The organism is Aestuariivivens sp. NBU2969, from assembly GCF_019931125.1.
GTDB classification, from domain to species: domain Bacteria; phylum Bacteroidota; class Bacteroidia; order Flavobacteriales; family Flavobacteriaceae; genus Aestuariivivens; species Aestuariivivens marinum.
This window is the reverse complement of sequence record NZ_JAIOUU010000016.1, coordinates 1-57,671: the sequence shown is the minus strand read 5'-3', so window position 1 is coordinate 57,671 and position 57,671 is coordinate 1. Positions and strand designations below refer to the sequence as shown.

Genomic DNA, 57,671 nt, shown 5'->3' with positions numbered 1-57,671 from the left:
ACTTAAGATATGTTTAATAAAAGTAACCTTGTGAAACGAAAGGCAGTTGTATAAAATCAATTTTTAAACTATAGCCATATTTCTATGCCGTGATCAGAAAAAACATTAATTAAATTAGTAACTTTGAATAAAACGTTTTATCATGAGATCAAAATTACTTCTTCTTCTATTTTTTGTACAAAGTTTTAGTTATGCACAAACGCTAGTATTTCCGCTTTCTAATGGTGGAAATAAAGACCAGGGATCTATTTTTAAATATGACTATTCCAATGGAAACCATGAAGCTTTATTTTTTGATCATGAGATCGAAAAATCAGATCATCGTGGCGTAGGAACCACAAGTCGAGAAAGTAAAGGTCTTTATGTAAGTTCAAACAATTGTATTTATTTCACTTTCGCTGCTGGAGGAACGCACGTCTATGATGCGGACGCTAATGGACAAATTTTGGAACAATTTGACAATAAGAGTTTTTTAAATAAAAACCATATCCTACAAAGCTAAAGTTGGTCATGACATGCATGAGAAACTTTGTAACATATTTTGACCCATTGTAAACTATAGTGAAATGAAACATATTATTAAATCAATTACAATTTTAGTGGTTATCGTAAGCTTCACAACGGCATGTAAAAATGAAAGCACTAACAATACAAAGAAACAAGTAGAAAAAACATTCAGGGAAACGATAACCTATATTTCTAACGATGGAATTCAAAAATATGAATTGCAAATTATGAAAGACAGTATCTATCTTCAAGACATCGCCAATAACAAATTGTATAAAATGGCTCATGTTCACTCTGGAAGTGGCTCTAAATATGAAAGTGCAGATGGTTATGTTTTTTGGAGTAAGGGAAAAGAATATACCTTTTATAAAAATAACAACCCCATCTCTAAAGGCGTATTATTTGATGGTGATACCTCAAAACATATTGGAACTTATGTCTCTGAATTTTACGAGAAAAGAAACGAAGGCTATGATTGGATTGCTGTAAATGTTAGTAATAGCGGAATTAATAAATTAAATATTAGTGTACGTTCTCGTGCAGATAAAAAAAAGCCGACCTGCACATTGAATACCATGGCTTACAAAGTTGATGAAAACAATTATAAAGCCTATGAAAACGATGCAATTATATTATTTTCTTTTGAAGATGGGTACATTTCAATAGATACTGAAAATAAAGATCAGGACAGTGTTTTGCTATATTACTGTAACGGAGGTGCTAGCCTAAAGGGGAAATACAGATTGATTGTTGGTAATGCAGATGAGTCACAAATTGACAAAACGCGATACAAAAAAGTACTTTCATGGGAAAATATTAGATTTAATATTTCATCGGTAAGAAAGGAATACACCAACCAATTAACCATTAACCCTTATGGTCTAACCCAACAAAATACAGCGGTTACACACGATATTGAAGGCGAAGTAACAAATGCAGAAATCGAAGATCTAAATGCAGACGGATTCCCCGAAGTACTGGTGTATATTAATTCTACAGGGAGTGGCAGTTATGGTAGCGTAATTGGTTATTCTGTAAATAATGGTAAATCAATGAGTCAGATATACATGCCCTCAATTTTTGAAAACAAGGAGCTTAATAAGGGATATATGGGGCATGATGAATTTGCTATTGTAGAAACTACTTTCGTTCAGCGATTCCCTATATATAATGATGATGATCCAAATTCAAATCCAACAGGAGGCACACGCCAAATACAATACAAGTTAAAGGATGGAGAAGCATCTAGAAAATTTGTGGTGGATAAGGTCATTGAATATTGATTGGGGTAATATGTAAACAAATTTGAAAGAGAGTTAAGCAATAGCAATATATTTAACCTTAGCTATATTTTAGGGGCAAAGATTTTGACAAGAATTTCAAAAATTGAAAAATGTACTCCTATGATATTTTCAGGGATAGGATTACATGACAAGTATAAATCGATGTGAGAACAAAAAGCTATCGCCAATAGCAGTAAAAAACACGTGGTCAACTGGCCAAACTCCACTAAACGGTTTAGGCACTGTTTTAAAAGCCCTAAATAACACGTCTTAAAATCCAGCAATCTAATTTTTGTCTTGTTACAAATCCTAAGTTTTCATACAATTTGATAGCAGCTTTATTGGATTCGACAACATGTAAAAAAGGGGTTTTATTTTCATTTAAAATTTGATCCGTAAGATGTTTTAGCAGTTGCTTGGCATAGCCGTTTCCTATATGCTCTGGGTGGGTTACCACTGAACTTATTTCTGTATATCCATCCATTTTCATTCGTTCTCCAAGAGCAGCTACCAGCTTATTCCTTTTATATATCCCATAATAATTTCCCAAATCTGATGATTTATTTTTAAATAGGGTTGGAAGTATAGATTTAACCAAATTTGATAGTTCAGCTTTCTGTTTTCTTGATTTCAATTCAACAATACGCTCCTTGATTTTTATACCAATTGGTTTTTTAAGAATCATTTGGCAACAAGATAGATAACCACTAAAAGTAAGACCAATTCCAATCGAAGGTTTTTTTCCAAACACATATAGGTCATCATTAAAGTTGGTGGCGTCAAACATTGCTTCTATTTTCCTTCTATTTGGTGCCAATGCCAAAAAAGGACAATATTCTGGGTTATAAAATTTCAATCCATCACATTCCATAGAATATGGTTTATCTAATTCATTTAAAGAATACCAGACAGGATTGTCTAATTTATACTCTTGTGTATTCACGTGCACTGCTTTTTAATTTAATAACCTATCAGAAAAACAACAAAGACCCCCAAAATGGGTCCTTGTTATTTTTTCCAAATACAAAACTTAATTTAATCCTGAAGTTGTAGAGATACAGGTACCTTGTTAGTCACAATGTCAAATACTGGCGACTTATAAGCAAAGGATATTAATTTCTGTTTTTCTTCTTCTGTCAAGTCTCCTTCAATCTTAAAGTTTACCCTAATTTTTTGATACCCATTTCTAATCGTATCATCTAACCCAAGGAACCCCTGTACATCTAGGTCACCTTCCAAGAAGGACTCTACATGATCAACAGCGATGCCATTTGCTGCAGCATGAAGCATCATTGTAGTAGTCATACATCCGGCCAGTCCATGAAGAATAAATTCCACTGGATTTGCACCTTCATTATTTCCCAATAAAATTGGTGGTTCACTGTTGTCAAATACAAATGGATGCTTTCTAGTCTCATCTTCTGTACATCCTCCATAGAAATCCTGAATAGTACTTCGGTTATGTCCTCCAGAAATCCATTTGTTTCTGGCTCTAAATTTAAATTTTGCAATTTCTGGGTTAGCTTGAATTGCTCCAACGGTATCCATTATATCTTTTGAATTGAATCCGTTTACTTGTCTTTGTAATGTTTCCATTTTTTTAAATTTTTAAGTTAATACTGATTCTTATTAAGCAGCGATTATGCCAAAATTGTAAAGCATTGAATACCAGTATATTATAAATTGTGTTGTAAATTTTAAATGTCGATATTTCGTCATTATTAAATTTTTAGGTAACTTAATTTCGTTAAACAGATAAAAGGTTATAGTTATGGGAGAAAAAAAAAGAATACCTGGATTAATTGCACTTAAGCAAATTATTGAAACGACATCCTCGCACACAGGAAAAGACTTTTTTAAGGCTCTTGTTAAACATCTCGCTGAAATTTTAGACGTATATGGCGTTTGGGTAACCGAATTTTGGCCTAAACAAAACAAGCTAAATGCGCTTGCTTTTTATCTGGATGGAGCTTTTGTAGACGAATACATATACAACGTAGCCAATACGCCATGTGAACCTGTTTTGGGAAGTGAGGATATCTGCCATATTCCAAAAAATGTTATACAACTCTATCCAAAAGATCCCGATTTAAAACCTTTGGGAGCGGTTAGCTATATGGGTATTTCGTTAAGAGATAATGATGGTAGTGTAATTGGTCATTTAGCCTTGTTAGACAATAAACCCATGGCTGAACTCCCAGAGGTATTTGCTATTTTCAAAATCTTTGCGTCTAGGGCAGCAGCAGAATTGAGAAGGGAAAAAGTACAAAAAAAAATAATTGAAAGCGAGTCTAAACTCAACAGATTGGTCAACGGCACCTCTGATGCTATAATAGAGTTTAATGCCGATTTTAAAATCACACAAGTAAATGAAGCGGCCACCACCCTATTTACTCGAAATACCAACTCCTTTTTAGACAAGGATATAAAAGAACTGTTTAGTGCCAAATCGTATTCTAAGTTAAAATCAATTCTTCCTCAGCACAAGGTATTAAGCAATAAATTTGGCGCCCTACATATTAATGAACCATTGCTATGCTTTAATTCAAAAACAGAATCTTTCCCAGCAGACATCAATCTTTCATGCTATAAATTCAATAATGAAATGTTTTATGTTTTATACATTAAAAACATAAAGGAGCAGGTTTCCGATAAAATAAAAATCAAAGCCTTAAATACTGAAACCATCATGCTTAAGGAAAAAATTAAATCGCAACAGTTTGATTATATAATTGGCAGGAGTGATTCTATTAAAAAATGTCTTGAACTGGTAAGCCAAGTTGGTCCCACAGGAGCCAATGTTCTTATTCAAGGAGAAACTGGAACCGGTAAAGAGTTATTCGCCAAAGCTGTACATGACGCTAGTGAACGTAAAGACAAGAGTATGATTACTTTAAACTGTGCTGCCCTCCCTTCAGAACTCATAGAAAGTGAATTATTCGGACACGTTAAAGGAGCTTTCACAGGTGCCATGAGCGCTAGGGAAGGTCGATTTTCCTTGGCTGATCAAAGCACCCTTTTTCTTGATGAAATAGGAGAATTACCTTTAACACTTCAAGTCAAACTATTAAGGGTTTTACAGGAAGGAACTTTTGAACCTGTTGGGAGTTCGGAAACTAAAAGTGTGGACGTGAGAATAATTGCTGCCACTCATAGAGACTTAAAAGAACTGGTAGAAAAAGGAACATTCAGGGAAGACCTTTACTATAGACTTAATGTTTTTCCCATACAAATTCCTGCACTAAGAGAGCGAGGTAAAGACATAGAACTTCTGGCAACTGCCTTTTTGGATAAACTAACAAAAAAAAATGCATTATCTATATATCCACTATCGAAATCAGATATCAAAAAATTATATAACTATCACTGGCCAGGAAATGTCAGGGAATTACAAAATGTTTTAGAACGATATGTGATAACCAGTAGTGATGGCAATTTAAGTTTAAATGAATTTTTACCAGTTCCTCCTATTAAAGAAAAAAAGGTTTTGAATACTTCAAATATTTTTACCTATAAAGAAATGGAACATATTGAAAGAGAAAATATTGTTAAAGCACTAAATCTAACAAATTGGAAAATATCAGGAGCAGATGGGGCTGCCGAGTTATTAAAAATTCCTAGAACGACGCTTACCTCTAAAATTAATAAATTCTCAATAAAGAGAATGGCAATGTAATATTTTTAACCCAAAAATTATATTCATGATAAATTAGAAGTAACAGATGGCTATTGCATTATTATACAAAAGGTAAAAAAACCTATTCTACTTCTCTCTGGAGGACTGGTTTATTGAACTAATAAATGAGGAACACAGACAATTTCTCGAATAACTTATAAAACCATGCTCATTAACCAATATAACAGATAGGTCATAGCCTGATAGTTAAACCTTAGACCGTAAACCAACCAAACCATCATACCTGCTTGTAAAAATGGCAATTGATAAATGTAAGATAACTTTAGATATACTTTTCCATTCCAATAGGAACATACAATACGATTCATAAGAAGTTTAGAAAATTACTATCATCAATGAATAGGTCGCTCAATAGGGACAGAAAAGGTGATTATCGATATAATACTACGATTGAAAGCTTCTTTAAATTACAAAAAATCACCTAAAAAAATAGAATACAAATTTCATCATTTAATTAATCCTGTGCATAGTCATTAAAAAATATCCGTTTTTTGTTGCAAGTTCAAGCCTACAACGCACAATTTTAATATCTCTTTTTCCTAGTTGAAAATCATCACAATTTTGCTATCTTGCTTTGTGACCCTATACAAACACCCCAACTAAAAGTTAAAGCTTAAATACATAAATTAAATGAAGGATACGAATTATGTATTTTTACTTTTGGCATTAGCAGCCGAAATAATTGGTACTATTGGTGGTTTTGGATCTTCGGTGTTCTTTGTTCCGCTAGGAAATTTTTATTTCGATTTCTATTCTGTACTTGGATTGACGGCAATTTTTCATTTGTCGAGTAATTTGAGTAAAATTTTCCTCTTTAAAAAGGGATTGAACATAAGACTATTACTATATATTGGAATTCCCTCTGTAGTTTTTGTTGTTCTGGGAGGTATAATGTCAAAATTTCTTGATACGTACTTTTTAGAAATCTTTTTAGGAATATTTCTTATAGGCTTGAGTATTTTATTTCTAATAAAAAATAAAATTGTAGTTCATGCAAAAAACAAAAATGCTATAATTGGGGGGTCCCTGTCCGGATTTTCAGCTGGATTGCTTGGCACCGGTGGTGCGATCCGCGGTTTAACCATGGCCGCTTTTAACTTAGAAAAAAGTGTATTTATCGCAACATCGGCTTTTATTGATTTTATAATAGACTTTTCCAGAACATTTGTTTATTACAACAATGGTTACATTCATAAACATGACTTAAAGTATGTACCATTTTTATTTGTTATTGGATTGATTGGGTCCTTTATAGGCAAAAAGGTTTTGGCTTATATACCACAATCAAAATTTCGAAGATTGTCATTATTATTCATTTTGTTTATTGGTATTACTACTTTACTTAGAATTTTCATAACACAAATTGAATAATGCAATCAGCTAACAAGACCTATGATCTATATTGTTTTGGTCAAAAAAAACACTGAAAATCATACGATTAACAATGTTTTTATTTTAACCTAACCTAGGTTAGTCGGGGTGGCAGGATTCGAACCTGCGACCTCCTGCTCCCAAAGCAGGCGCGATGACCGGGCTACGCTACACCCCGAAAAGGGATGCAAATATAATTTTATTTATCTGTATCGCAATCATATTTTTTTAATTTTTTATTACAAAAACTATACTTTAGCCCAATAATTGCAAGTAGCATAGTGCATTTGTTTATAAATAGATATTTAATTTATTTTTTTTTAGCCTTATCTAGTTTAGGTTATGGACAAGCTATGATAAAAGGCAAAATTATTGAAAGCGAAAATGGTACAGCACTGCCAGATGTTATAATCATCAATAACGATAACCAAACCAAGACCTTCTCACTTTTTGATGGTACTTTTCAAGTTTTAACGGAAGGCACTTACCTGTTTAAAAAAGACGGTTATATGTCAAAACCATTTAAATTAAAGAAAAACACTTTTTATGTTATTCAATTAAACCAAAATCCTTCTCTGTTAAATGAAATTATTGTTCAGTCTAACATTATCCCTAAAGTACTAAAAACCTCAACAGCATCACTAAACCTTATTACTACAAAAGATATCCAACGTTCAAATAATATTAATTTTTCTCATGTTTTAAACAGAGTACCAGGCATTTTTATGCAAAGTGGGGCTCTTAATACTAATAGAATCACGATAAGGGGCATTGGATCTAGAACTGACTTTGGAACCTCAAAAATTAGAGCCTACTTTAAGGATATTCCATTAACCAATGGCAGTGGCGAAACTACTATTGAAGATTTTGAGCTTGCTTCCATTTCAAGTTTCGAGATCGTTAAAGGTGCTGTATCCAGCAGTTATGGTGCTGGTCTAGGTGGTGTTATACAACTTAAACCCAAAAATACCCTATTTAACCAAACCAACATAAACACTGAGTTTTCTTTTGGATCTTTCGGACTCTCCAAACAGGTTATAAATCTAAATTTTGGAAGCACAAAAAATAGTGTTAATGCTATTTATAGCAATACGGATAGTAATGGTTACCGCGATAACAACAACTATACTAGGCAGACTTTTACTTTTAATACCAATCACTTCTTAAATGCAAAAAACAAACTATCCTTTTTAACCAGTTACGTTGACTTAAAAGCTTATATACCGAGTTCGCTTAACGAAGATGATTTTATGAACAACCCCAAGAAAGCAGCTTTTACTTGGGGGCAAGCACAGGGCTACGAAGATAGTGAGCGGGCTATTTTAGGGCTATCATGGCAACACGACTTTAACACAAAACTAATCCAACATACTAGTTTGTTTACTTCATACAGAAAAGCTTATGAACCCAGACCTTTTAACATTCTGGATGAAAGTACATGGGGCATAGGTTTAAGAACACGTCTTTTAGGCAATACAAAATGGTTAAATAAAAAACTAAAATGGACTATTGGAATAGAACTATTTAAGGATTTGTACAAATACAAAACAATTGAAAACTTGTATAAAGATTTCCCTATCGGCACAGGAAGTGTAAAAGGTAATATATTAACTAACTTTAAAGAAGATAGAAGTTATTACAATATTTTTACAGAATCCTATTTAGAAGTTTCGAAAAACACCACCCTATCCTTAGGTTTGAATCTTAATAAAACGGCTTATAAATTAGATGACAAGTTTCCTGTATCCCAAGTAAATCCAGATCAATCGGGAAGTTATAAATACAGGAACATAGTCTCTCCAAAACTTGGGGTGAATCATTTAGCCTTCAAGGATATTAGCATATTTTCCAGTATCTCACATGGCTTCTCTCCGCTTTCAGCTAATGAAACACTTTTACCTAATGGTCAAATTAACAACCAATTAAAACCTGAAACTGGTTGGAATTTTGAAATCGGTTCTCGTGGTATGGCACTAAAGAACAAGCTTCGGTTTCAGTTATCTATATATCGCTTAGCCATTAAAAATCTTTTGGTCTCCAGAAGAACAGATTTTGATGAGTTTATAGGCATCAATGCTGGTAAAACACGACACAATGGTCTGGAACTGGATTTAAACTATAATTGGTTGCAAACCAAAACACTTAAAATGACTTCTTTTATTAGCTACTCATTAAACAATTATAAGTTCAAAGTATTTATAGACGACAACAACGACTTCTCCGGAAATGATCTAACAGGGGTTCCTTCGAATGTGCTTAATGCGGGGCTAGATATTAATTTTAATCTAGGACTATATGGACATATAACCCATCAACATGTTGGAAGCATGCCAATAACAGATAGTAATAGCCTGTACTCTAACAGTTATAATTTAACCCATTTAAAAATGGGGTACCTTTTAAGTATTAATAAATCATTAAAAGTTAATGTTTTTATGGGTATAAACAATATATTTGACACGCATTATGCCTCACAAATACTAATTAACGCTACTGGGTTTAATGGAAGTGCACCGCGATATTATTATCCCGGAAACCCTACCAATTACTTTACAGGATGCATTTTAAATTATATATTTTAAAACATTGAATTGTATATCATGAAAAAGATTAACTCCCTTCTAATTATACTATTTATAGCATGTGCAGCTTGTGCACAACAAACAGAATCTGAAGTAAAAGCTGAAAATCCGATTGCTTTAAATTACAGTACAGAATTGATTGTTCCAGACTTAAATATACCTTGGGGCTTAGCTTTTTTGCCTGATGGCAGTATGCTAATTACCGAAAAATTAGGGACACTCATTCATTTTAAGGATGGACAAAAAACCACTATCGAAGGCGCGCCAGAAGTATACATTAGAGGTCAGGGTGGTTTTCTGGATATACAATTGCATCCCGATTATGAAAACAATGGGTGGATTTACATGACCTATAGTTCACAGGAAGGCGAAGGTGATGGTGGAAATACGGCTTTAATGCGAGCAAAACTAAGCAGTAATTCTCTGGTAGAAAAGCAAGTGCTGTATAAAGCAGTACCTAACACCAAAAAGGGGCAGCATTGGGGATCTAGAATCGCTTTTGACAATGAGGGATATTTATACTTTTCGGTTGGAGATAGGGGTAACAGGGACGTTAATCCACAAGACATCACCAAAGACGGCGGTAAAATTTATAGGCTAAACGATGATGGCAGTATACCCGCCGACAACCCTTTTGTGAATACCGAAAACGCTAAAACCGCTATTTTTAGCTATGGACACAGAAACACACAAGGGATGGTAAAAAACCCATTTACAGGTGCCATTTGGGTAAACGAACACGGCCCACAGGGCGGCGATGAAATCAATATCATCCAAAAAGCAAAAAATTACGGTTGGCCCATAATATCTTATGGTATTAATTACGACGGTACCTCCTTTACCGATTTAACCGAAAAAGAAGGCATGGAACAACCCTTGTTCTATTGGGTCCCTTCCATTGCTCCTTCTGGAATGACTATTGTATCTTCAAATGAATACCCCGATTGGAAAGGCAATGTGCTTGTAGGCTCTTTAAAGTTTAAGTACTTAGAACGTCTTGTTTTGGAAAACAATAAAGTTATAAAACGCGAAAAGCTATTTGAAGATATTGGTAGAGTAAGAAATGTTATTGAATCCCCTAATGGATATATCTATATAGCCGTAGAAGGAAAAGGCATTTACAAAATAGTTCCAAAACAATAGTATTTATAGAAATAAAAATTTCAAACAGTGGTTAACCACTATAATTAAGAAGCATTTAGCACATGAAATTATTCACCATATACCTCATAACCTTAACATCACTTTACCTATTAAACCCCAACAACAAAGAACCCCTAACCCAACAAACACCTTTAGAAGCCAGTATCGCACGCGGCAGTGAAATTTATACCGATTTCTGTGCTACCTGCCATATGCCCAATGGAGAAGGTGTTGAAACGGTTAATCCGCCATTGGCAAAATCAGATTTTCTAATAAAAAATCGTGAGGAAAGCATAAAAGGCATTAAATATGGTCGGCAAGGAGAAATAACTGTAAATGGCAAAACTTACAATGGCATTATGGCGCCTTTAGGACTTAGTGATGATGAGGTTGCTGATGTGATGAATTATATTACCAACAGCTGGGGTAATAAAAATGATAAAATGGTGACGGAAGAAGAAGTTTTTAAAATTAAAAAATAAGTTTCAACATTTAATTAATTTTGTAAGACTAACTCAAACATGAATTATGTTAATTATAGGAATTGCTGGTGGTACTGGCTGTGGCAAAACCACGGTTGTCAATCAAATACTAAATGAACTACCCGAAGGCGAAGTTGGTGTGATTTCACAGGACTCCTATTATAAGGACACGTCACACTTAACCTATGAAGAACGTGTAAATATTAATTTTGACCATCCAAGATCTATTGATTTTGATTTATTGGTATCACAATTAAAAGACCTGAAAAACAATATACCAATACACCAACCTGTTTACTCATTTGTTAAGCACAATAGAACGGGAGACACTATTTTAACCCATCCCAGAAAGGTGATTATTGTTGAAGGTATTTTAATTTTAACCAATCCTGAACTTAGGGACATGTTCGATATAAGAATGTTTGTTCATGCCGATACAGACGAACGCCTAATAAGGCGTTTAAAGCGAGATATTTCTGAACGTGGCAGGGATTTAAACGAAGTGCTCACCCGATATCAAACCACGCTAAAACCCATGCACGACCAATTTATTGAACCAATGAAAGAATATGCAGACATCATCATACCAAACAATAAATACAACACAGTGGCTATAGATATCGTTAAAACTATTATATACAACAAACTTTAAAATGGGCATCTTAAAAAAGAAATATTTAAAACCCTTTAAAAACTGGTTTGTGATCATCATTATAGGATTTGTTGTTTGGATGCTATTTTTTGATACTAATTCGTGGCTAATACATAATGAACTTAATAATGACATTGATGCATTAGAAGCCGAAAAGGAATATTATAAAAGGGAAATTGAAAAGGATAACAAAGCCATTGAAAATTTAAAAACCGATGAAGGTTTGGAAAAATTTGCAAGGGAAGAGTATTATATGAAACGGGAAAACGAAGAAATTTATATTATTGAATATGAAGACAGCTTAAAAACCAAACCAAATGAATAACCGTTTGTTTGAAGATTTTAAAGATGTTTCGGCCAAGCAGTGGAAACAAAAAATTCAGTTCGATCTAAAAGGAGCAGACTATAACAATACTCTTGTTTGGAATACCTATGAGGATATTGCCGTAAAGCCCTTTTACCATGCTGAAGATTTTAAGGAACCTCTTCAAATTTCAAAGACCAAAGCTACCCAATGGAAAATTTGTCAAGCTATTTTTGTTTCAAATGCAGAAAAAGCAAATACAAAGGCCATTGATGCCATTGAATGTGGTTCAAATAGCATCAAGTTTGTTTTGCCCCATGCCAATATTTCTTTAAAAAACTTATTGAAAAGCATCGATTTAAACAAAACTTCTCTTCATTTTGAATTACAATTTGTTTCTGATGATTTTATAAGCAAATTATCATCCTTGGATTCAAAGTCTATATTTGTTCATACCGATATTATAGGAAATCTTGCCAAATCAGGAAATTGGTTCAATACCCTAAATGGAGATTTTAAACAATTTGAAGACATCCTCAAAAGCACCAAATCATTTACCGTTAATACATCACTATATCAAAATGCAGGAGCTACCATGGTACAGCAATTGGCCTATAGCATGGCTCATGCCAATGAATATTTGAATTATCTGGATAACTCTGTCATTGCGGGACAAACAAAGCAGTCACTTCAATTAACTTTTAATGTTTCAATTGGCACTAATTATTTCTTCGAAATAGCCAAACTAAGGGCACTAAGGTTACTTTGGAAAACACTGGCTTCAGAATATCAAGTCAATACCGATTGTCATATCTTAGCGACCCCTACCAAACGCAATAAAACGCTTTACGACTATAATACCAACATGTTACGAACAACCACCGAATGCATGAGTGCTATTTTAGGAGGTGCCAACACAATTTGTAATTTACCTTACGATGCCATTTACCATAAATCCAATGCCTTTGGTGAGCGCATCGCTAGAAACCAACTGCTAATTTTAAAACATGAAAGTTACTTCAATAAAGTGAATAATCCCTGCGATGGCACTTATTATATTGAAACCCTAACCCAGCAATTAGCCGAAAAAGCCTTAAAACTGTTTAAGGATATTGAAACCAATGGAGGTTTTCTAAAACAGCTTAAAAATGGTACCATTCAGCGTAAGATAAAAGAAAGTGCTCAAAAGGAACAAACAGCCTTTAACAATGGTGATGAAATTTTATTAGGCACCAACAAGTATCCCAATCCTAATGATAAAATAAAAGACAATCTGGAGCTTTATCCTTTTGTAAAAACCAAACCCAGAAAAACATTAATAGAACCTATTATAGAACATCGGTTATCTGGAACATTAGAACAAAAACGTTTAAAAAATGAACAGTAATATGAACTCAAAACTTAATTTAATTACTTTTTTATTTGTTTTAACCCTGCTAGGTTGCAAAAAAGAACAATCTTTTACCGATTTTGAATTCACCGACAAAGGTATAGTGTTAAACTGCGAAACCCTAGATACTAAATTATATAATGAAGCCTTGTTTGCATTCGAAAGTGATGTGGTTAATTTTTATGGTAAAAACAACCCAAACCCAAATCAATTAAGGGCTTATTCACAGTTTGTTCGAGATGCAATATACAATCGTGCAAAATATACCGAAATGGTGTCACCACATACAGCAAAGGTTTTTCAAGCCTTAAAGAATGACAATGATTTATGGGACGCCAATAACCCAAAAAGTCATTTAAATTATAACAGCACTTTTTTTAACTGTATCGCCAATAACATTCAAAACAAGGATTTAAAAACAACGCTTAACGCCCTGGTCTCTACCAACAGCATGAGCCCTAAACTTTTTGGAGCACCATTAAGCTCACAGTATAGCTTAGCCATTAGGGACAAATACCTAGCGGCTTATATAGCTTTTGATTTATTTTACGCAAAATTATTTGATGTAGACCTTTCTTCAATCAGCTCAAGAAACACTAACGAATCAAAACTGGGTACTAATACAGAGCACAATCACTAAATGCGAAAAAGCCTCCAACATATTAGCCTAAAGCCTGAAACTGTAAGTTATAAGCGGGAAGAAAAGTGCTTTGAAACTGCGGAAGGTATTATGGTAAAATCGACTTACACCAAGGATGATATTGAAAACTTGGAGCATCTCAACTTTACCGCTGGTATTCCGCCTTATTTACGTGGTCCATATAGCACCATGTACGTTAGGAGACCTTGGACCATCAGGCAATATGCTGGTTTTTCTACTGCCGAAGAAAGCAATGCTTTTTATAGACGTAATTTAGCAGCAGGACAAAAAGGGCTTTCCGTAGCCTTTGATTTGGCTACCCATCGAGGTTATGACAGCGACCATGAACGGGTGATCGGTGATGTGGGAAAAGCAGGTGTGGCTATAGATTCAGTCGAGGATATGAAAATTCTCTTCAATCAGATTCCGTTAGATAAAATGAGTGTTTCCATGACCATGAACGGTGCGGTTTTACCCATTATGGCTTTTTATATAGTAACAGCTGAAGAACAAGGAGTTAACTTGCAGCAGTTATCGGGCACCATTCAAAATGACATCTTAAAGGAGTTCATGGTTCGTAACACTTATATTTATCCGCCAACAGCTTCCATGACAATCATTTCAGATATTTTTGAATTTACCAGTAAACACATGCCTAAATTCAATAGTATTAGTATTTCAGGCTACCATATGCAGGAAGCTGGAGCTACCTGCGATATTGAATTGGCCTATACCCTAGCCAACGGATTGGAATATCTTAGAACAGGAATTAAGGCAGGCTTGGATATCGATACCTTCGCTCCTCGCCTATCCTTCTTTTGGGCCATTGGCATGAACCATTTTATGGAAATCGCAAAAATGCGTGCGGCACGCATGCTTTGGGCTAAATTAGTGAAGCAGTTTAAGCCAAAGAATGAAAAATCATTGACATTACGCACCCATTGTCAAACATCGGGCTGGAGCTTAACAGAGCAAGACCCATTCAACAATGTGGCTCGAACCACCATTGAAGCAGCGGCCGCTGCTTTTGGTGGCACACAAAGCTTGCACACCAATGCCTTGGATGAAGCCATTGCCCTGCCCACCGATTTTTCGGCACGTATAGCCAGAAACACCCAATTGTTTCTGCAAGAGGAAACCAAAATCACTAAGACTGTCGATCCATGGGCTGGAAGTTATTACGTCGAAAGACTAACACACGACATTGCACACAAAGCATGGCTGCTTATAGAAGAAGTTGAAACTTTGGGAGGCATGACCAAAGCCATTGAGGCCGGCATACCTAAAATACGTATCGAAGAGGCAGCTGCAAAAAAACAGGCCCGTATTGATTCTGGGCAAGACTTAATAGTAGGTGTCAATAAATACCGATTGGAAAAGGAAGACCCAATTACAACTTTAGAAGTTGACAACCAAACCGTTAGAACCCAACAGATAGCACGTTTAAATACCATAAAAGCCCACAGAAATAATATTAAAGTTAAAAGTGTTCTTACCGATTTAACCCAAGCAGCAAAAAATTCCTTAAATTCGAAAAAAACAGATACCAACTTACTGGCTTTAGCAATTGAAGCTGCCCGAGCACGTGCCACATTAGGTGAAATAAGCAATGCTTTGGAAATAGCCTTCGGACGTTTTAGAGCTGAAATAAAATCATTTTCTGGCGTGTACAGTAAAGAGATAAAAGACGATAAGTCGTTTAAAAAAGCCCAACAATTGGCAAATATTTTTGCCGAACAGGACGGTAGAAGACCACGTATAATGATCGCAAAAATGGGACAAGACGGTCATGATCGTGGGGCAAAAGTAGTGGCCACTGGCTATGCAGATATTGGCTTTGATGTTGATATTGGACCGTTATTCCAAACACCACAAGAAGTTGCTAAACAAGCTGTTGAGAACGATGTACATGTCTTAGGTGTATCGTCATTAGCAGCAGGTCATAAAACCTTGGTGCCGCAAGTTATTGAAGCCCTTAAAGCTTATGATCGAGATGATATTATGGTTATTGTGGGCGGTGTAATACCCAAACAGGACTATCAATTTTTATTTGATGCAGGTGCCATTGCTGTTTTTGGTCCCGGAACCAAAATAAGCGATACGGCTATCACCATTCTTGATATTTTAATTGATTAGGTTTTTATCTACAAACACATTATATTATAGATATACATTTTTATACATACTGTTAACAAGTTCCATTTTTATTCCTCATAAATAATTGTATTTTTACCGCTTACAAAACCAAATCATTTAATGGGTAAAATCATTGCTATTGCTAATCAAAAAGGAGGTGTAGGCAAAACCACAACGTCCATAAACTTAGCAGCTTCACTTGGTGTTCTAGAAAAAAAAGTCTTGCTTATTGATGCCGATCCGCAAGCCAATGCTACTTCGGGTATTGGAATTGATGTAGAATCTGTTAAAATAGGCACCTACCAACTTTTAGAGCATTCCAATACGGCTGAAGAGGCCATTATAAAAACCGAAACCCCTAATCTAGATGCCATACCGGCTCACATAGACTTAGTGGCAATTGAAATAGAGCTTGTAGACAAGGATAATAGAGAATACATGCTCAAAACAGCAATAAGCAAAATTAAAGAAGCTTATGATTATATTATCATAGATTGTGCGCCATCACTGGGTTTACTCACCCTAAATGCATTAACGGCTGCAGATGCAGTAATTATCCCTATCCAATGCGAATATTTTGCTTTGGAAGGTTTAGGAAAATTATTGAATACCATTAAAAGTGTTCAAAAAATCCATAACCCTGAGTTGGACATAGAAGGATTACTGTTAACCATGTACGACTCACGTTTAAGATTATCTAACCAAGTGGTGGAAGAAGTACAAAAACATTTCAATAATATGGTATTCAAAACTATTATTCAACGAAATGTACGGTTAAGCGAAGCTCCAAGTTACGGTGAAAGCATAATTAATTACGATGCCAGTAGCAAAGGTGCAACGAATTACTTAAGTTTGGCAAAGGAAATTATCAATAAAAACGATTAATATGGCTAAGGCAACTAAAAAACAAGCTTTAGGTAGAGGGTTGTCGGCGCTTTTAAAAGATCCTGAAAATGACATTCAATCGGTTCAGGATAAAAATGCCGATAAAGTTATAGGTAATATCATTGAGTTGGATATTGATTTTATTGAGGTTAACCCGTTTCAACCTAGAACCAATTTTAGTGAGGAGTCCATTCGCGAACTAGCATCATCCATAAAAGAATTGGGGATTATACAACCCATAACGGTTAGGAAATTAGATTTCAACAAATACCAATTGGTTTCTGGTGAACGCCGTTACAGGGCATCCAAACTTGTAGGATTGGAAACCATTCCTGCCTATATTAGGATTGCCAACGACCAAGAATCTCTGGAAATGGCTTTGGTTGAAAACATTCAACGCCAAGATTTAGATCCCATAGAGATTGCATTATCTTACCAACGTTTAATAGATGAAATTAATTTAACCCAAGAGCAGATGAGTGAACGTGTTGGAAAAAAACGTTCTACTATTGCCAACTATTTGAGGTTGCTAAAGCTTGACCCTATTATTCAAACAGGTATGAGAGATGGCTTTATAAGTATGGGACACGGCAGGGCGTTAATTACTATTGAAGACCAAGCATCACAATTGGATATTTATGAAAATATCCTTGCCAATAAACTTTCTGTTAGGGAAACCGAGGAATTGGTGCGCAACTACAACTCTTCGCCAGAATCAAAAACAAGTATCAATAAAACTACAGAAGAAGACATTCCTAAGTATATTAAAAAAGGAATTACTGCATTTTCAGAATACTTTGGACATAAAATAGACGTTAAAGTTTCTAAAAACGGAAGAGGAAAAATCACTATACCGTTCCATTCCGAAGAAGATTTTAACCGTATTAAAAAATTAGTTCAGAGTGCCAAATAAAAATAGTATAGCAGCGAGTATATGTTCTCTACTGTTTTGTTTTTCAATTCTTGCCCAAGACAGAGAGAATCAAAACCAAGAAGGCTCTCCAAAGATTATAAATGAAGAAGCCATAACGTTTGGTGAAGATATCAATCCGCTATCTCCTGCTAAAGCTGCTTTTTTATCGGCAGTATTACCAGGCTTAGGACAAGCCTACAACAAAAAATATTGGAAAATTCCTCTTGTATATGGTGCCTTGGGTACTGGAATCTATTTTTACATCAACAACAATAAGGAATACAATAGATACAGAGATGCCTATAAAAGTCGTTTAGCCGGTTTTAAAACAGACGAATTTTACTTTGGACCCCAAGGTGAAGAATTAACCACACCTCGGATTACGGACGATGGGTTACAACGTGCACAAAAATTTTATAGAAGAAATAAAGAACTCTCTCTATTAATAACCATAGGAATTTATGCCCTAAATATTATCGATGCTAATGTTGATGCGCATTTATTACAATATAATGTAGACGATAACCTATCTTTGTCACCACATTATAGAATAAACGAGATTGATGCTAAAGGTAATTTGGGTTTAACTTTAAATTTTAAATTTTAGATATGAACATTGCTTTGTTAGGATACGGAAAAATGGGGCAGACCATAGAGCAAATAGCTATTAATAGAGGCCATAACATCGTACTTACAGTCGATAAAGATGATAAAGACTTTGATGTCACCAAGGCCGATGTGGCTATAGATTTTAGTATCCCAAATGTAGCATTCAACAACATTGCTCTTTGCTTGAACAACAATGTACCTGTAGTTTCTGGGACTACAGGATGGTTAGATGATTACGATAAGGCTGTGGCATTATGCAAGGAAAAACAAGGTGGGTTTATTTATGCTTCGAACTACAGTTTGGGCGTAAATATATTTTTTGAACTAAATAAGACCTTAGCAAAAATGATGAGTTCACTCAATCAATACAATATAAGTATGGAAGAAATTCATCATACCCAAAAACTGGATGCGCCAAGTGGTACAGCTATTTCTTTGGCCAATGATATTATTGAAAATCACAATAATGTTAATGCTTGGAAACTAGATGAGGCCAGTGAAAATACAATCCCTATTGTTTCTAAGCGTATAGCAGATGTTCCCGGAACCCATAGCATTCACTATAAAAGTGAAGTAGACACCATCAATATAGAGCATGTTGCACATAACCGCCAAGGGTTCGCTCTAGGCGCCGTTATTGCAGCAGAATGGTTAGTAGGTAAAAAGGGGGTTTTTAGCATGAAAGATGTTCTAGGAATTTAATAATTTTCCAATACTAAATCTTTGTTAAAAATAAGTCAATCAATGAACACGGATTTTTATTTCATCTAGAAAAACTGCAAATTTGAACATTAAAAATTAATCTCTTGCCAAAAGGCAACTCTCAATAGAAAAGATTATGACGTTAACACAATGGTTTACATTTCTATTAGTCATCCAACTCATACATGGTTTAGGCACATGGAAATTACATATTAAAGCGGGCAGAAAAGCCTGGGAAGCATTTGTTCCTGTTTATAATGGTATTATCCTAATGAAAATAATTAACCGTCCATGGTGGTGGATTATTTTAATGTTCCTACCCATCGTTAACCTTATTATGCTTATTGTAGTTTGGGTAGAAACGGCAAGGAGTTTTGGCAAAAACTCATATACCGATACGTTTTTGGCCGTTGTTACCCTAGGGTTCTACAACTACTATTTAAACTATGTTGCTGATGTAAATTATGTTGAAGACCGAAGCATACAACCTAAGTCTGGCTCTGGTGAATGGACCAGCTCCATTCTGTTTGCTATTGTTGCGGCAACCATTGTGCATACCTATTTTATGCAGCCCTTTACCATTCCGTCGTCCTCTTTGGAAAAATCGTTATTGGTGGGCGACTTTTTGTTTGTTAGTAAATTTCATTATGGGGCAAGGGTACCCATGACGAGCGTAGCTGCTCCTATGGTTCATGACACTATTCCAGGGTTAAAAACCAAATCCTATTTATTTGATGACCATAAAGGCAGTAACTCATGGAAAAATAAGTTACAGTTACCCTATTTACGGCTTCCAGGTTTTGAAAACATAAAGCGTAATGAAATAGTTGTGTTCAACCAACCAGCAGACACCTTGTTGAACATGAACGATTTCCATCCTGATAGAAATTATTACAAACCCATAGACAAAAAAACCAATTTGGTAAAGCGCTGTGTGGGTTTGCCGGGTGATTCCTTAGAAGTACGTGATGGTTATGTTTATATTAATGGCAAACAAAACCAATTACCCGATAGAGCACAATTGCAGTTTAGTTATTATGTTCAGCCAAAAAATGGCGGATTCAATCTTAATTTTCTAAAGGAACGCTATGATATTACAGATCCTCCAAGACCTTTCCCAAACACTTATGTTTTTCCTGCGATTACCGATGGAGCTATTGCTAAATTTAAAAATCATCCTAACGTAGCGACTATTATCCCTGCTAAAGCTGAAAAAGGGGTTAGGGATGCTAATATATTTCCACATCACCCTGATTATAAATGGAATACCGATTTTTTTGGACCTTTATATATTCCAGAAAAAGGAAAAACTATTGATATCAACTTAGAAGTACTTCCGCTTTACAAGCGTGTCATTACTGAATACGAAGGGAATGCACTTCAGGTAAAAGGCAACCAAATTTTAATTAACGGAGAAGTTATTAATACCTATACTTTTAAACAGGATTATTACTGGATGATGGGTGATAACCGCCATAACTCTATCGACGCTCGCGCATGGGGCTTTGTCCCTTTTGACCATGTGGTTGGTAAACCCGTGTTTATTTGGATGAGTTGGGACGGACTTAAAAATCCACGTTGGGAACGCTTTTTCACTACAGTTCATGGAAAAGGTAAAGCAACTTCCTATTTCATTCCTTTTTTAGTTGTTCTGTTTGGTTGGATAGGTTTTAGCAAATGGCAAAAGCGAAAGAAGTCAAACAGCTAATTGTCATTCCTGCGAAGGCAGGAATCTTATAAATTGAAACTTAAAGTACTAAAAAATGGATTCCTGCCTTCGCAGGAATGACATGAAAATGAACATCATTATCCATCCAACATACTTCCCATCTATAGCCCATTTTGTTGCTATCGTTAAAGCCAAGGAAGTGATGTTTGAAATGGATGATAATTTTGCTAAGCAAACCTATAGAAATCGTACTTATATTTACGGTGCTAATGGTAAGTTAGCTTTAAATATTCCTGTAATACACACCCAAAAAAACAGGCAGAAATATAGGGGTGTTAAAATTTTCAATACAGAAAATTGGCAGAGCATCCATTGGAAATCATTGCTTACTGCCTATAGAACCTCTCCTTTTTTTGAATATTATGAAGATGAGCTAGCCCCTCTTTTTCAAAAACAGTATGACTATATTTTTGATTTTAATCTTAATTGTTTTGATGCCGTTTGTGATTGTTTACAACTGGAGTTAAATATATCAAAGTCTAAAATTTATAAAGAAACCGTCGAAGATTACATCGATTATCGTAACTTGGTTAAAGCCAAAAAAGAACAATATTATAACTTTAAACCATACACTCAAGTGTTTAGTGACAAACATGGATTTATTCCTAACTTAAGTGTTTTGGATTTACTGTTTAACGAAGGCCCTAATGCACTAAACTATTTGGAATCCCAAGAATTAAAATTAATGTAATGCTACAGTCCTTTGCACATTATGGCTGCCATTTTTTATTCCCCTTGGTTATAGCTTTATTATTTTATAAATCCAATTGGAAAATAGCTTACTTAATCATGTTAGCTGCTTTTGTCATTGACTTAGACCATATATTGGCTACTCCAGTTTTCGATCCCAATAGATGTAGTATTGGTTTTCATCCTTTACATTCGTCATTTGCCATTACATTCTATATATTTCTCTTAGTGCCAAAAAAATCAAGACTGATAGCACTAGGATTGGTTATTCATATCCTTTCTGATTTAGTAGATTGTAAATTTATGTAAATTATAACTGATACTGTATTCTAGGCCCTACTTTTCCAAACTTAAATTGGTCATTATGGGGTAATGGTCTGAATAACTCTCACTATACGTCTTAAAACCATTAACAGTAAAGGCTTCATCTGCAAAAATGTAATCAATACGTACTGGAAAAAATTTAATATTATACGTACTACCAAAGCCATTACCAGCTTCTTTAAAAGTATCATTTAAATTGCCTTTGATTCTTTGGTATACATACGAAAACGCCGTGTTATTAAAATCACCACAAATAATCATTTTATATCGGCATTGCTTTTTGTGCATTAAAAACAATTCGGTTTGAAACTGTTGCATTTTAAAGGTTTGGCTTACCCGCTTAAACAAGCGTTCGGAATCTTCTTTTTTAAGGCTTTCAACATTAGTATTGATATGCATGGATTCTAAGTGGATATTATAAACCCTAATCGTATCTTCTCCTTTTACAATATCGGCAAAAACAGCATTGTTACCAGTATCGGGAAACTCGACAGACCCACTATTTATTATAGGGAACTGAGAAAAAATGGCCTGACCATGCTTTACCTTTTTACCAGAAAGTTTTTCGTATTTATATTTAAAGAAAGAGAGGTTAACTTTTTGATGGGGGTGATATTCCTGTAAACTTAAAATATCAGGTGACTGAGTTTTTATAAAGTCGGTGATTTTGGTTTCAATGTGCTTTTCGGGGATCCATTCGTACAAATTGAATAACCTCACATTATAGTTCATTACTTTTAAACTGTTGGTTGCGTCAATATCCTTTGATGCTGATAACTTATACAACGACCCATAAAACAGATAACCTATAAATAAAGCAATAAACGATAACAGTAGTTGTTTTTTAAGCTTTACCAACCAATATAAAAAGCATAACGCATTGGTAAGTATCAAAAAAGGTACACCTAAATTAAGTACAGCCAATATGGAAAACGTTTTTGGGGGTAGTAAAGGCAATAAATAGGATAGCAAAAGAACTGCAGCCAATATAACATTGACACCATAAATAATCCTATTAAATAAGCCCAATTTCTTCACTTTAAATTAATAGTTATTGGTTATTACATTAATGGTCATTTTGTGTATTATTAATCCATCCTGACATTCGAACACTAGAACTGCAAACCTCAAGCTATTTACCTGCCCTAAACAAAAACTCCTTTTCTTCTGCCGTTAGGCTATCGTAACCACTCTTACTAATTTTATCCAAAATAATATCAATCTTTTTTTGCTTGTTAAATTCATTAAAATCCCCTTTAGTAAAACCGCCAACCTTGCTTTTGTTTTTATGTACGGTTTTTAAGGGTTTTCTTTTGGGCAATTTAAATAAGCTTACGATAGCATCCATAAACGTTTCAAAACCTTTACCTATATCTGTTCCCTTGATTAACTGTTTGGCATAAATATAGCCTAAAACTGCACCGCCTAAATGGGCTATATTACCTCCAGAATTTCCCAAAACGGGATCTTTTATTCCAGAAATAACTCCTAATACATCCAATATAACTATCGCCAAACCAATATACCATAGCTTTATGTTTATGGTAAAAAACCGGAATTCCTTATTGGGCATATAAGCACATAAAAAAATAAGTAAGGCCCTAACAGAAGCCGAGGCACCTACCAAACGTGAGTTTACAAAAACGTCTGGAAACAGGTTGTAAATCAACAAATAGAACATAGCCCCGCTTATGGCACCAAGAAAGTAAATGTTTAAAGCCATTTTAGGGCTGAACAGATTTAAAATCCATTGGGCTATTACATAAAGCCATAACATATTGAACAGAATATGTATAAAATCGTAATGCACGAAAGCATAGGTTACCAAGCTCCATGGCTGAAGTATTAATGTATTAAAGTTACTTGGCAATTCAAACCAGCTTACAACCGATTTAAAGATTGCACCTAAAAGAAAAACCGCTAGATTGATGGCGATTATCTTTTCCAGTACATTTAGGCGTTGCAACTTGTTTTTTATGTCCTGTGATAACGATGTCATAAATCCCATCGATTTTTATTAAACTGATTTTTCTTCCAATACCACATAATTAAAAATCCGGTTAAGGCACCACCTACGTGCGCCATGTATGCCGTATTACTAGGACTAAAAAAAGATTGTCCCGTTAGTCCTGAAATTAAATCCAACATAATTATCCCTGGAATAAAGTATTTGGCTTTTATAGGGATAGGTAAAAATATTAGCATCAATTCTGCATTAGGGTTCATAATGCCAAAAGCAGCTAATACTCCCATTATACACCCAGATGCTCCAACCATACTAGCAAAATAAATTTCATTAAACTTAGGACCAATAGCAGTAAAAATTTTGTTGTCCTTAAACACTTCTATTATTTGTTCATGGGTAGCACCAAGTTGCAATGCCTGGGTCTCCATTGGCAAATATTGAAAATAATAATACCCTACCTGCAATGCTACGGCTCCCAATCCAGCTGATATATATAAAAAAAGGAATTTCTTAGCTCCTAAATAATGTTCAACAGGCGTACCAAACATCCACAAAGCGAACATATTAAACAAGATGTGTGTTGGTCCACCATGCATAAACATATGGGTAAAAATCTGCCATGACTTAAAAGCTTCGTTTTTTGGAAAATGCATAGCAAACCAATCATAAAAAGTAGTTCCTCCAATAGCCAATGTTCCAATAAACATGAGCACATTAATGATTAATAAATGCTTAACCGTATCTGAAATCCTAATCATAAACTATATAAATTTTTTATCCAACTCGTCTACCCCAACCGTAATAAAGGTCAACCTATTGGTTGGTGATACATTGGGTTCTTTGCAAGCAAAAAGTTTATTCACTATATGTTCCTGCTCGTCTTTTTTTAAGGTTTGTCCTGTTTTTATAGCCAAACTTTTAGCCATTGATTTTGCAAGCAAATCCGTTGTACTAAAGTTGGCATCAGGTACCTCGTTCTGTACATCGCTAATAAGCTGCTCCAAAATAATGGATACCTCACTTTCTGACACACCTAAAGGGACTCCCGTAATTTCTACCGATTCTTTTTCAATACTTGAAAACATAAAGCCCATATGCTCTAAATCGTCCTTCAAAGGTTTAATGATTTCTATTTCCTGAACCGAAAAATGCAACTTTAAAGCAAACAACAATTGTTGGCTCACCCCCTGCTTAACTGTTATATTTTGGAGGAAATCTTCGTACAATATACGTTGGTGGGCACGGTATTGGTCTATAACCAACATGCCCGATTTAATGGTACTAATAATGTATTTATTATGAAGTTGATAGGTGGTACTTATGTGTTCTTTTTGGTCGTCGTTTTCAAACAGCGAGCTCTCCGATTTTTCGGTTTCAAATTCCACATTAGTAAAGTCATTGTCAGTCGCCATTTCCCTAGACTCCAAGCCTACATATAAACCATCCCAATGACCAGTAGACTGCTTTTTAAAACTGGATGTAAGGTGTCTGTTGGAATGCTTTTGTTCTTGAAACGGATTAAAATTTCGATCCACTTCAATTTTTGGGGGTTCTATTGTTGATTTTGAGTAATTATAGGGCGTATCTAAATTGGAATCCCGTTCAAAATCAAGTACGGGCGCAATGTTAAACTGTCCTAGGCTGTGCTTTACTGAGGAACGTAAAATAGCATAAAGTGTATGCTCATCATCAAACTTGATTTCGGTTTTGGTGGGATGAATATTTATATCAATGGATTGTGGGTCTACTTTTAAGTTTAAAAAATAACTAGGGTGCATCCCAATTTTAATCAACCCTTCGAAAGCCGACAATATGGCATGGTTTAAATAGGCACTTTTAATGAAACGGTCATTCACAAAAAAATACTGTTCACCTCTTGTTTTTTTTGCAAACTCTGGTTTTCCTACAAAACCAGATATTTTTAAAACATCTGTTTCTTCTTCAACAGGCACTAATTTTTCATTGGTCTTATTCCCAAAAATATTTACAATGCGCTGCCTATAATTGCTGACCGGTAAATTAAAGGTGTCACTACCATTATTATACAACAAAAAATGAATGCTGGGATGCGCTAGGGCCACGCGATGGAATTCATCAATAACATGTCGCAGTTCTACAGTATTAGACTTTAAAAAATTACGTCTTGCGGGAATATTAAAAAATAGGTTTTTAACCGAAATAGATGTACCGCTAGGAGTAACCACTACTTCCTGGGAGGTTACTTCACTACCTTCAATAGTTATTGAAGTGCCTACTTCATCCTGTTCTTGTTTGGTTTTAAGTTCCACATGGGCTATAGCAGCTATACTTGCTAGTGCTTCGCCTCGAAACCCCTTAGTATGTAGTTGAAATAAATCTTCGGCCGTTCTAATCTTCGACGTGGCATGGCGTTCGAAACTTAAACGGGCATCGGTAGTGCTCATCCCCTTACCATTATCTATAACTTGAATAAGGGTTTTTCCGGCATCTTTAACAATTAACTTTATGGTTGTTGCCCCAGCATCAATAGCATTTTCCAAAAGCTCTTTAACTACCGAAGCTGGTCGTTGCACAACTTCTCCTGCAGCTATTTGATTGGCTACATGATCGGGTAATAGCTGAATAATATCTGCCATGAATTATTTTGAAAAGAAAATAGAGAGATCGAAATCGATAATAAAAAGAAAAATCAAGACAAAAAAACCTATTAATACCAAAATTGTTTTATTAAATCCAGAATTATTTCTATTTCTATTATTCATCCTAGCTTCATGCCATTGGCCAGAAAAGTCACTTTTATTATAGGCATCTGCATAAGCATCAAATCTTGTAGCATATTTTGTTTCGTCTGTTTCCTCTTTTCCTTTATAATACCTTGGTGTATAATTAAACCTTTTATTTCTCGGCAATTTCTTAATTAAAGTGAATTTTATTGGTCCCATGATTTTTAAGTTTTAGGTTACAGGTATCTCTTTTCCAACAAATACATACAAATCAATAATAATACCAAAACCAGAATTAAAGTACTGAGTTTCACTCCACCTTTAAGCTTTCGCTTACCAGATTGGGCTTCTTTCCATCTCGAAACAAAATCTGTTTTTCCAGAAGCATCTAAGCGAGAATCACCTTCATTACCTTTAGTAAATCTAGGCTTGTAATTAAAGGTCCTATGCTTTCGCTGTTTAAACAAAGTACATTGTGCTTATCCCCAAAAATACAAACTAAAGTTTGAAGTTAAAAGTTAAAAGTCATAAGAATAGTGAAACTTATCAAGAAGGTATAGCCATAAAATATTAGTAATATCTTAACAGAAGATTGGTGGTAGATTGGGTATTGCTTTTCTCAACTATCTACCAAAAAGCCCGGATGCAAAATAATATTTAACTATTTTTTCTTAGTGCTGCCATTTTAATAGCCGCTATAGCCGCTTCAGTACCTTTGTTACCGTGTTTGCCTCCGGCTCGATCTTGAGCCTGCTGCATTGTATTATCGGTAAGCACACAAAAGATTATAGGAGTTTCACGATTCACATTAAGGTCTTTTATGCCCTGTGACACCGCTTCGCAAACAAAATCGAAGTGTTTGGTTTCTCCTTGAATAACACTTCCAATGGCAATAACGGCATTTACCATTTGCTCTTGCATTTTTTTACAACCATAGATCAGTTCAAAGCTACCGGGCACATTCCACCTTATGATATTATTAGGTAAAACGCCTTGCTCAATAAGGGTATTATAAGCACCTTCAAACAGTTTTTCTGTGATAATATCGTTCCATTCTGAAACAACAATCCCAAACCGAAATTTATTCGCGTTTGGGATTGATGCTTTATCGTAGTCTGATAAATTTTTGTTTGCCGTAGCCATATTATTTATTTGCCAATACTTGTGCTTTTCCTATAAATACATCTATATTGGAAGCCTCGGTGGCATTGGAATAGTCTTCCTTAATACGTTCAAAATAATCTAATGCCTTCTTTGCCTGTCCCAAATCTAATGCTATGGCACCTGCCTTAAATAAATACATAGGGGTTGTATATTCATTATCGCGCATATTGGCTGCTTCTTCATAATAATTTAAAGCATCTTCAGGTTGATTTAACTGTACAAACGCATCTCCAATATTTCCTTTAGCCAATGGTGCCAAAATTTCATCATCGCTTTTAAAATTACTTAAATACTCAACGGCATTCTTGTAATCCTTTAATCTTAAATAGGCCGTTCCAGCATAGTAATTGGCTAAATTGGCTGCAGGCGTACCGCCATATTCCTTTACAATATCCAACATACCATATTTTCCTTCACCACCATTTAATGCCAAATTGTACAAAGAGTCTTTTTCCACACCATTAACGGCGTCTTCAAAATATTTTTGCGCTTGAAACATATCGTTCATAGCCATTACCTGTTTGGGTTTTGCTATAAACTCTTTATATCCTAAAGACCCCAAAACAACAACAGCAACAATGCCTATAATAATAAAGATATATTTTTGGTTCTTTTCAACAAATGCCTCTGTCTTAGATGCCGTTTCATCCAACGTATTAAAAACCTCTGCGGTTGTTGAACCTTCCTCTATATTATGTTCCTTTTCTACTTTAGTTTTTGGTTTGTAACCTCTTTTATTATAAGTTGCCATATATTCTATATTAATGCGCCGCAAAAATATAATTTTTCTTTATAACTAAAAGGGTATTTATTTGATTATTTTCAATAATTTGCATCCCTCATTGTTTTGGTATTACCATAAATTAAATACGCTAATAGTCTTTATTTTTATGATTTTAAAATCACTTTCTTTAATCAATTACAAAAATTTTGACAGCAAATCGCTTAACCTTAACGAAAAGATAAATTGTATTGTTGGTAATAATGGTATTGGGAAAACCAATATTTTAGATGCCATTTATCATCTTTCGTTTGGAAAAAGCTATTTTAATCCGGTAGCAACCCAAAACATTAAACACGGTGAGGATTTTTTTGTAATTAATGGCGATTACATAAAAAATGAAAAACCGGAAAAGGTAGTGGTAAGCCTAAAACGAGGTCAAAAAAAAGTGATTAAGCGCAATGGCAAACCTTACGACAAGTTTAGCGAACACATTGGTTTTTTACCATTAGTCATTATTTCACCTGCCGATAGGGATTTAATTGTAGAAGGCAGCGATGTACGTCGTAAATTTATTGATAGTGTGATTTCACAAAGTGATAAAAGCTATCTATCCAATCTTCTTAATTACAACAAAATATTGGCACAGCGCAATGCACTTTTAAAATATTTTGCTTTAAACCATACCTTTAACCCAGACACTATTGCTGTTTATAATGACCAACTAACTCAATATGGCACAGTTGTTTTTGAAAAAAGGCAACAATTTTTAGAAACGTTTACCCCTATTTTTAAAACGCGATACAAAACCATTGGTAATGGTAATGAAAAAATAAGCCTGGTTTACAATAGTCATTTGTTTGAGGATCATCTTAAATCTTTACTAAAACAACAAATCAATAAAGACAAAGCGCTTCAATATACCAGTGTAGGTATTCATAAAGACGATTTGTCTTTTAATATCGAAGGGCATCCCATAAAGAAGTTTGGAAGTCAGGGTCAACAAAAATCGTTTCTAGTTGCATTAAAATTGGCACAATTCGATTTTATCAAAGCACAAAGTGGTGTAAACCCTATTTTGTTATTGGATGATATTTTTGATAAATTGGACGAGCACCGTGTAACACAAATTATTAAATTAGTAGGTGAAGATAGTTTCGGACAAATATTTATTAGTGACACACATGCCGAACGCACTGAAAATACTGTGAAACAGGCTCACCAATCGTATGAGGTTTTTAAATTGTAATTAATTGCCATGCCAAAACGAAACAACGAACATATTAGCATAAAAGACGCTTTAAAAGAATTTGTTGAAACCAATAAATTAGATAAAGGTCTGGACAAAGTAAATGTTGTAGATGCTTGGGTTAAACTAATGGGTAATGGGGTAAACAATTATACCACTGGTATTCGTTTGGAACGTGAAACACTTTACATTCAATTAAGTTCCAGTGTTTTGCGGGAAGAATTAAGTTATGGCAAGCAAAAAATAATAACCATGCTTAATGAAGAGTTAGGCAAGGAAATTATTAAAAAATTGATTTTGCGCTAATTACATTTTAAATCAAATTAAAAAAAAAACTGTATAAAACCTGCAAGCTATTATTATTTAAACTACCTTTGACACTTAATTTTTTTAATACAAATACAATGAGTAAAGGTACAGTAAAGTTCTTTAATGATTCCAAAGGGTTTGGTTTTATCATTGAAGAAGGAAACAACAAAGAACATTTTGTTCACATTTCTGGATTAATTGATGAAGTTCGTGAAGGTGATGAAGTTGAATTTGATCTACAGGAAGGTAGAAAAGGTTTAAACGCAGTAAACGTAAAAGTTATCTAATCTAAATTATATACACTTTAACATTACTAAAGCCTATTATTTATTTAATAGGCTTTTTTTATGCTTTAAAACAAAAGAACTTACAATTTTTTACTTCGACTTGATTCAATCCAAGTAAAACCAAGTATACAAAAAAAAGCTTTCGCATTTTATCGAAAGCTTTTTTTAACCAATTTATAAAATATTTAAAATATTTCCCTTCCAGAAAAATGGAATGCACTTTCAATAGCTGCATTTTCATCACTATCACTACCATGTACAGCATTTTCGCCCATTGAAGCTGCATATAATTTTCTAATGGTACCTTCTGCTGCATCGGCCGGGTTGGTAGCACCAATTAAGGTTCTAAAATCTTCAACAGCATTATCTTTCTCTAACACAGCTGCAACTATTGGTCCACGGGTCATATACTCTACTAATTCTCCAAAGAATGGACGTTCGCTATGGATTGCATAAAATGTTTCTGCATCAGCCTTAGACATTTGTGTTAATTTCATTGCTACGATCTTAAATCCAGAAGCTGTAATTTTTTCTAATATTGCACCAATATGCCCTTTTTCAACAGCATCTGGCTTAAGCATTGTAAATGTTCTATTTGTTGCCATTTGTTCTTTTAAATTTTGTGCAAAAGTAATCTATTTCCTCTTAAAAACAAGATTTGGCAATTTTAAAAAAATTGTATATTCGTTTTCTATGAACAAACAAGACATTGAACAGATAAAACAGTTACTCTCAACCCCTAAAAAAATAGTAATTGTAACTCATAAAAATCCAGATGGCGATGCCATTGGATCTAGCCTAGCACTATATCACTACCTTTCAAAATATCAGCATAAAACAACTGTAATTTTACCCAATGACTGTCCCAGTTTTTTAAAATGGGTACCTGGAGCAGAAACCGTTTGGGTATACGACTATCAAACAGAATTATCCAATAGATTAATAAGTGAAGCCGACATTATATTTACTTTAGATTTTAATGCTTTTCATAGAACTGGCAATATGGAAATCCCATTATATGAAAGTGACGCATTAAAAATCATGATAGATCACCACCAGGCTCCTAATGGTTATGCTACTTTTATGTTTTCAGATGTGAGTATGAGCTCTACTTGTGAAATGATTTATCATTTTATAGACATGCTTAAAGACACTGATAATATTGATGCTACCATAGCCACTTGTCTTTATGTTGGTATCATGACTGATACAGGTTCCTTTAAATTTGATTGTACCACAAGCACCACACATCATATTATAGCTCAACTTATTGATAAAGGTGCCAAAAATTCACAAATCCATAACAATGTTTACGACACTAACAGTTATGAACGCCTACAGCTTTTGGGCTGTGCACTCAATAATTTAAAAATACTACCTGAATACCGTACTGCATATATTAGCTTATCCCAAGAAGAACTTAACCAATACAATTATAAAAAAGGTGATACCGAAGGTGTTGTAAATTATGGCCTGTCGTTAGACAATATTGTGCTGGCAGCAATTTTTATTGAAGACAAACAGGAAAACATTGTTAAAATTTCGTTACGCTCTAAAGGTCATTTTTCTGTTAACGAAATGTCCAGGGCACATTTCAACGGTGGCGGACACACAAATGCCGCAGGTGGTAAGAGCTATTTATCTTTAAACGACACCATTGAAAAATTTATTAGTATATTGCCTAGTTATAAAAACGCCCTAAATGATGAATAAACTCATACCTCTATTATTTGCAAGCCTCTTTATTGTTAGTTGCAAAACACCAGAAGCCCGAAAGCCCATTTCGGTTAAAACAGGTTCTTTTATAGACGATTCGGTAGAACGAAATAAAAAACTCAACGCTAAGGAACAATCCCATATCCTTAAGGTTATGGAACAACAGAACGATAAAAATTATATCGCTTCAGAAAGTGGATTTTGGTATTACTACAATACAAAAACAGAAATCGATACCTTAAAAACACCTAATTTTGGAGATGTAATTGACTATAATTACAACGTAAAGACTCTTAGCGGACAAACTATTTATTCTAAAGATGACATCAAAATACAACGCTACGTTATGGACCAACAAGAACTTTTCACAGGGCTTAGGGAAGGTTTAAAACTTATGAAAACTGGTGAAACTGTTACGTTTTTGTTTCCCTCCCAAAAGGCCTATGGCTATTATGGAGACCAAAACAAAATAGGCAGTAATATGCCATTAATGTGTGAAGTCACGATATTTTCTATTACTGAAAACAATAATTAAATAAAAGAAAATGAGATATACAAAATGGTTTATGTTCTTCTCGCCCGTTCTGTTAATTATACTTAACCTGTATTCCTGCAAAGCACAATATTCTGAATTGGAAGACGGACTTTATGCCGAAATCGTCACTGGAAAAGGGGTTATGGTTGCTAAATTGGAGCATGAAAAAACACCCGTAACAGTTGCCAATTTTGTTTCTTTAGCAGAGGGCACCAATACGATGGTTGCTAATGAATATAAAGATAAAAAATTTTATAATGGTTTGAAATTCCATCGTGTCATCTCCGATTTTATGATTCAGGGTGGTGACCCTAAAGGTGATGGTTCTGGAAATCCGGGCTATCGCTTTAACGATGAATTTGACATAAGTCTAAAACATGACAAAAAAGGGACATTGGCTATGGCCAATTCGGGTTATGGCACCAATGGAAGTCAGTTTTACATTACCCACAAAGAAACGCCATGGTTGGATGCCTATGACGATGAGGGCAATTTAAAAAATTGTGAAAACAGACGTATTAGTTGCCATACCGTATTTGGGGAAGTCATTACGGGACTTGAAGTCGTTGACTCTATTAAACAAAATGATGTTATAAAGGAAATAAACATTATTAGAAAAGGGAGAGCAGCCAAAAATTTTAATGCATCTACCATTTTTAAAGATCATTTTATTGAAGCTAAGCGCATTAAGGAAGAAAAGGAAGCCAAAGCACAAGCTATTGTAAAAGCAACACTAGAAAAATTTGAAAAACAACGTATCCAAACCACTACACTTCCTTCTGGTTTGCAATATTTTGTTACTGAAAAAGGCGATGGAAAAAAGCTGTCTGAAACCTCTAAAGTACTTGCTCATTATGCTGTTTATTTTGAAAACGGAAAACTACTTCAAACCAGTAAATTAGAAATAGCTGAAGCCTTGAACGCGGTAGATGAACAACAAAAAAATGCTGGACGATACGAACCTATAACTTGTGATATTGGTCCAGACGCTAGAATGATTCCTGGATTTAAGGAAGGTTTAAGACACCTAAGTGTAGGTGATAAAGCCACACTATTTATTCCATACCACTTAGCTTATGGCGAAGCAGGAGGCAATGGTATTCCGCCAAAATCAAATATTATATTTGAAGTTGAAATCCTTAAACTTTTAAACTAGTTAAATAAAAATATGTACGCATTAAAATTCGATTGGAACCCTATAACAGGTATAGACATAGCAGGCAACTTTAAACTCCATTTTTATAGCCTAATGTGGGTGGTAGCCTTTATTATCGGTTGGTATATTATGAAGCGTATCTTCACTAAAGAAAAAATTTCTCTGGAGTATTTAGACCCGCTTTTTATCTATACCGTATTAGCCACCATGCTTGGTGCCCGATTAGGGCATGTCCTTTTTTATCAATCAGAATTAATTACTGAAGATTTTTTCAGCATATTTCTCCCATTTAAATTTAAAGGTGGCTTTGAATTTACTGGTTTTCAAGGTTTGGCCAGCCATGGTGCCGCTATAGGCATTATTATCGGAATGTATTTATACCGAAAAAAATACAACTACAAATCGTTACTCTGGATTTTGGATCGTGTTGTAATATCTGTAGCTTCCGGTGCCGTTTTCATTAGAATAGGTAATTTCATCAATTCTGAAATTATTGGAAGGGTCGTTGAAAATGAAAACTTCCCACTTGGTGTTCGTTTTATTCAGGATTATTACAATAAGTATGATGTTGTAAGAGTAACAGGTATTAAAAATATTGAAGAAGCATATAATGCTGTAACCAATAATCCGCAATTCACCGAATTATTGGAGGTAATCCCATACCGCCATCCCGCACAATTATACGAATCTTTCTGTTACATTTTTGTGTTTTTAATTCTGTGGTTTGTTTACTTAAAAACCAAAAAAAGTGATCAAAGCGGATTTCTTTTTGGATTGTTTTTAATCTTGCTTTGGACGGTACGTTTTTTTGTTGAATTTGTTAAAGAACCTCAAGGCGATGAATACATCAACTGGTTTGGCTTACAAACCGGCCAATGGTTAAGCATTCCTTTTATATTAATAGGTCTCTATTTTATGTTTGTCTATAAACCCAAAACTGTAAGCAAATAAAGCATGTCTATAAAACGATTTCTACTATATGTATGCTACCTTTTAATAATTGTATCTTGTAAGGATAACAAAAAAGTAATTAAGCAAACAGAAGTTACTTTTAAAAAGGAAGGAGAGTTGACCATTATCAAATCCGATTCAACCACAGTACATCTTAATATTGAAATTGCAGATACTGATTACGACACCCAAACAGGGTTAATGTACCGTAACAGTATGGCTGATACACAAGCGATGCTATTTATTTTTGAAAATGAGCAACCACGCTCCTTTTATATGAAAAATACACGTATTCCGCTAGATATTATTTTTATAGGCGAAAACAAAAAGATTGTTAGTTTTCAAAAAAACGCCCAAGCTTTTGACGAAACTTCCCTTCCTTCCAATAGCCCCGCTAAATACGTTTTAGAAGTCAATGCTGGTCTTGCAGACAAGTGGCAATTAAAAATTGGCAATACTATAAGTTACACTCATTAAAACAGTCATATGAAATGCCTATATAAGTAAATTTTCGGTGAATACCCACCAAACATATAAGAGTATTTCTTCTGACCTTTGAAACAAAATAAATATAAAAAGATGAAACAATTTTTTGTCTATTGCATTATTTTATCTTTAATAGTTAGTTGCTCGCAAGAGAAAAAGCCTAATGTGTTATTTATCATTTCAGACGATTTAACTGCCTCTGCTGTTTCATCCTATGAAAATAAAGCTTGTTATACACCAAACATAGATCAACTAGCTTCAGAAGGGATTCGCTATACAAAAGCTTATACACAATACCCTGTTTGTGGGCCTTCAAGAGCTTCATTGATGTCAGGTTATTACCCTAATGCCACCAAAACCTATGGGTATGTGAGTGGACGTGAAAACATTGGTCCAAATCGAAAAACATGGTCACAGTTATTCAAGGAAAATGGTTATTACACAGCTCGGGTTAGTAAAATATTCCACATGGGAGTCCCTATAGACATTGAAACCGGATCCAATGGAACAGACGATGAAGCATCTTGGACAGAACGTTTTAACAGTCAAGGTCCGGAATGGAAAGCAATAGGAGATGCCGAATTAGTTCAGAATAATCCCGATGGGACCATTGAACGCAAAGGGGGTAATGTCATGACTATTGTAAAAGCTGATGGTGATGATTTGGTACACTCTGATGGTAAGACAGCTGAAAAAGCGATTGAACTTATTAAAAAACACAAAAACGAACCATTCTTTTTAGCTGTAGGTTTTGTAAGGCCTCATGTACCTTTTGTTGCTCCAAAATCTTATTTTGAACCTTATCCATTTGAAGATATAACGATGCCAAAAAAAGTGGAAAACGATTGGGACGATATTCCAAAACGAGGCATTAATTATGTAACTAGTTTAAACGGTGAAATGTCTCTCGAACAAGAAAAGAAAGCTGTAGCGGCTTATTATGCTTCGGTATCATATATGGATGCACAAGTTGGGAAAGTATTGCAAACACTAAAGGATGAAAAGCTGGAAGATAATACTATTGTTATTTTCACTTCAGACCATGGGTTTCATTTAGGAGAACATGATTTTTGGATGAAAGTGAGCCTGCATGAAGAATCTGTTCGAGTTCCTTTAATTATAAAAGTTCCAGGAAAAACACCACAAGTCTGTCACTCATTTGTTGAATTATTGGACTTATATCCAACTGTTGCTGAACTGGCTGGATTAAAATACTCAAAACATATACAAGGCAAAAGCTTGGTCAAAACAATAAACCAGCCTAAACATAGTGTGAGGGATATGGCTTTTAGTGTTAGTCAAGGTGGTAAGTCTTTTTTATTGAGAAATCATAAATGGGCCTATATTCAATACAATGAAGATGCTTCAGAAGGCATAGAATTATTTGATATGGAGGATGACCCGAAACAATACACCAATCTAGCCAATAACACAGAATATACTGAAACTGTGGCTTATTTTAAAGAACAACTCAAAAAGAAATTAAAACAACTACGAAGGAATGATTTGGGATTTGAATATCCTTAATCATTGGAATTTGGTTGTTCTTTAAAGAACTAAAAGCTGTTTTTTAATTGTTTGTCAAGTCACAAGAGAACAAGGAGGAATCTTATAATGGTGATATTTCCTATTGTTCGTTTTTCAGGCTGTTGATCACAGTTTTTATATGCCTTTTTAATAACTTTCAGAAAAACAACAGCCTTAAAATCTAAACTTACTTTTATAAAATGCACCAATAAAAAAGCCTATCAAACAAATGATAGGCTTATTGCAAAGAAAAAATGAGTTAGTTTTTTTTCTTCTTTTTATCTTCAAGTTTTTGTACCGTGTCGTACATGATAGGTGTTGCAATAAACAATGATGAGTAAGTACCTACAATCACACCCACAATTAATGCAAACATAAATCCTCTAATGGAATCGCCACCAAAAATAAATATGGATAATAATACGACTAGAGTTGTAAGTGAGGTGTTCAACGTTCTACTTAATGTGCTGCTCAAAGAAGTATCTACTACACGGTCAAACTTCCAGCTGGTATGCTCATTAAAAAACTCCCGTATCCTGTCGAATACTACTACCGTATCGTTAAGCGAGTAACCAATTACCGTTAGAATGGCCGCAATAAAAGCTTGGTCTATTTCCATGCTAAACGGCATGAATCTATAGGTTAGTGAAAAAATCCCCAATACTATTAATACATCATGGAATACAGCCGCAACTGCACCCAAAGAGTACTGCCAACGCTTAAAACGCATTAAGATATAAAGGAACACTACAATAAGTGATCCTAAGATTGCCCAAAAAGAGGCTTGCTTAATATCGTCGGCTATGGTTGGACTCACTTTAAAAGACTCCAATAACCCAACCTGTTTGTTTACATCGTTTAAATCGATGAACTCTTCATAGGTCTGACCCGATAAATGGGGTTGTAACGTATTATACAATAGCTGTCTTATTTCCTCATCAACTTCAGAACTTGCTTCATTGACCTTGTATTTGGTGGTAATTTTTAACTGGTTGGCACTACCAAAAGTTTTTGCATCTGCACTGCCAAAAGTATTAGCTAAAGTTGAAGAAATCTCTGTTGCGTTAACATCGTTCTCAAAACGTACTTGATAGGTTCTACCTCCAACAAAATCGACGCCTTGGTTTAAACCTACAGTCACTAAAGAGCCTAAACTTAATACGATAAAAGCTCCAGAAATTATATAAGCGACTTTACGTTTCTTTAGGAATTCAATATTTATATTCCTAAATAAGTTCTTAGTAATCGCAGTTGAGAAATCTAATTTACCACCTTTGTTAATGTACCAGTCAACCAATAATCTGGTAATAAAAATGGCAGTAAACAAGGATGTAAAAATACCTATCAATAAGGTCGTTGCAAATCCTTTAATAGGTCCTGTACCAAAAATGAATAGTATTAAAGCCGTTAATCCAGTTGTAATATTGGCATCTAAAATCGAGGATAAAGCATTGCTAAACCCATCTTGAATGGATTCTTTTTGTCCTTTTCCCTTAGCTATTTCTTCACGGATGCGTTCAAAAATAAGTACGTTGGCATCAACCGACATACCAATGGTTAATACGATACCTGCAATACCAGGCAAAGTCAATACAGCCCCTAAACCAGATAATATACCAAATATTAATAGGATGTTTAAAACCATGGCGATGTCTGCAAAACCACCGGCCTTTCCATAATAAAGAATCATCCATACCAATACCAATACCAAAGCAATCATGAAGGACATGGTACCGCTATCAATAGCTTCCTGACCTAAGGATGGTCCAACTACCTCACTTGATATAATATCGGCCGATGCTGGCAACTTACCTGCCCGTAAAACGTTAGCTAAATCTTCTGCCTCATTTAATGTAAAACTTCCTGAAATTGAAGAATTACCTCCTGCTATTGGACCAGATGTCACACCAGGAGCTGAATATACCACATCGTCTAAAACAATAGCTATTTGACTTCCTTGAGAAAACGCCTTACCAGTCATTTCTTCCCATATCTTAGCTCCTTTAGAGTTCATTTGCATGGAAACTTCTGGTTTATTTGCCACACTAAAATTCACACGGGCATCTGTAACTACCGCTCCACTTAATTGAGGTGTATTGTCTCTGTTTCCAACAAGAGCATATAGATCTATCAGTTCACTGTTTTTTTCCGGTTTTCCAAAAACAAACTTCGCATAACGCTGCTCTACAGGCAATAAGGCCCTTACTTCTGGCTTGTTTAAATACTCTAATACAGTCACTTTGTCCTTAACTTCGAATCTTGCTATTATTGGGCCGCCTTGATAACCAGGCCCTCTAATTAAATCCAATAGTGGATTAACGGCAGCAACAGCGGTAGAATCGGTTTCAGCTTCACCTAACAGGTCATCGATGGCTGCATCTTGTGCGTCTTCTTCGTCCTGAGGTTCAGCTTCTGCAACTTCGGGTGTATCAACCTCAACCAAATCTTTTAAAGTCTCATTGGCTTGAGCCAAAAACCCAAAAAACTGTTCGCCTTTATAGGCATCCCAAAATTCCAATTGAGCGGTACTCTGTAATAAACTTGTAGCGCGTTCTACATCCTTAACACCTGGTAATTCTACCAAAATACGCCCTGAAGTTCCTAAACGTTGAATGTTTGGAGAAGTTACTCCAAACTCATCGATACGCTTACGTAATACTTCAAATGCAGAAACAATGGATTCGTCAATTTTAGTACTGATAATCTTTTTAACTTCGTCATCGGTCATATTGCCTTCTATCTCACCATCTAAGGCCTTTGTATAGAATATATCTGGTGATGCCAACTTGGTATCGCCTTTAATAGCATCAAAAGCCACAAAGAAATCTTCTAAATAAGTATTTTGGCTATTCTTTTGAAGTTCTGTAGCGTCTTCCAAAGCTTTATTAAATACAGGGTCTTTTGTATTATTTGCTAATCCTTTTAAGATATCTTTTACAGACACTTGAAGGATAACATTAATTCCTCCTTTTAAATCCAAACCAAGATTCATGGCCTTTTGCTTCACTTCGTTATAAGTGAATTTTGCTATACCAATGTTAAACACGGTATCGGTAGCTATTGACTCTAAATAATTGGCTTCTTCCTGACTTCGCTTGGCTCGGTAGTCCTCTTCAGTGTCTGCAATTTTACTAATTGCCAATTCCTGTGCTTCGTCTTCAATTTGGTTTGCCTTAAATGTAAACGACAATTGGTAAACACTTACCAATCCGAATAACAACGCAAACAATTTAACTAATCCTTTATTTTGCATGTTTATATATTTTATAATCGCTATTTTAAAAAACGGACAAATATATTATTTACCGTTTATTCTGTAATATATTTTTGTTTTTTTATTGATGAAAGTTGACTAAGCCTTCAAGTCTCTGACTTTGGGTTTACTTAATCTAAGAATGTTATTTTAGCAGAAAGGCCCAGCTCTAACCTCTGGAGTAATGTGAAGTGGTTCTTCTATCGACAAGACGATAGTATAATGTACTTTATAAGTAACTTTAATAGTGTTGGCTATATTATCATCTAGATAATTATTGAAGCGATAAACATCTAAAACATTTAATCTTTCACTTTTATGATTTATGGTTAGAACGGGTATAGCTCCAAAACCTGACGATGAACCATTATTCTTTTGAATCTCATAAATATCTAGATTGCAACTAACCCTATTATCTTCTAAGGGAAATCTTGAACCTGTTTTTCCTTTACCGTCAATAGGGTAATTAAAGACTAAAGTATTATCTTCAGAAAGTGCATTTTTTATATGATTAACGTCAACATCACTATGATAAGTAATTCTTAACCTACTATTAGCTTCTTCTGTAACTCGAATATTCTCTGCGCCTAAATCCTGTAATCGGTCTTTAACAACACTGACGGTATTTTGTGTTTCGGAAAGTGTTATTTTACCATCCGTAAACTCTAATACTAGTACTTGGTTAGGTACAGTGTCCTGTTGTTGGTTAACAAGAGCAACAAGGGAAAGTATAAAAAGTAATGCACCTATGTACCATCTCATATTCATGCCCCAAATATAAAAAAATAAAGACTGTATTGCTACAGTCTTTACATAAATTACCTAACTGCTTAAATTATTCTATAACTCCAATAAACCATTGGTTTTGGTAACACCTTCAGCACTGGCTTTCAAGTGATTTTTTTCAGCATCACTTAATGGCACATCCACAATTTTTTCAATACCATTTTTACCTAAAATTACAGGAACTCCAATACAAATATCATTCAAGCCATATTCGCCTTCTAAAAATGTTGAACAAGGAAACATTTTCTTTTGATCACATGCTATAGCTTGTACCAAGGCACTAACAGCAGCTCCTGGGGCATACCAAGCTGAGGTTCCCAATAGTTTAGTAAGTGTAGCGCCACCTACTTTAGTGTCTTCCTTAACTTGATTTATACGCTCTTCGCTTAAAAATTCAGATACCCTAACACTGTTCCTTGTCGCGTGACTGGTTAACGGTACCATTCCTGTGTCACTATGTCCACCTATTACCATACCATCTATATCACTAATAGGCGCATTTAATGCCTCAGCTAATCTGTATTTAAAACGTGCTGAATCTAATGCGCCTCCCATACCAATAATTCTATTTTTGGGTAGGTTGGTGGATTTGTGCACCAAATAGGTCATGGTATCCATTGGGTTACTCACCACAATCATGATGGTGTTTGGAGAATGCTCTATTAAATTACTAGCAACCGTTTTAACAATACCAGCATTAATACCAATTAATTCCTCACGGGTCATCCCTGGCTTGCGGGGTATTCCAGAGGTAATCACACAAATGTTGCTATTAGCTGTTTTACTATAATCGTTTGTAACCCCTGTAATTTTAGTATCAAATCCATTTAAAGAAGCACATTGCATCAAATCCATGGCCTTGCCTTCGGCATAACCTTCTTTAATGTCCAACAACACGACTTCGGATGCAAAATTTTTAATCGCAATATATTCAGCACAACTGGCTCCAACAGCCCCTGCTCCAACTATGGTAACTTTCATATCTTTAATTTTAAATTATATATTAACAGTTTTTATTTTGGACAAATTTGAAAAATTATACTGGCCAAAAAAATGATTTTTGTTTGTTTTGGCCTGTATTTTTTTGCTTAACAAATGTATGAATAAAATATACTTAAATAAAGAAGCACAAGGATTAATTCTTGTGCTTTTACATTTCGAAAGGATTCATTTTTTTATCTAAACCCAAAGTTTAGACCTAATGAAAAGGCGTTAAATTCAGATAGATGATATTCTGCATTAAATCTAAAAAAACCGAGCTTTAATTTTGCACCTATGGTACCCCTTACGCTGGACACTTCACTCGATACCGAAAAAGGGTCTGTATACGTATTGGCAATGAAAGGTCCTCCTGTAACTGTATATGTTCCTAAAATATCAGATTTTGATTCTCCTTTAATGTATCCCAAACCACCATAAAAATTAATTACGGGTAATTTTGTTGAAGCTACCAACTGTAATAACCAAGTATTTGTGTTACTTTCAATACGCTGATTATCGCCATCTATTTCAAATGTATCTGTTAAGTTATAGGTTGCATCTAAATTAGTATAGGCGAGCAAACCAGATATGGCTACAGGCAATATCTTATCTGCAGGCAACCATTTAGTAAATTCAATTTGCAAACCCGCTCCATACATACTTATATCAACTTCGTCGGTTTTTACCTTTGGCACAAATCGTGCTTTAAGCTCAAATCCCTTACTCAACCCTATGGCTCCTTGTATAAACGCTGTAGGTAATAAATTAGCTGTAGCATCTCCAATTCCAGAAGGCAATGTAATACGTTCTGTTAAAAGAGGATTGTTATTATCAGATATATCTATTTCAATATTTGGATTATTTTCACCAAGCGCAGTGGCAACCATTCTAGTTCTTTCACTTGGATTATCAACAAATTCGACTGAGAAATCTTCAGTTTCGTATAAATCTAAATCCATTAAAAAAATCTTATGTTCATTATTAGATATAGAAGCATTTGCTACAATCGATATTTCAAATCCTCCTAAAGGTTTAACGTCAGCGGTGTTAAACCAGTTAGCATTCATACTATACATTAAGCCATTGGTTCCTGGCATTAAATAATCATTAGCAAAACGTTCTGCATTTTCTACACCAGCAGCAAATAAGCCATCAATATCTTGGGCTTTTGAAATTGTAGTTACTACACCAAGCAACATAAGTAGGATGAATCTTTTCATAACATAAATAAATTTGAGTATTACAAAAATATAAAATATTTCATACAAATAATATTTTAATCGAAAATAATAATCATTTAATCGATTAATTATTTAAATTTGGTGGAATATTAAACTATTACTTGTTTTTATATATAGTGTAAAATAGACTTAATATTTATCTAACTTTATTTTAAATTTATTGGCAATACCTAGAAACTATAACAAAATGCATAGCCCCATTTCTAAATTAAAACTCTTATCCATTTTTTTTATGTTCCTATTTATTGGATCATGTACAAAGGATGACCCTTCAGACCCTAACGACACAAACAACATTAACGTCTTTAACAATAGACAAAGTACAGGGAGTTCAGCAAACGATATATTATCTGATGGCACATTTAAGAGTATGGTTGTTGAACTTGTTTATGTAGAAGGCTATGAACCCACTCAAACAGCTATAGATAATTATGTTTCGTTTCTAACAAATCGCATTTATAAACCATCAGGTATTACGGTTTTAAAGCGTGCTATTGCTACGCTTGGACAGGAAACCTATTCTATTGAAGATATTGCAGAAATAGAAAGAGAAGAACGGGAGCACTATAACACAAATAGTAAAATTGCAATATGGGCCTATTTTACAGATGGTAAATCGGATAATGACACTGCTGAAAATGTAGTTCTTGGTACGGCTTACTGGAATACTTCCTTTGTGATTTATGAAGAAACCATTAGAGACCTTAGCAATAGTCCTCTGGAACCTAGCAGAAGTCTTTTAGAATCAACTGTCATCAATCATGAATTTGGACACATTTTAGGGTTGACCAATCTGGGAACTCCCATGCAAACTGAACATGAAGATACTGAACATGAACATCATTGCAACGTAGAAAGTTGTCTTATGTATTGGGCTACCGAATCTAAAGTAAGTTTAGGCAATATGAATACCGTACCTCAACTTGATGCCCTATGTTTAGCAGATTTGCAAGCGAATGGTGGTAAATAAAATTACCAATACACTATACTTTCATTATACATAGCATTTAAGGCCAGCTGCACTGATTTTGCCGTATTGGCTCCTGTATAAACATTAGAAAGTGGTTGTTTATTAGATAAAATAGCATCCCTAAAATCTATCAATGCCTGTTTACTTGGGTCTGTATGCAAAACTTCTATGGGTACTCCTTTTCCCTGCAAGTAGGCATTGGTGGTCGCTCCAGAGACACCGTCTAATTCCCCGATCTCCTTTTCATAGCCTTTTTCATAATATATCCAAGCTTTACTGTAATCTAATAAAATAGTTCCTTTATTGCCATGAACCTTTATTTGATAATCGCCCAAAGCATTGTTGGTCAAACAAGTAAACTTGGCTTTTATACCATTAGTATATTCAAATAATAGATGGACATTATCGAAGGTTTCGCGGCCATCCTTCCAAAAATCTATACTTCCAGTACCCATAATCTTTTTAGGGTTTTCACCTAAAACCCAATTTATAAAATCTATTTGATGCGAACACAGTTCTGCAACCAATCCTCCAGAAAATTCCCTATACATACGCCAATTTATGGCCCGCTCTAAAGATGGATCAGGAACCGGTCTACGCCAATTGCCATTTCTGTTCCATTGGCATTCAAAAGCAGAAAGTTGTCCAATGGCACCTTTATGAATTAATTCAACAACATGACTATAAAGTCTTGAGCTATGATACTGATGCCCTGTTTGAAATATTATATTGGAATTGGACACCTTTTGTACCAAATTGTCTATTTCTGAAAGGCCTTTAACCAAGGTTTTTTCACAATATATATGTTTTCCAGATTCTATAGCCGCTAGAGCTATTTCATAATGTGTGCTAAATGGAGTGGCAATTAAAACGGCATCAATTTCTTTGTTCCTTAATAGCTCTTTATAATCTGAATAGGCCAATGCCTTTTTATCGGTTTTAGCCAAAGCATTTTCTAGACGAAACGGCAAAACATCACAAACAGCTTTAACATTCAAGCCTTCAATTTGATTTATTAACGGGATGAGACCTCCGCCTCTGTCTCCCGTACCTATAACACCAATATTAATGGTGGTGTTCTTATCAAATTTTGACATTAGCCCAAAAGCTGATGCTGTTATTAGTCCCGCCGAAGCCAATCCAGAGTGCGCAATAAAATCCCTTCTTTTCACACGTTTAAATTTTAATCAATTATAGCTTTGGTTCCCAACCTGGTTGATAATCTCTTCGCCAATAGGCCATAGCTTTTTCATTATTTTGAATTCTACCGGTTGTAGTATCAATTTTTATGGTCTCCCCTACATCTTGCGCAATATTGCCCAAATGGCACATTAATGTACTAATACTGGCATCGGTTATTGGTGAGTTTTGCTTAGTCCCCAAACGAATGGCATCAAAAAAGTTAGTGACATGATTATTGTCCAAACCGCCCCCTCCAACAGTATTTGTGGTTTCCGATTTAACTTGTTCCTCAACAGTTTTAATTAGGTTTCCATCTAACCCAAATAGCTTATATTCATTTCTACTTAAGGTAATAACACCTTTACTTCCATAGATGGTTGCTCCCCTACCTGGTTGTGAAGGTTGAATCAATCCCCGGCTATGTCCAGTCCAAGTAATGGTCTTTCCTTCGGCGTATTGGAAGGTCACTTCTTGATTATCTGTAAATTCCCAGTCGTCACTATAGGTGTATTTACCTCCAAAGGAGGTTACCGCATCAGGGATATCCAACCCCATAGCCCATCGGCACACATCTATTTCGTGAGTACCATTATTATGTATTTCGCCCGTTCCCCAAGTTCTAAACCAGTGCCAGTTGTATGGATGCACATTATCCCTAAAGTCTTCTCTTGGCGCTGGCCCCTGCCATAAGTCCCAGTCTAAGGTCTGTGGAGCCTTGAGTATATTGCCTTTGCCAATGGAGCCTCTATTATTGGAATAATAGGCCTCTCCTTTAAACACATTGCCAATAATGCCTTCCTTTATTTCTTTAACCGCCAGCATACTGGATGATGCAGAGCGTTGTTGATTCCCCATTTGTACTACTTTATTATATTTCTTTTGTGCAGTAACCAACAATTCATTTTCGTGCGGATTATGGCTGCATGGTTTTTCAACATAAACATGTTTGCCTGCTTGCATTGCAGCAATAGCCATAGGTGCGTGCCAATGCTCTGGGGTAGCAATAAAAACGGCATCTAAGTCTTTCTTTTCTAAAAGCTTTCTAAAGTCTTTGATTACTTTAGGCACATAACCAATAGTTTTTTCTAAAAAAGCATTATTTTCTTCAATAATAACATCATCTACATCGCAAGTGTAAATAATTTTAGCATTTGGGTAATTGTGTATGGATTGGGTTAGGGCTTTTGCTCTACTCCTTACCCCTATTACTGCTACGTTTATGGTTTCGTTTGCACTAAACAAGCCTTTTCCAAAAGTTAATTGGGGCAGCACCAATGCCCCCATAGTACCCGCTGTGGTTTCCTTTATAAACTGTCTTCTACCGTATTCCATAGCTCAATTAATTAAATTCCCTTATTTTAATACTTCTGAAATGAACAGTGTTTCCATGATCCTGCAATAAGATATGACCTGCCGGCCACTGACCAAAATTCTCCCAATCTTTATATTTGCTATAGGCTACAAGTGCCCTGAACATTTGGGAAAAGCGATTATATTCGACTACTTTTTCATTATTTAGCCAATGTTCTACATGCCCATCCCTAACTATTATTCTGGCCTTGTTCCAACTATCTATGCCTTTAAACTGCTTTCCCCTACCTAGAGTAGAAAGCCCTTCGGCCGCAATTAAATCGTAAAGGGATCCTAATGTTCTATTGCCATTAACACCCATTGAGGCATCGGGATGCCTTTTATCGTCCAGTATTTGGAATTCGCACCCAATGGCAGAACCTGAACCTTTATTTAAATTGGGGTCAACAAAATATTTTATACCACTATTGGCGCCCTCGGTAATTTTAAATTCCAGTTCCAATTCGAAATTACTAAATACATCTGCAGTTATAATATCTCCAGGACCTGTCGATTCCCCGCCATCAGTTTCCAAGACCGACAAAACCCCATCTTTAATTTCCCAACCTGATTTTGGAAATTGATCTAATTTAGCCCCTCGCCAACCATTGTTGGTTTTACCATCCCAAAGCAACCGCCAGCCATTGCGTTTTTCATTATCGGTTAACCCATTAATTAAAAAACTCATTTCCTTTACATCTGGGTCTCCCTCCCATTTACTTTCTTCTAAATTGGAGGTTTTAATTCTAATATTGCGCCATCTGATTTGCTTGCCCTCTTTGTCCTTACTGTTAATATTATGGACTTGTAACGCAATAAATCCCGAACCAGTCATAGCGTCTACCAAATTGGCACATTGCACACCATTAACCCATGTTTTTAAAGAGTTCCCTATAGCCTCTATTCGGCAGATATTCCAAATCCCATTTTTAAAGGCCTTCCTTCCTTTTTCATTAATGGACAAAGGATATAACCAACCTCTTCTAGCCTCATCGTAAATCCCTCCGCTAAAAGCCCGTTCGCTCGGGTCTAATTCAAATTGATAACCATGTACCCTTCCATTATTATAATCCTCAAAACTGTTTGAACGAAATTGCACCCCCGAATTCACTATTGGGTCTACAATAACTTCAAATTCTAAGATGAAATCTGAGTAATTTTCCTTAGTACACAAAAAACTATTGGGTGTGTTTAATTTTGAAGTTCCAACAATTTCGCCATTTACAACTTTATAATCTGCCTCTCCATTTAGCTGTTTCCAACCTTCTAGATTTTTTCCGTTGAAAAGCTGTCTCCAACCCCCTTCTTCTAGTGGGCTTTGGGAATAAAAAGGATGACAGGCTAAGAGCCAAATTAAGAAAACGATTAACGATTTACTATTGCACATATTACAAGAAGTTTTTAATATATTAACAAACAAGACAATAGGCTAATATACATTTTTTCCTGTAGATTATCAGTGTTAAGTATAACCGTTTTCAGCCTTCAATTTTACTCATAAAAAACCTGATATTGAATTAACAATATCAGGTTTACATATCACTTAAGTATAGTCCCTAGTTAAGCATCTATATTTGCATATACTGCATTTTTCTCAATGAAGTCACGACGTGGCGGCACATCGTCGCCCATTAACATAGAGAAAATTCTATCGGCTTCGCTACCGTTATCGATTTGCACCAATCTTAGGGTTCTGTATTCTGGATTCATGGTCGTATCCCATAACTGTTCTGCGTTCATTTCCCCAAGACCTTTATAACGTTGTATATTGGCACTACCCCCAAACTCTTCTACGACTGCATCACGTTCTTTATCGGTCCAAGCGTATTGCTTTTTATTCCCTTTTTTAACTAAATATAAAGGTGGCGTTGCAATATATACGTGACCTTCTTCTATCAATTCCTTCATATAGCGGAAGAAGAATGTAAGAATCAAGGTAGCAATGTGGCTACCATCAATATCGGCATCACACATAATGACTATTTTGTGGTAACGTAATTTGGAAAGGTTTAAGGCTTTGCTATCCTCTTCGGTTCCTATAGTTACACCTAGTGCCGTAAAAATATTTTTGATTTCCTCATTTTCGAACACTTTATGGGTCATGGCTTTTTCAACATTCAAAATCTTACCACGAAGTGGAAGGATGGCTTGGAACGCCCTATCGCGACCTTGTTTGGCCGTACCACCTGCCGAGTCTCCCTCTACCAAGAACACTTCACATTTAGCTGGGTCTTGCTCTGAACAGTCACTTAATTTACCTGGCAGACCCCCAATGCTCATCACGGTTTTACGCTGCACCATCTCACGGGCCTTTTGTGCTGCATGGCGAGCTTGAGCTGCCAGGATAACTTTCTGTACAATGGTTTTGGCATCATCTGGGTGTTCCTCTAAATAATCGGTAAGCATTTCTGAAACCGCCTGGCTCACAGAAGCAGAAACTTCCCTGTTCCCTAACTTTGTTTTGGTTTGTCCTTCAAACTGAGGTTCAGCCACTTTAACCGAAACAATGGCGGTTAGCCCTTCACGAAAATCATCACCCGATATTTCGAATTTCAGTTTATCCAACATACCCGATTCGTCAGCATACTTTTTTAAGGTATGGGTCAACCCACGACGGAACCCGGTAAGGTGCGTTCCTCCCTCATGGGTATTTATATTGTTTACATAGGAATGCAAGTTTTCTGCATAGGATGTATTATAAACCATAGCTACTTCAACAGGCACACCATTTTTTTCTCCTTCAAAAGCAATAACATCACGCATTAAAGGTTCTCTTGTGGCATCCAAATATTTAACAAACTCTGTTAAACCTTCTTCAGAGTAAAACGTTTCTCCTTCAAATTCACCGTCATCGGTTTTACTACGTTTATCTGTTAAAATAATGGTTATACCCTTGTTAAGATAAGCCAACTCCCTCATACGGCTTGCCAAAGTATCATAATTATACTCCAAGGTTTGGGCAAATATAACTGGATCTGGCCTAAAAGTTACAATAGTTCCCCTTTGATCGGTTTCTCCAACTTGTTTAACAGGATACAAGGTTTTCCCTCGTTCGTATTCTTGCTCCCATATTTTACCATCGCGGTGTACAGTAGCTTTTAAATGCTCTGAAAGGGCATTAACACAACTAACACCAACACCATGCAGACCTCCTGATACCTTATAGGAATCTTTATCGAATTTACCTCCAGCACCTATTTTGGTCATTACTACTTCTAAGGCAGAAACACCTTCTTTTTTATGTAAATCTACCGGAATACCACGACCATTATCTTCGGTAGTAATGGAATTATCTTCATTTATAGTAACCTTTATGGTATCACAATGTCCAGCCAATGCCTCATCTATTGAGTTATCAACCACCTCATACACCAAATGGTGCAGGCCTCTAACACCTACATCACCAATATACATTGAAGGGCGCATACGCACATGTTCCATCCCTTCCAATGCCTGAATACTATCTGCCGAATAATTATGTTTTTTAGCTTCTTCGCTCATATACTTTTGTTTAATTTTATTCTTTACTTTTTTATAAATCCGCTTCCACCCGAATTAATTTAATTAAGTATTTTTCCTGAACTTTGTTTTGAAAAACAGCCTTTCATCAATATAAAAAAATGACGCAAAAGCATCATTCTCAACACTAACAAATATACGAAATATCAAAACCGCTAAAAAGCATTTCAGCGAGTTTATTCAATAATTATCAACAATTGTTAATTACTTAAAAGTTCTTTAAATCGCTTAAAAAGCACCTTAAAATAGATTTTAGCTATTTTTTTAGACTTCAAAATACCCCATTGGAAATAAAATGGCTTAAAACCTATTTTTTCCATCCCATTCATCTTTATTTTTTAAATGTAAAACATTATTAAACAACTAAAACCTTTATCTTTTCATCAAAAAAAGCACAATACATCACAAAATTTAAAAACACTATAAATATTTATTCCCTTTTTTAACAATTTAATAATACAGCTTAGTATATATAAAAAAATAGTGCTTGGTACAGGAATTCTGTATATATTTGATGCTGAAAAGCAATTTATGATATTTAATAATAACAATAATAATTTCAATAATCCTAAGTATTAGGATAGGAAGGTTATTGTTTAAAAATATGTAAAGCCTTCCAAGTTTGGAAGGCTTTTTTTATACAAAACCATTTAAGACATGAGTAAAATAATGACAGTCGACATTCTGTCGAGTATTAAAGGAGCACAGCCCAGTGAAGCTGTAAACAAGTTATTTGAGGTAATCAAGAATGCTAATCCAGCAAACACTAATACTTTTAAAAACAACCGTAATAATGGCGTGTCATTAAATGATTTAAGGGATGATGTAGTAATAGAAAGTTCTGAAATGGAAAAACAAATTATTTTAGAGAACTTCCCAAAACAAAAGAACGGTTATTTAGTTGTCTCTAAAGTCATTGAAGAATAGATATGGATTCCCAAATACATAAAATACACCAGCAATTGGTGAGTAAGGACATATCCTGTACAGCATTGATACAGGAAAAACTCGATTTATTAAAACCCAATAAGCACCATACAGTAAACAGCTTATTAGATACATTAGCCCTAGACCTAGCATCTAAAGTGGATGCAAAAATTGCTAACGGTGAGTCCATAGGCCTATTGGAAGGCATTCCCTTTGGTATTAAGGACGTTTACATGGTACAAGGCACCTATACTACTGCAAGCTCCAATTTATTAAAGCATTACAAATCGGCCTATACCGCTACAGCTATCCAAAAATTACTGGATGCTGGTGCTATTCCTGTTGTAAAGGAAAACTGTGATAGTTTTGGTCATGGCTCCTCTAGTGAGAATACTATTTTTGGAGCTGTTAAAAATGCCATTGATCCCAATCTAGTAGGTGGAGGTTCCAGTGGTGGCTCGGCCGTAAATGTAGCTAAAGACTACACTGTATTTTCTATTGGCGGCGACACCGGAGGATCTGTACGTCAGCCAGCTGGTTATAATAAGGTTTATGGGTTAAAACCCACCTACGGACGTATTTCCAGATATGGCTTAATGGCCTATGCCTCATCTACCGATTGTGTTGGCCCCATTGCTAAATCACTTGAGGACATCCGCATTGTATTAAATGTGATGAGTGGTAAGGACATTAAAGATCAAACCTCCTATGATTCAAAGCCCATTTTTGAATCTAATATTTCAAATACTGAAAACATTAAAACCATAGGGTATTTTAAAAACTTTATTGAAAGCGATGCTATTGATGATCAAGTGAAAGCTGATTTTCTAACTGCTATCGAAAAAATAAAGGCTAAAGGTATGCAAGTCAAAGCACTTGATTTTTTTGAATCGGAAACCTTGGTTTCAACATACTATACTTTAGCTATGGCCGAAACGGCCTCTAACCTATCACGGTTGGATGGCACCAACTACGGTAACCGTATTGAAGCCGAGAATCTAAAAGAAACTTATGCAGTAACGCGTTCTGAAAATTTTTCAGAAGAAACCAAACGTAGAATTGTTGGTGGCAACCAAGTACTATCGCAAGGGTTTGCCGACGAGATTTATTTAAAGGCATTGGCAATTCGCGATCAAATTTCAGCAAATTTTGAAAATGATTTTAAAGAGGTTGATATTATTCTTTCTCCAGTAACTCCAAACACACCTCCTAAAATTGGGGATAGCCTAAAAGATCCGCTAGCCATGTACTTGTCTGATGCCTATACCGTAGGGTTTAGCTTGGGGCAATTACCTACGCTAACCTTACCCCAAGGCACAACAACTGGATTGCAAATAACCGGTGCAAAAACTAATGACGAACTTGTTTTGAAGTTTGCTAACTTCTTAAAAAATATACTATAATAATGGAACTGGAACAATTAAATGAATTACTTAAGGCTCACGAAATAGAGCTGGTAATCGGTCTGGAAACCCACGTTCGATTAAATACCAAAACCAAACTGTTCTGTTCCTGCCCCAATGCCGAAACAGAGCAGCCCAATACCAATATTTGTTCGGTCTGTACCGGACAAATGGGCGTGCTTCCAGCCGTCAACAAAGAAGCGATTAAAAAGGCCATTTACTTTGGTAAAGCAGTGAAATCGACTTTTGAAAACGATGTGATTTCATGGGACAGAAAGCATTACGAATACCCAGACAACCCTAAAAATATTCAAATCACACAATTTCATAATCCTGTAATTCCAGATGGACAGGTGTCTTGTTTTAGGAATGATGGTTCAGAATTTACGGTTAATTTAACCCAAGTGCATATTGAAGAGGATGCCGCCAAATTAATGCATGAAAAAAATGTGTCTTTGGTCGATTTTAACAAGGCAGGGGTTCCTTTAATTGAAATTGTTACCGAACCCTGTATTCATCACATTGAAGACGCTTCAACATATGCACAGTACTTACAGCGTATTGTTCAGAACTTAAAAATTTCGGAAGCCAACCTAGAAAAAGGAGAATTTAAAAGCGATGTTTCGGTTTCCTTGCGTAAAAAACGCAGTTATGTACTAAATCCACGTACCGAGATTAAAAACCTAAACTCCTTTAAGTTTATGACCGAAGCCTTAAAGGAAGAAGTTGAAAAACAACTGAATTATTATATAGAGCACAAGACGTTTAGACCAGACCAAACTACCGTTCTTTTTGATGCCGATTTAAAGCAAACCAAGACCATGCGCAAAAAGGAGTACGAAGCCGATTATCGGTTTATCTCCGAACCAGACCTTCCATTTGTAAATATTAAGGACGTAGTAGAATCTATTGATGTTGATACCAGTTCACTACCCCATGCCGTAGAGCGTATTTTAATAAAAGGAGGTGTATTACCACAAGACGCTAAGTTTTTTACAGGTGATTCCTTACGGTCTGAAACTTTTGTAGCTATTAACAATGTGATTAAGGAACCATCTTTTGTTGCAAAAACCTTAACTAACAATATCAAGCCCGAGGACTATTCAAAAATTGAAAATATTTCCGATTTTACAACTATCTTTTCACTGTTTAAAGATGAAAAAGTAACAGCCGTACTAGCCCAAAATGCCATTGCTTCGCTATTGGCCAATGCTAAGTTTGATTATCAATCTTATTTTGAAGCCAATACCATTTCCGAAGAAAAAATACAGGAGGCCATTCAACAAGTTATTTCCGAAAATGTAGCGATAGCCAACGACATTAAAACGGGGAACCAAGGGAAAGCAGGTATTTTGGTTGGCAAAGTCATTGCCATTATTGGCAAAGGCGCCTCAGGGAAAGTTATTCGTGAGGGTATTTTAAAAGCGTGTTCTGTTGAAAAAGTTACTGTATCAGAAACTTTAACCTCAACTAGACAGCAAACTACAAATAACAAACAACAAACCGTAAAAGTACAAGAAGAAGAAAAGCTACCTGAAATTCCCATTGTGATAAAGGATCCCTACCGTACCCATAAAGCATCACAATTATCGGAAGATTCCATTTCCCAAAAAGTGACTTTAGCAGGTTGGGTATCGAGTGTACGTGACCACGGCGAGCTTATCTTTATCGACTTGCGTGATTCCAGTCATGAAATTTTCCAAGTGCGTTTAAGCAGGGAATCGTTCCCTAACCTTGATGAATTGGTAAAATTAAAGCCAGAATCTGTAATTACCGTAACCGGTGTTGTGGTACAGCGCGATGCAGATGACTATAATCCTACGCTTAGAACGGGAACCATTGAACTGGAGACCTCTGAACTGGATATCCTAAACCTATCTAGAACCCTGCCCTTTGAAATAAAACGTGCACATAAATCGAACGAAACGGTACGTTTTCAATATAAGTATCTCGACCACAGAAACGATGATGTGCGTCGCGCTATAGTTAACCGACATAAGGTCATTAAACTGATGCGTGACATATTGGATAAACAGGAATTCTTGGAAGTAGAAACTCCTATCCTTACTGCAGGAACCGATGAAGGCGCTAGGGAGTTTATAGTACCTACTCGCAAAAAAGCAGGATCTTTCTATACCTTACCACAAGCACCGCAACAGTTTAAACAAATTTTAATGGTTAGTGGTTATGAAAAATATTTCCAGATAGCTCGTTGTTTTAGGGACGAAGATTCCCGTGGTGATCGGCAACCAGAGTTTACACAGTTGGATATTGAAATGGCCTATGCTAGTATGCAGGATATTATTGATTTAAACACCAATATGTTTAATGAAATTGTAACCAAAATCTATGGAAATAAATGGATCTTACACCCATTTGAAGTCATTAGCTATAAGGACGCCATGGATAAATACGGTTGCGACCGGCCAGATTTACGTTTTGGCTTACAACTTCAGGACATTACCGATATTGTTAAGGAAACAACATTTCAAGTGTTCAGTAAACCCATTGATGAAGGCGGTATTGTAAAATGCATTAAAGTTTCTGCGAAAGAACAAGGTAAAAAGCGCCTATCCAAAGGTCAGATTGAAAAGCTAACAGCCATTGCCCAAGACCATGGCTTGGGTGGACTGGCCTATATTATTGTAAACGAAAACGATTTGCAGTCGCCGATAATCAAATTTTTGGGTGAAGCTATTGCCGAAAACATCATCAAAACTACCAAAGCAGAGGTTGGTGACATTGTGTTCTTTTCGGCTGCCGATTACGAAACAGCCAATAAAGCCTTGGATGCCGTGAGACAAGAATTAGGGAGAATGTTAAAGCTAATCAATCCTAAAGAATTACGACCAGCCTGGGTGGTCGACTTCCCTATGTTTGAAAAAACCGAAGACGGTCACTGGACCTTTACCCACAACCCCTTCTCCATGCCCTCCGCTAAGGATATTGAGAAGCACATTAATGGTAAGGAAGCAGAAATAGGAAGTATTATTGCCCAACAATACGATTTAATATTGAACGGTTATGAAATTGGTGGCGGCTCCATACGGGCTCATAAACCAGAAATCTTGGAAGCCACTTATAGAAATATGGGCTACGACAAAGGCGAAATGCTAAAGAGTGTAGGGACCATGTATAAAGCCTTCCATTACGGTGCACCACCACACGGTGGTATTGCATGGGGTGTAGACCGGTTAATGATGATTTTAGAGAAAAAAGCATCCATACGTGAAGTCATGGCCTTCCCTAAAACAGGAACCAGCGAGGACTTGTTATTTGGCTCACCCTCACCACTATCGGATAAAAAGGTTGAGGAAATGAACGTAAAAGTAATTAGGAAATAAATAGGAAAGACCGCTTGGGGTTTTACTTACCAAGGTGCTGTAAAAGCAAAATACGATAGGCTTTCCAAACTTTAACATTTTGAAGTCATTTTTACCAAAATGTTAACAGCTTTTCCATTAACTTTAACTTTTCAAACATTTAAAAATGGAATTATGAAAAAATCGACACTTCTTTCAACACTTGCTTTTGCCTTTATCGTGTTGTTATCCACACATGCAAATGCTCAAAAATTCGCTGGTTTAGACAAAAGCCCAATGGATGCAGCCCTATACAAAACCTCTAGAAGCGCACCAGCAATTGCCAAAGTTATTTACAGCAGGCCACAACTTAAAGGACGCTCGTTAGGCAGCTTGGCTCCTAATGGAAAAGTTTGGCGTACCGGAGCTAACGAAGCGGCTAACCTTACCATTTATCAAGATGTTAAAATTGGAGGTAAGTCTGTAAGTGCGGGCGAATATTCATTGTTTACCATTCCAGGAGAAAACGAATGGACTATCATTTTAAATAAAGACATTAATGTTTGGGGGGCTTACTCCTACAATGAAGCTAATGATGTTATAAGGGTTGATGTTCCTGTAACTACGGGTGATGAGCTTGAGGCGTTTTCAATTGCCTTTAGTGATGGCACCATGCATTTAGGTTGGGGAACCGTTAGGGTTAATGTGCCTTTTAGTATCTAAATTTACCTGAGCAATCTTTAAAAATCCCGACAATTTCTTGTCGGGATTTTTTTATGGAAAACATTGGTTATATTTACATAATACTACCAATCAAGTTTAACATGTAACCATATTTCAAGATGAGACATGCTGACCAAAATTATGGGAATATTTGACTTTTTAAAACCTGGGGATAATTACATACTTTCAAGAAAACATATTTCGTTTTCGAAGTTAGCATTGGAAATAATTGGAAATCCTTTAGAAAAAAGCGGATTTAAATTTTATAGAAAAAAAGTAGAGACTTACTTTACAACGATAATCTGGACAAAAGAAAAACAGTACGCGAAATTATCAGCATCTGACTTTCCAACTGACTATCCATACTCCTTTGATATAATTCTTGGAGAAGGAAACTGTGATGACTTCTTTGAATCGGAATGGGACTCAATCTCGATTTCTGACATTCAAAGATTATCCGAACCAAACCGAAAATATAATGGATACGATTTTCCAAAAAAGAGTGAGTTTCGAGCAAGTTTGGAAAAAGCAAAAGAAGATTTGATTGAATTTGGGAATGGATTTTTAAATGGAGATTTGGAATTATTTTATGAGGCAAGAATTCTGACAAATGGAGAAAATAAACCTGAAAAGATTATTAAAAAAGATAAGAATGGAAAAGTCATTGTCGAACTTTTACCATACAACGTAATAAAGAAAAACAACTAAACTAAAGCATTCACAAACAATGTCATATAGTATTGGTAAAAGAATAATTCAAATTGTAATAGGTCTGTTAGTTGTCTCTTGTTCCCCTACAAAAACAGTAGTAAATAATAAAACTGACATTAAGAAGGAAAAGACAATTTATTATGATTTTGCTGGCAAACTTACTGCAGTACAATTATTTTTTATAAAAAACAGCTACAATTGGGATAATGAAAAAATATTAATTATTAACTACAGACAGCCGATATCTAGTTGTCATTTTGACAATAACAAAATAACATCAGGTGGAAAAAATTGGTGGAAAGATTTTTATTCAAAAATAAATACTGAAAATTGCTTAAATATTAATGTTCTTGCTAACGGGGAACGTGTAAAAAAGAAATTGGACAACATCTATTATTTTGATGATAAAAATGATTTTTTTTTATTGAGTTATTAAGTTACGTTCTGTTTTATTTGATTCCAATATATAGGTTTTTTATTAATCATTCTCATAATGGAATTGTGCCAAATATTTT

Annotated in this window: 55 protein-coding genes and 1 tRNA gene; 35 read left to right on the top strand and 21 right to left on the bottom strand. The window is 35.3% G+C overall.

Annotated features, from left to right (window positions below; translation table 11 throughout):
* Nucleotides 1–142: 142 nt before the first annotated feature.
* Together K7G79_RS11425 and K7G79_RS11420 are read left to right on the top strand one after the other, a co-directional pair.
* Complete coding sequence (locus tag K7G79_RS11425; RefSeq protein WP_223551717.1) at nucleotides 143–502, top strand: hypothetical protein; 360 nt, start codon at nucleotides 143–145, stop codon at nucleotides 500–502.
* A 64-nt stretch (nucleotides 503–566) separates the two neighbouring features.
* Entirely contained in the window at nucleotides 567–1,790 is a 1,224-nt protein-coding gene (locus K7G79_RS11420) for an MliC family protein (RefSeq protein WP_223551716.1), read from the top strand.
* A gap of 256 nt (nucleotides 1,791–2,046) precedes the next feature.
* On the opposite strand, the gene K7G79_RS14805 is transcribed toward K7G79_RS11420, so the two are convergent.
* Complete coding sequence (locus K7G79_RS14805) at nucleotides 2,047–2,733, bottom strand: GNAT family N-acetyltransferase (RefSeq protein WP_223551715.1); 687 nt, start codon at nucleotides 2,731–2,733, stop codon at nucleotides 2,047–2,049.
* Nucleotides 2,734–2,825: 92 nt separating this feature from the next.
* Nucleotides 2,826–3,386 (bottom strand): OsmC family protein, encoded by a 561-nt coding sequence (locus K7G79_RS11410; protein ID WP_223551714.1) that lies wholly within the window; start codon nucleotides 3,384–3,386, stop codon nucleotides 2,826–2,828.
* A 175-nt stretch (nucleotides 3,387–3,561) separates the two neighbouring features.
* Here K7G79_RS11410 and K7G79_RS11405 point away from each other — a divergent pair, with 175 nt between their 5' ends.
* The gene (locus tag K7G79_RS11405; RefSeq protein ID WP_223551713.1) at nucleotides 3,562–5,466 is read left to right on the top strand and encodes a sigma 54-interacting transcriptional regulator; all 1,905 of its coding nucleotides are present in this window, start codon (nucleotides 3,562–3,564) and stop codon (nucleotides 5,464–5,466) included.
* A gap of 155 nt (nucleotides 5,467–5,621) precedes the next feature.
* Here K7G79_RS11405 and K7G79_RS11400 read toward each other — a convergent pair whose 3' ends face one another.
* A complete protein-coding gene (locus K7G79_RS11400; protein ID WP_223551712.1) occupies nucleotides 5,622–5,795 on the bottom strand; it encodes a hypothetical protein in 174 nt (57 codons plus the stop codon).
* A gap of 322 nt (nucleotides 5,796–6,117) precedes the next feature.
* On the opposite strand from K7G79_RS11400, the gene K7G79_RS11395 reads away from it, so the two are divergent.
* Nucleotides 6,118–6,858, top strand: a complete 741-nt coding sequence (locus K7G79_RS11395; RefSeq protein WP_223551711.1) for a sulfite exporter TauE/SafE family protein — start codon at nucleotides 6,118–6,120, stop codon at nucleotides 6,856–6,858.
* A gap of 103 nt (nucleotides 6,859–6,961) precedes the next feature.
* On the opposite strand, the gene K7G79_RS11390 is transcribed toward K7G79_RS11395, so the two are convergent.
* Nucleotides 6,962–7,036 (bottom strand) — tRNA-Pro (locus K7G79_RS11390).
* Between the two features lie 175 nt (nucleotides 7,037–7,211).
* Here K7G79_RS11390 and K7G79_RS11385 point away from each other — a divergent pair.
* The 15 genes from K7G79_RS11385 to K7G79_RS11315 all read left to right on the top strand — a co-directional run bounded on the left by K7G79_RS11385 (nucleotide 7,212) and on the right by K7G79_RS11315 (nucleotide 22,024).
* The gene (locus tag K7G79_RS11385; RefSeq protein WP_223551710.1) at nucleotides 7,212–9,440 is read left to right on the top strand and encodes a TonB-dependent receptor domain-containing protein; all 2,229 of its coding nucleotides are present in this window, start codon (nucleotides 7,212–7,214) and stop codon (nucleotides 9,438–9,440) included.
* An 18-nt stretch (nucleotides 9,441–9,458) separates the two neighbouring features.
* Nucleotides 9,459–10,583 carry a PQQ-dependent sugar dehydrogenase gene (locus K7G79_RS11380; protein ID WP_223551709.1) on the top strand — a complete coding sequence of 375 codons (1,125 nt, stop codon included), beginning with the start codon at nucleotides 9,459–9,461 and terminating at the stop codon, nucleotides 10,581–10,583.
* Nucleotides 10,584–10,645: 62 nt separating this feature from the next.
* On the top strand, nucleotides 10,646–11,065 hold the full coding sequence (locus K7G79_RS11375; RefSeq protein WP_223551708.1) for a cytochrome c: 420 nt from the start codon (nucleotides 10,646–10,648) through the stop codon (nucleotides 11,063–11,065).
* 46 nt (nucleotides 11,066–11,111) lie between these two features.
* Complete coding sequence (gene udk / locus K7G79_RS11370; protein WP_223551707.1) at nucleotides 11,112–11,717, top strand: uridine kinase; 606 nt, start codon at nucleotides 11,112–11,114, stop codon at nucleotides 11,715–11,717.
* A gap of 1 nt (nucleotide 11,718) precedes the next feature.
* Nucleotides 11,719–12,042 carry a septum formation initiator family protein gene (locus K7G79_RS11365; RefSeq protein WP_223551706.1) on the top strand — a complete coding sequence of 108 codons (324 nt, stop codon included), beginning with the start codon at nucleotides 11,719–11,721 and terminating at the stop codon, nucleotides 12,040–12,042.
* Nucleotides 12,035–13,408: a methylmalonyl-CoA mutase subunit beta gene (locus tag K7G79_RS11360; protein ID WP_223551705.1), complete on the top strand. Its 1,374-nt coding sequence runs from the start codon at nucleotides 12,035–12,037 to the stop codon at nucleotides 13,406–13,408. Before K7G79_RS11365 ends, K7G79_RS11360 begins: the two co-directional genes overlap by 8 nt.
* A 1-nt stretch (nucleotide 13,409) precedes the next feature.
* A complete protein-coding gene (locus K7G79_RS11355; RefSeq protein WP_223551704.1) occupies nucleotides 13,410–14,051 on the top strand; it encodes a hypothetical protein in 642 nt (213 codons plus the stop codon).
* The gene (scpA, locus tag K7G79_RS11350) at nucleotides 14,052–16,187 is read left to right on the top strand and encodes a methylmalonyl-CoA mutase (RefSeq protein WP_223551703.1); all 2,136 of its coding nucleotides are present in this window, start codon (nucleotides 14,052–14,054) and stop codon (nucleotides 16,185–16,187) included. It abuts the gene before it with no gap.
* Between the two features lie 120 nt (nucleotides 16,188–16,307).
* Nucleotides 16,308–17,072: a ParA family protein gene (locus K7G79_RS11345; protein ID WP_223551702.1), complete on the top strand. Its 765-nt coding sequence runs from the start codon at nucleotides 16,308–16,310 to the stop codon at nucleotides 17,070–17,072.
* A 1-nt stretch (nucleotide 17,073) separates the two neighbouring features.
* Nucleotides 17,074–17,985, top strand: coding sequence for a ParB/RepB/Spo0J family partition protein (locus K7G79_RS11340; RefSeq protein ID WP_223551701.1), 912 nt, complete (start codon nucleotides 17,074–17,076; stop codon nucleotides 17,983–17,985).
* The gene (locus tag K7G79_RS11335; RefSeq protein WP_223551700.1) at nucleotides 17,975–18,592 is read left to right on the top strand and encodes a DUF5683 domain-containing protein; all 618 of its coding nucleotides are present in this window, start codon (nucleotides 17,975–17,977) and stop codon (nucleotides 18,590–18,592) included. Before K7G79_RS11340 ends, K7G79_RS11335 begins: the two co-directional genes overlap by 11 nt.
* Nucleotides 18,593–18,594: 2 nt before the next feature.
* Complete coding sequence (gene dapB, locus K7G79_RS11330; protein ID WP_223551699.1) at nucleotides 18,595–19,296, top strand: 4-hydroxy-tetrahydrodipicolinate reductase; 702 nt, start codon at nucleotides 18,595–18,597, stop codon at nucleotides 19,294–19,296.
* A 136-nt stretch (nucleotides 19,297–19,432) separates the two neighbouring features.
* Complete coding sequence (gene lepB / locus K7G79_RS11325; protein ID WP_223551698.1) at nucleotides 19,433–21,004, top strand: signal peptidase I; 1,572 nt, start codon at nucleotides 19,433–19,435, stop codon at nucleotides 21,002–21,004.
* A gap of 55 nt (nucleotides 21,005–21,059) precedes the next feature.
* Nucleotides 21,060–21,716, top strand: a complete 657-nt coding sequence (locus K7G79_RS11320) for a WbqC family protein (protein ID WP_370634215.1) — start codon at nucleotides 21,060–21,062, stop codon at nucleotides 21,714–21,716.
* Nucleotides 21,716–22,024, top strand: a complete 309-nt coding sequence (locus K7G79_RS11315) for a DUF6122 family protein (protein WP_223551697.1) — start codon at nucleotides 21,716–21,718, stop codon at nucleotides 22,022–22,024. The genes K7G79_RS11320 and K7G79_RS11315 overlap by 1 nt, the downstream gene beginning before the upstream one ends.
* A 27-nt stretch (nucleotides 22,025–22,051) precedes the next feature.
* Here K7G79_RS11315 and K7G79_RS11310 read toward each other — a convergent pair whose 3' ends face one another.
* From K7G79_RS11310 to K7G79_RS11275, 8 genes are all read right to left on the bottom strand, one after another.
* Nucleotides 22,052–23,077: an endonuclease/exonuclease/phosphatase family protein gene (locus tag K7G79_RS11310; protein WP_223551696.1), complete on the bottom strand. Its 1,026-nt coding sequence runs from the start codon at nucleotides 23,075–23,077 to the stop codon at nucleotides 22,052–22,054.
* Between the two features lie 94 nt (nucleotides 23,078–23,171).
* Complete coding sequence (locus tag K7G79_RS11305; RefSeq protein WP_223551695.1) at nucleotides 23,172–24,038, bottom strand: rhomboid family intramembrane serine protease; 867 nt, start codon at nucleotides 24,036–24,038, stop codon at nucleotides 23,172–23,174.
* Entirely contained in the window at nucleotides 24,035–24,763 is a 729-nt protein-coding gene (locus K7G79_RS11300; RefSeq protein WP_223551694.1) for a rhomboid family intramembrane serine protease, read from the bottom strand. The genes K7G79_RS11305 and K7G79_RS11300 overlap by 4 nt, the downstream gene beginning before the upstream one ends.
* 3 nt (nucleotides 24,764–24,766) lie before the next feature.
* Nucleotides 24,767–26,620, bottom strand: a complete 1,854-nt coding sequence (gene mutL, locus K7G79_RS11295; RefSeq protein ID WP_223551693.1) for a DNA mismatch repair endonuclease MutL — start codon at nucleotides 26,618–26,620, stop codon at nucleotides 24,767–24,769.
* 3 nt (nucleotides 26,621–26,623) lie between these two features.
* Entirely contained in the window at nucleotides 26,624–26,926 is a 303-nt protein-coding gene (locus tag K7G79_RS11290) for a hypothetical protein (protein ID WP_223551692.1), read from the bottom strand.
* A gap of 17 nt (nucleotides 26,927–26,943) precedes the next feature.
* The gene (locus K7G79_RS11285; RefSeq protein ID WP_223551691.1) at nucleotides 26,944–27,174 is read right to left on the bottom strand and encodes a hypothetical protein; all 231 of its coding nucleotides are present in this window, start codon (nucleotides 27,172–27,174) and stop codon (nucleotides 26,944–26,946) included.
* Nucleotides 27,175–27,364: 190 nt separating this feature from the next.
* Nucleotides 27,365–27,850, bottom strand: coding sequence for a 6,7-dimethyl-8-ribityllumazine synthase (gene ribH / locus K7G79_RS11280; protein WP_223551690.1), 486 nt, complete (start codon nucleotides 27,848–27,850; stop codon nucleotides 27,365–27,367).
* Nucleotide 27,851: 1 nt separating this feature from the next.
* A complete protein-coding gene (locus K7G79_RS11275; RefSeq protein WP_223551689.1) occupies nucleotides 27,852–28,622 on the bottom strand; it encodes a tol-pal system YbgF family protein in 771 nt (256 codons plus the stop codon).
* Nucleotides 28,623–28,761: 139 nt separating this feature from the next.
* On the opposite strand from K7G79_RS11275, the gene K7G79_RS11270 reads away from it, so the two are divergent.
* The 3 genes from K7G79_RS11270 to K7G79_RS11260 all read left to right on the top strand — a co-directional run bounded on the left by K7G79_RS11270 (nucleotide 28,762) and on the right by K7G79_RS11260 (nucleotide 30,437).
* The gene (locus tag K7G79_RS11270) at nucleotides 28,762–29,841 is read left to right on the top strand and encodes a DNA replication/repair protein RecF (RefSeq protein WP_223551688.1); all 1,080 of its coding nucleotides are present in this window, start codon (nucleotides 28,762–28,764) and stop codon (nucleotides 29,839–29,841) included.
* Nucleotides 29,842–29,850: 9 nt separating this feature from the next.
* Complete coding sequence (locus K7G79_RS11265; protein WP_223551687.1) at nucleotides 29,851–30,147, top strand: DUF721 domain-containing protein; 297 nt, start codon at nucleotides 29,851–29,853, stop codon at nucleotides 30,145–30,147.
* Nucleotides 30,148–30,245: 98 nt separating this feature from the next.
* Nucleotides 30,246–30,437, top strand: coding sequence for a cold-shock protein (locus K7G79_RS11260; RefSeq protein ID WP_223551686.1), 192 nt, complete (start codon nucleotides 30,246–30,248; stop codon nucleotides 30,435–30,437).
* A gap of 185 nt (nucleotides 30,438–30,622) precedes the next feature.
* On the opposite strand, the gene K7G79_RS11255 is transcribed toward K7G79_RS11260, so the two are convergent.
* On the bottom strand, nucleotides 30,623–31,042 hold the full coding sequence (locus K7G79_RS11255; protein ID WP_223551685.1) for a nucleoside-diphosphate kinase: 420 nt from the start codon (nucleotides 31,040–31,042) through the stop codon (nucleotides 30,623–30,625).
* An 88-nt stretch (nucleotides 31,043–31,130) separates the two neighbouring features.
* Between K7G79_RS11255 and K7G79_RS11250 the strand changes: the two genes are divergently transcribed.
* The 6 genes from K7G79_RS11250 to K7G79_RS11225 all read left to right on the top strand — a co-directional run bounded on the left by K7G79_RS11250 (nucleotide 31,131) and on the right by K7G79_RS11225 (nucleotide 36,808).
* Nucleotides 31,131–32,150, top strand: coding sequence for a bifunctional oligoribonuclease/PAP phosphatase NrnA (locus tag K7G79_RS11250; protein ID WP_223551684.1), 1,020 nt, complete (start codon nucleotides 31,131–31,133; stop codon nucleotides 32,148–32,150).
* Nucleotides 32,140–32,688 (top strand): gliding motility-associated peptidyl-prolyl isomerase GldI, encoded by a 549-nt coding sequence (gene gldI / locus K7G79_RS11245; protein WP_370634214.1) that lies wholly within the window; start codon nucleotides 32,140–32,142, stop codon nucleotides 32,686–32,688. Before K7G79_RS11250 ends, gldI begins: the two co-directional genes overlap by 11 nt.
* Before the next feature lie 10 nt (nucleotides 32,689–32,698).
* Nucleotides 32,699–33,844: a peptidylprolyl isomerase gene (locus K7G79_RS11240; RefSeq protein WP_223551683.1), complete on the top strand. Its 1,146-nt coding sequence runs from the start codon at nucleotides 32,699–32,701 to the stop codon at nucleotides 33,842–33,844.
* A 12-nt stretch (nucleotides 33,845–33,856) separates the two neighbouring features.
* A complete protein-coding gene (lgt, locus tag K7G79_RS11235) occupies nucleotides 33,857–34,795 on the top strand; it encodes a prolipoprotein diacylglyceryl transferase (RefSeq protein WP_223551682.1) in 939 nt (312 codons plus the stop codon).
* Nucleotides 34,796–34,798: 3 nt separating this feature from the next.
* Nucleotides 34,799–35,272, top strand: coding sequence for a DUF192 domain-containing protein (locus tag K7G79_RS11230; protein ID WP_223551681.1), 474 nt, complete (start codon nucleotides 34,799–34,801; stop codon nucleotides 35,270–35,272).
* 102 nt (nucleotides 35,273–35,374) lie between these two features.
* On the top strand, nucleotides 35,375–36,808 hold the full coding sequence (locus K7G79_RS11225) for a sulfatase (RefSeq protein WP_223551680.1): 1,434 nt from the start codon (nucleotides 35,375–35,377) through the stop codon (nucleotides 36,806–36,808).
* Nucleotides 36,809–37,067: 259 nt separating this feature from the next.
* On the opposite strand, the gene secDF is transcribed toward K7G79_RS11225, so the two are convergent.
* From secDF to K7G79_RS11205, 4 genes are all read right to left on the bottom strand, one after another.
* Complete coding sequence (gene secDF / locus K7G79_RS11220) at nucleotides 37,068–40,061, bottom strand: protein translocase subunit SecDF (RefSeq protein ID WP_223551679.1); 2,994 nt, start codon at nucleotides 40,059–40,061, stop codon at nucleotides 37,068–37,070.
* Nucleotides 40,062–40,211: 150 nt separating this feature from the next.
* Nucleotides 40,212–40,823 carry a hypothetical protein gene (locus K7G79_RS11215; protein ID WP_223551678.1) on the bottom strand — a complete coding sequence of 204 codons (612 nt, stop codon included), beginning with the start codon at nucleotides 40,821–40,823 and terminating at the stop codon, nucleotides 40,212–40,214.
* Nucleotides 40,824–40,901: 78 nt separating this feature from the next.
* Nucleotides 40,902–41,828, bottom strand: a complete 927-nt coding sequence (gene mdh / locus K7G79_RS11210; protein ID WP_223551677.1) for a malate dehydrogenase — start codon at nucleotides 41,826–41,828, stop codon at nucleotides 40,902–40,904.
* Nucleotides 41,829–42,022: 194 nt separating this feature from the next.
* Complete coding sequence (locus K7G79_RS11205; RefSeq protein ID WP_223551676.1) at nucleotides 42,023–43,048, bottom strand: DUF6588 family protein; 1,026 nt, start codon at nucleotides 43,046–43,048, stop codon at nucleotides 42,023–42,025.
* A gap of 253 nt (nucleotides 43,049–43,301) precedes the next feature.
* Between K7G79_RS11205 and K7G79_RS11200 the strand changes: the two genes are divergently transcribed.
* Nucleotides 43,302–44,039 carry a membrane metalloprotease gene (locus K7G79_RS11200; protein ID WP_223551675.1) on the top strand — a complete coding sequence of 246 codons (738 nt, stop codon included), beginning with the start codon at nucleotides 43,302–43,304 and terminating at the stop codon, nucleotides 44,037–44,039.
* A gap of 2 nt (nucleotides 44,040–44,041) precedes the next feature.
* On the opposite strand, the gene K7G79_RS11195 is transcribed toward K7G79_RS11200, so the two are convergent.
* The 4 genes from K7G79_RS11195 to gyrB form a co-directional block, all read right to left on the bottom strand.
* Complete coding sequence (locus tag K7G79_RS11195; RefSeq protein ID WP_223551674.1) at nucleotides 44,042–45,211, bottom strand: Gfo/Idh/MocA family protein; 1,170 nt, start codon at nucleotides 45,209–45,211, stop codon at nucleotides 44,042–44,044.
* A 19-nt stretch (nucleotides 45,212–45,230) separates the two neighbouring features.
* Nucleotides 45,231–46,553, bottom strand: coding sequence for a Gfo/Idh/MocA family protein (locus K7G79_RS11190; protein ID WP_223551673.1), 1,323 nt, complete (start codon nucleotides 46,551–46,553; stop codon nucleotides 45,231–45,233).
* 7 nt (nucleotides 46,554–46,560) lie between these two features.
* Nucleotides 46,561–47,958 carry a DUF1080 domain-containing protein gene (locus K7G79_RS11185; RefSeq protein ID WP_223551672.1) on the bottom strand — a complete coding sequence of 466 codons (1,398 nt, stop codon included), beginning with the start codon at nucleotides 47,956–47,958 and terminating at the stop codon, nucleotides 46,561–46,563.
* 173 nt (nucleotides 47,959–48,131) lie between these two features.
* Nucleotides 48,132–50,072, bottom strand: coding sequence for a DNA topoisomerase (ATP-hydrolyzing) subunit B (gyrB, locus tag K7G79_RS11180; protein WP_223551671.1), 1,941 nt, complete (start codon nucleotides 50,070–50,072; stop codon nucleotides 48,132–48,134).
* Between the two features lie 675 nt (nucleotides 50,073–50,747).
* On the opposite strand from gyrB, the gene K7G79_RS11175 reads away from it, so the two are divergent.
* From K7G79_RS11175 to K7G79_RS11150, 6 genes are all read left to right on the top strand, one after another.
* Nucleotides 50,748–51,017, top strand: coding sequence for a hypothetical protein (locus tag K7G79_RS11175; protein WP_223551670.1), 270 nt, complete (start codon nucleotides 50,748–50,750; stop codon nucleotides 51,015–51,017).
* A gap of 2 nt (nucleotides 51,018–51,019) precedes the next feature.
* Nucleotides 51,020–52,420 (top strand): amidase family protein, encoded by a 1,401-nt coding sequence (locus tag K7G79_RS11170; protein WP_223551669.1) that lies wholly within the window; start codon nucleotides 51,020–51,022, stop codon nucleotides 52,418–52,420.
* A 2-nt stretch (nucleotides 52,421–52,422) separates the two neighbouring features.
* Nucleotides 52,423–55,764, top strand: coding sequence for a bifunctional amidotransferase subunit GatB/aspartate--tRNA ligase AspS (gene gatB/aspS, locus K7G79_RS11165; RefSeq protein ID WP_223551668.1), 3,342 nt, complete (start codon nucleotides 52,423–52,425; stop codon nucleotides 55,762–55,764).
* Between the two features lie 153 nt (nucleotides 55,765–55,917).
* Nucleotides 55,918–56,445 carry a DUF2911 domain-containing protein gene (locus K7G79_RS11160; RefSeq protein WP_223551667.1) on the top strand — a complete coding sequence of 176 codons (528 nt, stop codon included), beginning with the start codon at nucleotides 55,918–55,920 and terminating at the stop codon, nucleotides 56,443–56,445.
* 141 nt (nucleotides 56,446–56,586) lie between these two features.
* Nucleotides 56,587–57,153 (top strand): hypothetical protein, encoded by a 567-nt coding sequence (locus K7G79_RS11155; RefSeq protein WP_223551666.1) that lies wholly within the window; start codon nucleotides 56,587–56,589, stop codon nucleotides 57,151–57,153.
* A gap of 19 nt (nucleotides 57,154–57,172) precedes the next feature.
* Nucleotides 57,173–57,592, top strand: coding sequence for a hypothetical protein (locus tag K7G79_RS11150; protein WP_223551665.1), 420 nt, complete (start codon nucleotides 57,173–57,175; stop codon nucleotides 57,590–57,592).
* Nucleotides 57,593–57,671: the final 79 nt, after the last annotated feature.

Excerpts from the sequence above, each read along its gene's own strand:
- K7G79_RS11425 (WP_223551717.1), top strand. The coding sequence starts at position 143 with ATGAGATCAAAATTACTTCTTCTTCTATTTTTTGTACAAAGTTTTAGT.
- K7G79_RS11420 (WP_223551716.1), top strand. The coding sequence starts at position 567 with ATGAAACATATTATTAAATCAATTACAATTTTAGTGGTTATCGTAAGC.
- K7G79_RS11410 (WP_223551714.1), bottom strand. The coding sequence starts at position 3,386 with ATGGAAACATTACAAAGACAAGTAAACGGATTCAATTCAAAAGATATA.
- K7G79_RS11405 (WP_223551713.1), top strand. The coding sequence starts at position 3,562 with ATGGGAGAAAAAAAAAGAATACCTGGATTAATTGCACTTAAGCAAATT.
- K7G79_RS11400 (WP_223551712.1), bottom strand. The coding sequence starts at position 5,795 with ATGAATCGTATTGTATGTTCCTATTGGAATGGAAAAGTATATCTAAAG.
- K7G79_RS11395 (WP_223551711.1), top strand. The coding sequence starts at position 6,118 with ATGAAGGATACGAATTATGTATTTTTACTTTTGGCATTAGCAGCCGAA.
- K7G79_RS11385 (WP_223551710.1), top strand. The coding sequence starts at position 7,212 with ATGATAAAAGGCAAAATTATTGAAAGCGAAAATGGTACAGCACTGCCA.
- K7G79_RS11380 (WP_223551709.1), top strand. The coding sequence starts at position 9,459 with ATGAAAAAGATTAACTCCCTTCTAATTATACTATTTATAGCATGTGCA.
- K7G79_RS11375 (WP_223551708.1), top strand. The coding sequence starts at position 10,646 with ATGAAATTATTCACCATATACCTCATAACCTTAACATCACTTTACCTA.
- udk (WP_223551707.1), top strand. The coding sequence starts at position 11,112 with ATGTTAATTATAGGAATTGCTGGTGGTACTGGCTGTGGCAAAACCACG.
- K7G79_RS11365 (WP_223551706.1), top strand. The coding sequence starts at position 11,719 with ATGGGCATCTTAAAAAAGAAATATTTAAAACCCTTTAAAAACTGGTTT.
- K7G79_RS11360 (WP_223551705.1), top strand. The coding sequence starts at position 12,035 with ATGAATAACCGTTTGTTTGAAGATTTTAAAGATGTTTCGGCCAAGCAG.
- K7G79_RS11355 (WP_223551704.1), top strand. The coding sequence starts at position 13,410 with ATGAACTCAAAACTTAATTTAATTACTTTTTTATTTGTTTTAACCCTG.
- scpA (WP_223551703.1), top strand. The coding sequence starts at position 14,052 with ATGCGAAAAAGCCTCCAACATATTAGCCTAAAGCCTGAAACTGTAAGT.
- K7G79_RS11345 (WP_223551702.1), top strand. The coding sequence starts at position 16,308 with ATGGGTAAAATCATTGCTATTGCTAATCAAAAAGGAGGTGTAGGCAAA.
- K7G79_RS11340 (WP_223551701.1), top strand. The coding sequence starts at position 17,074 with ATGGCTAAGGCAACTAAAAAACAAGCTTTAGGTAGAGGGTTGTCGGCG.
- dapB (WP_223551699.1), top strand. The coding sequence starts at position 18,595 with ATGAACATTGCTTTGTTAGGATACGGAAAAATGGGGCAGACCATAGAG.
- lepB (WP_223551698.1), top strand. The coding sequence starts at position 19,433 with ATGACGTTAACACAATGGTTTACATTTCTATTAGTCATCCAACTCATA.
- K7G79_RS11320 (WP_370634215.1), top strand. The coding sequence starts at position 21,060 with ATGGATTCCTGCCTTCGCAGGAATGACATGAAAATGAACATCATTATC.
- K7G79_RS11315 (WP_223551697.1), top strand. The coding sequence starts at position 21,716 with ATGCTACAGTCCTTTGCACATTATGGCTGCCATTTTTTATTCCCCTTG.
- K7G79_RS11305 (WP_223551695.1), bottom strand. The coding sequence starts at position 24,038 with ATGACATCGTTATCACAGGACATAAAAAACAAGTTGCAACGCCTAAAT.
- K7G79_RS11300 (WP_223551694.1), bottom strand. The coding sequence starts at position 24,763 with ATGATTAGGATTTCAGATACGGTTAAGCATTTATTAATCATTAATGTG.
- mutL (WP_223551693.1), bottom strand. The coding sequence starts at position 26,620 with ATGGCAGATATTATTCAGCTATTACCCGATCATGTAGCCAATCAAATA.
- K7G79_RS11290 (WP_223551692.1), bottom strand. The coding sequence starts at position 26,926 with ATGGGACCAATAAAATTCACTTTAATTAAGAAATTGCCGAGAAATAAA.
- ribH (WP_223551690.1), bottom strand. The coding sequence starts at position 27,850 with ATGGCTACGGCAAACAAAAATTTATCAGACTACGATAAAGCATCAATC.
- K7G79_RS11275 (WP_223551689.1), bottom strand. The coding sequence starts at position 28,622 with ATGGCAACTTATAATAAAAGAGGTTACAAACCAAAAACTAAAGTAGAA.
- K7G79_RS11270 (WP_223551688.1), top strand. The coding sequence starts at position 28,762 with ATGATTTTAAAATCACTTTCTTTAATCAATTACAAAAATTTTGACAGC.
- K7G79_RS11265 (WP_223551687.1), top strand. The coding sequence starts at position 29,851 with ATGCCAAAACGAAACAACGAACATATTAGCATAAAAGACGCTTTAAAA.
- K7G79_RS11260 (WP_223551686.1), top strand. The coding sequence starts at position 30,246 with ATGAGTAAAGGTACAGTAAAGTTCTTTAATGATTCCAAAGGGTTTGGT.
- K7G79_RS11255 (WP_223551685.1), bottom strand. The coding sequence starts at position 31,042 with ATGGCAACAAATAGAACATTTACAATGCTTAAGCCAGATGCTGTTGAA.
- K7G79_RS11250 (WP_223551684.1), top strand. The coding sequence starts at position 31,131 with ATGAACAAACAAGACATTGAACAGATAAAACAGTTACTCTCAACCCCT.
- gldI (WP_370634214.1), top strand. The coding sequence starts at position 32,140 with ATGATGAATAAACTCATACCTCTATTATTTGCAAGCCTCTTTATTGTT.
- K7G79_RS11240 (WP_223551683.1), top strand. The coding sequence starts at position 32,699 with ATGAGATATACAAAATGGTTTATGTTCTTCTCGCCCGTTCTGTTAATT.
- lgt (WP_223551682.1), top strand. The coding sequence starts at position 33,857 with ATGTACGCATTAAAATTCGATTGGAACCCTATAACAGGTATAGACATA.
- K7G79_RS11230 (WP_223551681.1), top strand. The coding sequence starts at position 34,799 with ATGTCTATAAAACGATTTCTACTATATGTATGCTACCTTTTAATAATT.
- K7G79_RS11225 (WP_223551680.1), top strand. The coding sequence starts at position 35,375 with ATGAAACAATTTTTTGTCTATTGCATTATTTTATCTTTAATAGTTAGT.
- secDF (WP_223551679.1), bottom strand. The coding sequence starts at position 40,061 with ATGCAAAATAAAGGATTAGTTAAATTGTTTGCGTTGTTATTCGGATTG.
- K7G79_RS11215 (WP_223551678.1), bottom strand. The coding sequence starts at position 40,823 with ATGAGATGGTACATAGGTGCATTACTTTTTATACTTTCCCTTGTTGCT.
- mdh (WP_223551677.1), bottom strand. The coding sequence starts at position 41,828 with ATGAAAGTTACCATAGTTGGAGCAGGGGCTGTTGGAGCCAGTTGTGCT.
- K7G79_RS11205 (WP_223551676.1), bottom strand. The coding sequence starts at position 43,048 with ATGAAAAGATTCATCCTACTTATGTTGCTTGGTGTAGTAACTACAATT.
- K7G79_RS11200 (WP_223551675.1), top strand. The coding sequence starts at position 43,302 with ATGTTCCTATTTATTGGATCATGTACAAAGGATGACCCTTCAGACCCT.
- K7G79_RS11190 (WP_223551673.1), bottom strand. The coding sequence starts at position 46,553 with ATGGAATACGGTAGAAGACAGTTTATAAAGGAAACCACAGCGGGTACT.
- K7G79_RS11185 (WP_223551672.1), bottom strand. The coding sequence starts at position 47,958 with ATGTGCAATAGTAAATCGTTAATCGTTTTCTTAATTTGGCTCTTAGCC.
- gyrB (WP_223551671.1), bottom strand. The coding sequence starts at position 50,072 with ATGAGCGAAGAAGCTAAAAAACATAATTATTCGGCAGATAGTATTCAG.
- K7G79_RS11175 (WP_223551670.1), top strand. The coding sequence starts at position 50,748 with ATGAGTAAAATAATGACAGTCGACATTCTGTCGAGTATTAAAGGAGCA.
- K7G79_RS11170 (WP_223551669.1), top strand. The coding sequence starts at position 51,020 with ATGGATTCCCAAATACATAAAATACACCAGCAATTGGTGAGTAAGGAC.
- gatB/aspS (WP_223551668.1), top strand. The coding sequence starts at position 52,423 with ATGGAACTGGAACAATTAAATGAATTACTTAAGGCTCACGAAATAGAG.
- K7G79_RS11160 (WP_223551667.1), top strand. The coding sequence starts at position 55,918 with ATGAAAAAATCGACACTTCTTTCAACACTTGCTTTTGCCTTTATCGTG.
- K7G79_RS11155 (WP_223551666.1), top strand. The coding sequence starts at position 56,587 with ATGGGAATATTTGACTTTTTAAAACCTGGGGATAATTACATACTTTCA.
- K7G79_RS11150 (WP_223551665.1), top strand. The coding sequence starts at position 57,173 with ATGTCATATAGTATTGGTAAAAGAATAATTCAAATTGTAATAGGTCTG.